The organism is Marinomonas hwangdonensis, assembly GCF_003721245.1.
In the GTDB taxonomy this organism is placed as follows: Bacteria; Pseudomonadota; Gammaproteobacteria; order Pseudomonadales; family Marinomonadaceae; genus Marinomonas; species Marinomonas hwangdonensis.
This window is the reverse complement of sequence record NZ_RIZG01000006.1, coordinates 57,672-112,855: the sequence shown is the minus strand read 5'-3', so window position 1 is coordinate 112,855 and position 55,184 is coordinate 57,672. Positions and strand designations below refer to the sequence as shown.

The following is a 55,184-nucleotide window of genomic DNA, read 5'->3' as shown; positions in this document are numbered from 1 at the left end:
GAAAACGCCTTTTGAGTGTCAAAACATGGAATTTCGGTTCATTCCTCTATTTTTAAGATAGTCCCTGCAGGCTTTTTTTTCTAATAATGATTTTCACGCTTAAAGACAGTCATGCATCTGTGCGATAATAAGGCAATCTATATTACTCTCAGTGCATCTTGTATTGGGAATCCATCATTCACATCATGATAAACGGAAGAATACTTTGTTAACGACGGCTAATATCACCATGCAATTTGGTGCGAAACCTCTTTTTGAAAACGTGTCTGTTAAGTTTGGTGAAGGCAAACGCTACGGTCTTATTGGCGCCAATGGCTGCGGTAAGTCAACGTTTATGAAAATTCTGGGTGGCGACCTAGAACCAAGCTCAGGTAACGTCTCTAAAGACCCTAATGAACGTCTTGGTAAGTTAAAACAAGATCAATTTGCTTTCGAAGAGTATTCCGTTATTGATACCGTCATCATGGGACACACTGAGCTTTGGGCAATAAAAGCAGAAAAAGATGCGATTTACGCGAATCCCGAAATGACAGAAGCGGATGGTCTGCGCGCTGGGGATTTAGAGGCGGAATTTGCTGAAATGGATGGCTATACGGCCGATGCTCGTGCCGGTGAATTGCTGTTAGGCGTGGGGATTCCTACTGAACAGCACTACGGTCTAATGAGCGAAGTGGCGCCTGGCTTGAAGCTTCGTGTGTTGCTTGCCCAAGCCCTTTTCTCAGACCCTGAAATACTCCTGCTGGACGAGCCAACCAACAACCTTGATATCAATACCATACGTTGGTTAGAGGGGGTTTTGGTGGAGCGCAACTGCACCATGATTATCATTTCCCATGACCGCCACTTCCTAAACTCGGTCTGCACTAACATGGCGGACTTAGATTACGGCGAGTTGCGTTTATTTTCTGGCAACTACGACGAATATATGACGGCCGCTACTCAGGCTCGTGAGCGTTTGTTGTCAGATAATGCAAAGAAAAAAGCGCAGATTAGCGAGTTAAAGTCGTTTGTCAGTCGTTTCTCGGCAAATGCGTCAAAGTCTAAGCAAGCGACTTCTCGTGCTAAGCAAATTGATAAAATTCAGCTTGAAGACGTTAAACCGTCGAGCCGCCAAAATCCTTTCATCCGATTCGAGCAAGCGAAAAAACTTCACCGCACGGCTGTACAGATTGAAAATGTGGCAAAGTCTTACGATGAAGTTTTATTTAGCGGTTTAAACATGATGGTTGAAGTAGGCGAGCGCATTGCCGTTATCGGGCCAAATGGTATCGGTAAAACCACCCTACTAAAATGCCTTGTTGGTGACACTGAGCTTACAAAAGGTCATGTAAAATGGTCTGAAAATGCCAATATTGGCTATTATGCACAGGATCATCACCATGAATTCGAAGAAGACGTTGATCTCATTGAGTGGATGTCACAATGGGGTCAAGAGGGTGATGATGAGCAGATTATTCGTGGTACTTTGGGGCGTTTGTTGTTCTCACAAAACGACATTAAAAAATCCGTTAAAGTCCTGTCCGGTGGTGAGCAAGGCCGGATGTTGTTCGGTAAGCTAATGCTGCAAAAACCCAACGTATTGGTCATGGATGAACCAACGAACCATATGGACATGGAATCCATCGAATCGCTGAACCTTGCCCTTGAGAATTACCCTGGTACGTTAATTTTCGTCAGCCATGACCGCGAATTTGTTTCGTCTCTGGCTTCTCGAATTGTCGAAGTGACAAGCGACGGAATTGTCGATTTCCACGGTACTTACGATGAGTACTTAGCGAAGCAACAGTCTTAAGGTAATAAGACTGTTTCTGCCGTAATCATTCAAATACAAGAAACTCATTGAAAAAGGAAAGTCATTTGGCTTTCCTTTTTTATTGTTTTGATGAAGAGGGTGTTGTGAATCGCTGCTGTGGGCCGATTATCGCCTGTCGACGTAAGAATGGGCTTCTTGATATTCTAGTATTTCGACATCATCTCCTACTTGAATCGTGCCTTTATTGAGTGCAACAAGATTAATGCCAAAGGTAATGCCCTTATCTTCAAGTAGTCGAAATTTACCCAGTGTTTTTAAAGGTTCGCCCTTAGGAATGCGCTCTGCTGTTTGCGGATTCAAGGTCGTAAAAATACAGCGAATGCAGGGTTTGACGTTTTCAAATAGAACAGATCCTATTCGGATTCGCTTCCACTTGTCTTCCTCAAAAGCGTGATTGCCACAAATCACAAGGTTAGGCCGAAACTGAGCCATTTTAATGCTTTGAGTGCAGGTGCGATTTAATTCGCTGAGAGAGGATTCTGTTGTCAGCAAAAAAGGGTAGCCGTCTGCAAAACCAACGGGGACATCTGGCTTTCGATGGGTAAAGCGTCGTGATGCGTCTCCGAAATGCACCAGCTTTACGTCTTCGCCAGCGATTTGACTAAACCATAAGTTCGCGGTCTCTGCCGTGAATTGTGCTTTTACAGCGTCTTCCCAGACCACAATATCGGTATATACATCAAAAAAGCTGGCCTTATCTAATAGCAAATCCGTCTTCATAGTGGGGTGCGAGAATCGCCAACGGCTGTCATCGAGTTGTTTGCCGGCGATTAATGTAATTTGCGGGTGAGTGCGCCCCGTTATAATCTCGCCAACGGGATTGATGAGCGTATATCGACGATCTCCCCAAAGACCGGAGTCGACGACTTGGCTAGACGTTAAAGTGATGCCTTGAGTGGATTTAACAGGGTAAATGACAAGTTCGCTGAGACAATACAAGGCAAGTTCCTTTTTTAAATGAAAGAGTATTATTGCTCAGTACAGCGTTCATTCCAATAAAAAAGCCTCAGAATATGTCTATTCTGAGGCTATTATTGTCTATTTTAAGTCACGCTACATTGGACGATATTACAAGTAGTATGAAGCCAATGGTGGGAAGCCATTAAATTCAACAGCGCTGTAAGTGGTTGTGTAAGCGCCTGTCGATAACCAATACATCTTATCGCCAATAGCCAAGTTCAGGGGTAAACCATACTTGTAGTTCTCATACATGATGTCTGCACTGTCACACGTTGGCCCAGCAATAATCACTTCTTCAAGCTCACCGCCTTTCTCGACGTAGATTGGGTACTTAATAGATTCGTCCAAGGTTTCAATCAAACCAGAAAACTTACCCACGTCAGTAAATACCCAGCGGTTAAGTGCCGTATGAGATTTACGTGAAATCAATACCACTTCACTGACCAAAACACCCGCATTTGAGATCAAGGAGCGGCCTGGCTCCAGAATGATACGAGGCAGCTTGCTACCAAAATCTTCTTCTAGAAAGCGGGAGATCTCTTCCGCATACGTAGAAAGCTCATTGGTACGAGCGATATAGTTGGCAGGGAATCCGCCTCCCATATTGATCATTTCTAATTCAATATTGTCCTCTTCTTTTAAGCGCTCAAAGATAACTTTGACACTCGCAATGGCTGCGTCCCAGGCACCGATGTCGCGCTGCTGTGAGCCAACATGGAAAGAAATGCCATAAGGTATTAGGCCTAATTCTTTTGCTAAAATCAGCAAGTCCATTGCCATATCAGGGCGGCAACCAAATTTACGAGATAAAGGCCAATCAGCGGTTACGGTGCCTTCCGTTAGAATGCGAACATAAACGCGAGATCCTGGGGCTGCTTTAGCAATGTTGCGTAAATCGGCTTCTGAATCGGTTGCAAACATACGCACACCTTTTTCATAAAAGTAGCGTACATCTTTGGCTTTTTTAATGGTGTTGCCATAGCTAACACGATCAGGAGAAACATCACCAATGGCAAGAAGTTTGTCCAATTCATAGCGAGAAGCGACATCGAAATTTGAGCCGCGATCACGCAGAAGAGTCAATATTTCTGGTGCTGGATTCGCTTTTATCGCATAAAAAATGTCTGCGATAGGGAAACCCTTGGTTAGCTCAGTATAAGCTTCGTCAATGATTTCCGTATCAATCACGACAAAAGGGGTTTCTTTGGTTTCAGCAAAGGCTTTAAAACGAGCAAAACGCTCTGGAGTGTAGAAAGAATTAACGTCGATAGTCATGGGCAAAAAGCTCCTTAATTATGCAAAACATAAACCGATTATAAAAAGTAAACGCCTTTACTTTAACACGCCCTACTTATGGCTGTAACTTATCCGGCTCTGTGGCCTTAAGCGACTAGCGCAGCAGTTGAAGCGGTGCGGATTATGTTCAGCAACGACGCGGGCGAAATTTAATGCCCTAGCGGTCCATGGTCAAGTATTTTTACGCTCACGAATAAAAAAAAGGCCTATACGGCCTTTTTTAAAGTGTGTTTGCTTACGCTGTTCTATTTTGTAGTGTGTGAACACCGCTTCCAAGGATTAACGCGAGGATAAAATATACGCCTTCACTTGGATTATTGACCAAGGCCGTGAGTCCAGGGCCTGGGCAATAGCCACTTAATCCCCAACCTATGCCAAACAAAGTCGCCCCTACAATCAACTTGGAGTCTATGTGCTTTAACGTCGGAACATACCACTTATCAGCAAAAAGAGGTTTTATTCTTTTGTTTTTAATCCAGTAACCAAGCATACCGACGGAGATAGCACTTGCCATCACGATAATCAGGGATGGGTTCCAATTGCCAAAGATGTCTAAAAAGCCAATGACGACAGCTGGGTTGGTCATCTCAGAAAAAGCCAGCCCTAAACCAAATATTAAGCCTGCAACCAGTGAAATAATAGCGTGCATATTGACCTCTCTAACTAACAATGGCGACTGTGATAATGGCCGCCGCCATAAAAATGACGGTGGCAACAATTGAGCGTGGAGATAAGCGTGAAATACCGCAAACACCATGCCCACTTGTACAGCCACCCCCTAATCGAGTGCCATACCCTACCAAGAGTCCAGAAAGAGTGAGTAGGAGAGGGCTTCGAGTTTCAGGGAAAGCAACGGTTTGTTCAGTAAGTACGCCATAGGCACTGCCACCTATTATTAGGCCAGCGATAAACAGAAAGGGCAGCAAGCGCCCTTTGGTGAATAAAAGCTGTGAAAATATACCACTAATGCCAATGACACGACCTGTGGTAAGTAGGTAGGCAGTGGCTGTTAGTCCAATCAATAGTCCCCCGACAAGCGGGTTAAAAATAGTATCCATATTCCATTCCTCGTAATTATATAAGAATATTCTAATCTATAATTATCAGGTAAGTCTAATGTAATTATGTGCAACAAAAGAAATTTATGCGATACAAGAGTTCGTCATGCTTTATCTCCTGGTCTAGCTTATGTATGGTGTTTTTATTTGGCTCTTTGCCAGTCTGCTAGCGCTTATGCTCGTTCTATGAGAGCAGATAATGGAGATCTTATGTTTAACACGATAAAGAACTTATTCAGTACACCTGTCAGGGACGATCTTGCTATGTCATATCAAACAGCGGTCGCTTCGTTACTTATTGAGGTTATGTTGGCCGATCATCATGTTGACGAAGCAGAAGAAAAACAGATCAAGGCTGTTTTGCGCGACGTGAGTGAGTTGGGCGATGATATTGATGGCTTGTTTACAGAAGCGCGCTCTGGTGTAGAGCAGGCTCATGACTTATATCAATTTACGAAAGTGATCAATGACGTGGCGTCATTAGATCAAAAAATGGAATTACTGAGGGGTTTGTGGCGAGTTGCTTTGTCTGACGGAGAAGTAGACGCTCATGAAGATGTAAGAATTCGACGTATCAGTGAGCTGCTGTTTTTGTCCCATTCAGAGTTTATTCAGGCGAAACTCTATGTCCAAGCTGAATACAAAAAAGAGTAAAAAAACGCGACCAAGGTCGCGTTTTTAATGACTACTCTTTAATACTTAAGCCGAGAAGTTTGCCGCTGCAAATTCCCAGTTAGCCAGTGCCCAGAAACCTTTAAGGTAATCAGGGCGAACATTGCGGTAATCAATGTAGTAAGCATGTTCCCACAGATCAACCGTGATAATGGCTGTTTGGCCATTAGTCATGGGTGTGCCGGCATTGCTTGTGTTGACGATTTCTAGAGAGCCGTCAGCATTTTTAACTAACCAAGTCCAGCTAGAGCCAAAGTTGTTCACCGCTTTATCTTCAAATGCTGCTTGGAATTCTGCAAAAGACCCCCACTTTGCGTTGATAGCGTCTGCTAGAGCACCTGTTGGCTCACCGCCGCCGTTAGGGCTTAGGCTGTGCCAGAAAAAGGTATGATTCCAGATCTGAGCCGCATTGTTGAATACTGGACCAGCAGGAGCCGATGCGATGATTTCTTCAAGTGACTTATTTTCGTATTCGGATCCTGGAACCAAGCCGTTTAGTTTCACAACATAGGTGTTGTGGTGCTTGCCGTGATGGTACTCAAGCGTCTCAACGGACATGTGTGGTTCTAGTGCGTCTTTAGCATAAGGAAGAGCGGGTAATTCAAAAGACATTTAAATTCTCCTTGCTTTTTATTAACGAAAAATGCTTGTTATCAAGCAGTTAATGGTGCTTATATAGTAGCACCGAACGTTTTAAGATAATATTCTTTAGACCTGTTCTATACGAACTTTTCCATTTCATTTATAAAAGCGACTAAAAAGTATTTCCATGCGAAAAGACGATGATATTGAGATCCCCAGCCTGACTCTGGATCAAGATGAAGTCAGAGATAAGAGGCCTAATGCTACCAGTGCTCCTAAAGCACGCCCTGCGAACCCTACTCCGACTAAGCCTGCTCATGCACCAAGTGTTGTTTATAAAAAGGCGAATCTAACTGGAGTGTACATACTGCTTTTCTTAATCTTGTGTGCTTCTGCTGGTGCGGGCTATTGGCTATGGCAGCAAAATATGCAGCTGCGCAATGAGTTATACGGCGCTAAAAACGAAATACAGAATTTAGATCATCAGCTAATTGCTGCAGACGTGTCGGCAAATAGACAAGGTGAGACTTTAGAAGAAACACTCAATACGCATGCGAGTGAAATCCGAAAACTGTGGGGCGTGTCTTATGACACCAACCGTAAAGCCATATCGGGTAACACGGCGGCGCTTGAAGAGGTGCAGAAAAAGTTAGCTGATCTTAGAGAGACGGTTTCGACACAATCCAAACGCATAGCCATTCAAGCTGACGCCTTTAGTGATGTAGAAGTAAATTACAATAAATTGCTTCCTTCCGTTGCGGCTATTGAAAAGACGATGGGGGAGAATTCAAGTCAAATTAACAGCTTAGCAGCTAAGCAGGTGTCTCTAGATGATCTTTTAGCGGCACAAGCGGGTCAGAACGAGGCGCAAACGCTGAGTTTAGAACAAGTTAATCAACAACTAAGCGAGTTGAGTACAAAACTGGTAGCGCTTGAAAAGCAAATTGCGGCGACACAGAATACCGTTGACGTATCCAGTGTTCAGCAAACTTTGGATAAGCATCAAGAAGCCATTGATTCAATTGATGCTTTTCGACAGCAGATTCTTTCTGAGACAAATCGTTTAACAAAGCAAATTAACCAATTGATTATAGAACAACAATTTGGTGGTTGATTCTGGCTGCTGTTACTAAGATCCATAAGAGCCCTCTGTAAGAGGGCTTTTTTTTGCGATTTTAAAGATTCGAGAGTGTTACTTGATGATGGTTTTTTAATATGCATATTCTACTAAAGTCTAGATGAGTGGGTTTTTATAACCTAAAGGCATGTTATAGTGCAAAAAATGCTGAAGCCTGACAAGAGATGGGAAATTATGACAGAGGCAAGACTGACTCACCTAAAACAGCTAGAAGCCGAGAGTATTCATATTATTCGTGAAGTGGCGGCGGAATTTGATAACCCGGTAATGCTGTATTCCATTGGCAAAGATTCAGCCGTGATGCTGCATCTTGCTATGAAAGCGTTTTATCCTGGTAAGCCGCCTTTTCCACTGATGCATGTGGATACAGGTTGGAAGTTTAAAGAAATGATTACCTTTCGCGATGAGATGGTAGCGAAGCTCGGTTTGGAGCTGATTGTTCATCAAAACCAAGAGGGTATTGCTCAAGGTGTGGGGCCGTTTACTCACGGTAGTTCAAAACACACCGATGTGATGAAAACCCAAGCATTAAAGCAAGCATTAGACAAATACGGCTTTGATGCCGCCTTTGGGGGAGCTCGTCGCGATGAGGAGAAGTCTCGTGCTAAAGAGCGTGTGTACTCTTTTCGTGATAAGCAGCATCGTTGGGACCCGAAAAACCAACGTCCTGAGCTATGGAATATCTACAACGGCAAAGTAAACAAAGGCGAAAGTATCCGTGTTTTCCCATTGTCTAATTGGACTGAACTGGATATCTGGCAATATATTTATTTAGAAAGTATCCCAATTGTTCCATTGTATTTCTCTGAAAAGCGCCCTGTTGTTGAGCGTGACGGTACGCTCATCATGGTGGACGATGAGCGTATGCCATTAAACGGTGAAGTGCCAGAAATGAAATCAGTACGTTTTCGCACTTTAGGCTGCTACCCACTTACGGGGGCTGTTGAATCGGAAGCGGCGTCATTACCTGAAATTATTCAGGAGATGTTACTCACCAGAAGTTCAGAGCGCCAAGGGCGAATGATTGACCATGATTCATCAGGATCAATGGAAGAGAAGAAGAAACAGGGTTATTTCTAAGTTTGGAGTAAAGAAAGAATGTCTCACCAATCAGAATTGATCAGCCAAGACATACTTGGTTATCTGAAACAGCACGAAGAAAAAGACTTATTGCGTCTTCTTACTTGCGGAAACGTTGACGATGGAAAAAGTACGTTAATCGGACGTTTGCTCCATGATTCTAAGTTAATTTATGAAGACCATCTTGATGCGGTCAAGCGTGACAGTAAAAAATCCGGTACTCAAGGTGAGGAAGTGGATCTCGCCTTGTTGGTTGATGGCCTTCAAGCAGAGCGTGAGCAGGGCATTACCATTGATGTGGCTTATCGATACTTTTCAACAGAAAAGCGCAAGTTCATTATTGCAGATACACCGGGGCATGAGCAGTACACTCGCAACATGGCAACAGGTGCGTCCACCTGCGACCTCGCTATCATACTGATCGATGCGCGTTATGGTGTGCAAACGCAAACACGTCGCCACAGTTACATTACGTCATTGCTCGGCATTAAACACTTGGTGGTTGCTGTCAATAAGATGGATTTAGTGGGCTTTTCAGAAGAAACGTTTGAGCAAATTAAGACCGATTATCTGGCGTTCGTTGATCAGCTTGGCGATCGTAAACCAGAAGATATTCAGTTTGTGCCTATGTCTGCGCTACGTGGAGACAACGTGGTAAATGCGTCTGAAAGCACGCCTTGGTATCAAGGTGGCCCGCTAATGTCAATTTTGGAAACGGTGCAAATTAACCGCGATGTGAAACGGGATTCTTTCCGCTTCCCAGTTCAGTATGTTAACCGTCCTAACTTAGATTTCCGTGGTTTCTCAGGAACCATCGCCGCTGGCGCGGTTAAACCGGGCGATAAAGTGGTAGCTTTGCCTTCAGGTAAAACGTCGACTGTTGAAAGGATTGTGACCTTTGATGGCGATTTAGATACAGCAAAAGCAGGTCAGGCAGTCACGATTACGCTTGAAGATGAGATCGATATCAGTCGCGGTGATATGCTGTCGCACATTGGTCAAGAGCCTCTTATTGCAACAACGCTTCGTTCTTCAATTGTTTGGATGGCTGATCACCCATTAGTACCGGGCAAGTTGTATGACTTTAAGCTTGGAACACAAACGGTTCCTGGTAAAGTTCATCACTTCAATCATCGTGTTGATGTCAATACACTTGAAGTCAGTAAGATAGAGGCATTGGAATTGAACGGGATCGGCGATGCAGTCATTCAGTTTGATGCACCTGTTGCATTTGATGAATACACGGATAGCCGTTTCACTGGTGCTTTGATTATTATTGACCGCTTAACTAACGTAACAGTTGGTGCAGGCATGGTTGAAGAGGCTGTTGCTGAGCTAGATCAAGACACTGTAGTTAGTGCGGAAGATCGTGCCGCACGTCTCGGTCAAAAACCTGCAGTTATCGCCTTGGCAGCTAGCGTGTTGAAGCAAAGTGATGCGCTTGAACGCCTGTTGTTACGCCAAGGTATTGTTGCTTTGGTAAAAGCGGATGCGACAGCGCAAGAATCGGCGCTAATTCGTCAGACAGGTGTTGCCTTTTTGGTGGCTGACTCGGCGATAGCGGATTCTCAGATCACCGAATCCGCACTAGATGACGTTGTGGATTTAATTGTTGAAAGTGTTCAGCTATAACGAAAGAAATGCAACAAAGCCAGCTCTAAGGGCTGGCTTTGTTATTGTTGAAATAAAGGTTTTATTACACTGTTTCTTCTAAATCAACACGCTTCACTTCTTTATGCTGATCTTCACTATTGCCTAATTTCCAGTAGCTAGAAATATAGAAATTTTCTTTTTCAATATTTCTGTCATTCTTAAAAAATGAACGTAGAATTTTCATGCTGCTAAATTCGCAAGCCACCCAAACAGAAACACTACCTTGATGCCATGATAGTGACTGAATTTGATCCAATAGTAAGTTGGCGTTTTCGCCAGGGTGGGGGTTAATTACCCATTTAAGCTCAATGCCGGTAGGGTGCTTTAAAGGCTGAATGTCATCCTCTGAAATCACTTCAAGTACAGCATACCCTTTTGAGTCTTGTGAAAGCTTTGTTAAATTGACGCTGATTGCTGGCAAGGCCGTCATATCACCCACTAGTATTTTCCAGTCAGTTGACTCTTCAATGAATTTTTTGGGGCCAGGGCCTCCAACAAGAATTGTGTCGTTAGGTTGAGTGTTTTTTGCCCATGTTGATGCTGGTCCACCATCTTCATGCAAGACAAAATCAATATCTATTTCATTAGCTCGTTGATGTCGAATAGTATAAGTACGTAATAGGGGCTTTTGATCCTTTCTTGGGAAAATAAGTTTAACATAGCCGCTTTCCTGATCTTCAGGAATGGTATGAATATTGTCCCCCCCTAAGGTGACTCGCAACATATTAGGGGTAACATGGAATTTATTAATAACCGTTAACTCTCGTGGTTGTGGTCTGCTCATAACGGGCTCCTTAATTTTGTTTGTCACATGATGGAGACTGGTCAAGGTTATTTACCATAATCTCTGAAATATGTATGAAATCTTCTATTTGTTGCGCGGTTAAATATTTAGTCATTTTTTCGACTGCTAATTGATCTAACATCATAAGCTTTTCGAGTAATTCGCTGCCTATTTGTGTCAGACTTAATAACTGGCTGCGATGATTGTCTGGACAGCGGACCTTTATCACATAACCGGCACCGACTAACTCCTTAAGAACGCGAGTAATTTGAGATTTATCAAGTGAAAGCCTCTCCGAGATGTCTTTTGCGCTGCAGTTTTTAATGTTTTTGATGCACTTTAGTGATCGTATATGGCTTACGGGAATTGCGATACCTGATGCTGATGCCGCCTCACGTATTTGGTGGCGATAGTTGTGCATCAGTTTGTGAAGCGACTCGCCAATTTTTTCCTTCATACGCTCCTGCTTTTAAATTTCAAATTTTGAGAATGATTATCAATATAGTTAATTTAGTTGATATTGTCAACTGACTTTGTGGTAAAAATACTAGCCAAAGTGAGGGAGGGTGTTTTTCTTATAGAAGTTATATAATTACAATGCTTGGGTTAGGATTAAGTAGATAGAGTGATATGAATAAGCACGATGTATATGAAGCGGTCACCGCTGCATTGTTAAGTCGCTATGAAACAGCGAAATGGGCCGCAAAACAAGCTCATGATGCCGCAACAGATGAAGAGAGTGTGGCGGAAAACAAGTACGATACATTTGGGTTAGAAGCATCATATTTGGCTCATGGTCAGTCGAAACGTGTGTTGGAGTGCGAGAATGAGTGGCATTGTTTTAATAAAAAGTCTCCCATACTCTTTTCTGAAGGCAATGCCGTTGAACTTTGGGGGTTGGTTTCTTTGGTAAGAGCGAATTCAAAGAGCGCGGCTGAAAAACATTTCTTTATCTCTCCTTGTGCCGGTGGGCTCTCTGTCGAGATGACGAACCAAACGGTTTATCTTGTTACCCCATCCAGTCCGGTGGGTAGGACCTTAATTAGTAAATATGTAGGAGATGAAGTTGAATTGCTTCAGAATGGTCAAGTGATGCGCTATGAAATTCTAAATTTAGTGTGATAAACACATTTTGAGTCTGTTCGGGTTCTAATAAACCTGCTACTGCTGCTTAAAAATTCTCTCTAGCTCTAAAATTTGACTCAGACCCTAGAGAGTCAGACCCTGTTCGCATATAATGCTTTGCCTTAAAATATTCAGTTTGGCTGTTTGATCTTCAATAATCCGAGATTTATGGATGATCAAACAGAAAACACTCTAAGAACACATCACTCTCTTACTGAGACAGTAATAGGAAAGAAATTATGCGCAGCCATTATTGCGGCGAATTAAATGCTTCTAACATTTCACAAGAAATCACGCTTTGCGGTTGGGTTCATCGTCGCCGCGACCACGGTGGGGTTATTTTTCTAGATATTCGTGACCGGGAAGGAGTTACACAAGTTGTTTTCGATCCAGACCGTGCAGAAAGCTTCGCATTGGCTGATAGCGTTCGTAATGAATACGTAGTAAAGCTAACGGGCTTAGTGCGCGCTCGTCCTGAGGGAACCACTAACCCAAATATGCGTACGGGTGAAATCGAAGTCTTGGGCACGCATCTTGAGATATTAAATGCGGCGCAAACACCCCCATTTCAGTTAGATGAACACCAATCAGTTGGTGAAGATGTACGTTTAAAAAATCGTTTTATCGATTTGCGCCGTCCTGAAATTCAGCAAAAAATGCGTTTTCGTTCGAAGGTTACCTCTGTCCTACGTCGTTACTTGGACGGAAATGGCTTCTTAGACATTGAAACACCTATCTTGACCCGTGCAACACCGGAAGGGGCGCGTGATTATTTAGTGCCTAGCCGAACGCATCAAGGCAGTTTTTTTGCATTGCCTCAGTCGCCACAACTCTTTAAACAATTACTGATGGTTTCAGGCTTCGACCGTTACTATCAGATTGCTAAATGTTTCCGCGATGAAGATTTACGAGCTGACCGTCAGCCAGAATTTACTCAAATCGACATTGAAACGTCTTTCATGGGTGAGAAAGACATCATGGCGATGACTGAAGACATGATCGTTAGCTTGTTTAAAGAGTTGATGAACGTTGACTTAGGGGCTTTTCCACGCATGCCTTATTCAGAAGCCATGGAAACGTACGGTAGCGACAAGCCTGATCTTCGTATTCCGTTGACCATAGTGACTGTGTCTGATCTTATGGCTAACGTCGACTTTAAGGTTTTCTCAGGCCCAGCGACGGACCCTAAAGGCCGTGTTGCAGCATTGAAAGTGCCAAGTGGAAATGCATTAACTCGTAAACAGATTGATGATTACACTAAGTTTGTTAGCATCTACGGAGCGAAAGGACTGGCTTACATCAAGGTTAACGACAAGTCTAACCTAGAAGAAGGTTTGCAATCGCCGATCGTTAAATTCTTGCCTGTCGAGGTGCGTGCTGCCTTACTAGATCGCCTTGATGCACAAGATGGTGACTTGATTTTCTTTGGTGCGGACTCGGCAAAAGTAGTTAACGAAGCGCTAGGTGCGTTGCGTTGCAAACTGGGTGACGACTTAAATCTTTACACATGCAAGTGGGCGCCACTCTGGGTAGTAGATTTCCCTATGTTTGAAGAAACCAGTGATGGCGGAATTACAGCTATTCACCACCCATTTACAGCTCCTTCTTGTTCGCCTGAAGATCTTAAAGCTAACCCATTGACGGCGCTGTCACAAGCCTATGACATGGTGCTGAACGGCACAGAGCTTGGTGGTGGATCGATTCGTATTCATCAGTCCTCAATGCAAGAGACGGTTTTTGAGTTGCTTAATATTAGTAAAGAAGAGCAGCAAGAAAAATTTGGCTTCTTGTTGGATGCTTTAAAATTTGGTGCGCCACCACATGGCGGCTTGGCGTTTGGTCTAGATCGTCTAGTGATGTTGATGACAGGCTCAAGCTCGATTCGCGACGTGATTGCCTTCCCTAAAACACAAAGTGCAACTTGTCTATTGACTCAAGCGCCGGGTGAAGTCAGCGAAAAGCAACTGAAAGAGCTGAATATTCGTGTCAGAAAACCCGTGGTAGAGTCTTAATGTCCTTTTAAGGTCTCGTGAACGCCAGTTTATTGAAAGTAAAATGTAAAAGGTCGCTGAATAGCGACCTTTTTTTATCTTGCAGCATTGCATACTGTGTAAAGGGCTGTTGAAATATACAGTGATTATAAAAGGTTTGTAAAAACATGCTTTCCACCAGAATTTTAGCCATAGACCCGGGTTCACGTGTTACCGGATTTGGTGTTGTTGATGTTTTGAACGGCAAGACAACTTACGTCACGAGTGGCTGTATTCGTCTGCCCGATGAAGAGCTATCTGTACGATTGAAACATATCTTTAATCATGTAAGCGATTTGCTTAAAGAATACCAGCCAGATGAGTTTGTGATTGAAGAGGTCTTCTTAGCCAAAAACGCCAATTCTGCATTAAAACTTGGTCAGGCAAGAGGCGCTGCTATAGTCGCTGCCTCACTTCAAGAGTTAGTTGTCCATGAGTATGCGGCAAGGCGAGTGAAGCAATCTGTCGTTGGGAATGGAAACGCAGACAAAACTCAAGTTCAAATGATGGTGCAGTTACTATTGGGGTTATCCTCTAAGCCTCAAGCTGACGCGGCTGATGCGTTAGCCATTGCATTGTGTCACGCAAACACACGTACCTCAGGTGGATTAGAATATGGCACTGGGAAACGTGCCGGACGTTCATCTAAACGTTGGACTGAACAAGATGTAAGGAAAGCCTTGTGATTGGACGTATAGTTGGCACATTAATTGAGAAAACGCCACCCGAACTTTTAATCGATGTGAATGGCATAGGTTATGAAATAAGTTCGCCTATGGGCACCATATATGATTTGCCCCCAATCGGTGAAAGGGTCGTTTTATATACTCATCTGATGATTAAAGAAGATGCCCATTCTCTTTATGGTTTTATTGATAAAAATGAAAGAGCGCTATTTAGAGTGCTGATAAAAGTGAATGGTATTGGGCCTAAAATGGCATTGGCTATCTTGTCGAGCATGTCCTCGGAAGAACTGATTACTAATGTTCAAGAGTCTGATATTGATGCGCTTACTCGTATTCCAGGTGTGGGGAAAAAAACCGCCGAGCGTTTAGTCATTGAGCTTAGAGATAAGCTTGGTCAGGCAGCCAAGACGGATTTATTTTCTGCCCCAGTATTGCTTCGTCAAGTTCAGGCTGACCCAAGGCAAGAGGCTGAAGCTGCTCTTATTTCTTTGGGGTACAAGCCACAAGAAGCGGCCAAAGCGGTTGCTGGTGTACCTGCAGATGCCGCCAGCAGTGAAGAGGTCATTAGGTCAGCTCTAAAAGGTATGCTAAGGAAATAGAATGATTGAGCAGGACCGAATTGTATCAAGTGAATTAAAGGGCAACGACCGACAAGTCGACAGGGCAATTCGTCCTCAAGCACTGGCTGAATACATTGGTCAGCCTGTGGTGAAAGAGCAAATGGAGATTTTTATTCAAGCCGCTCTTCAGCGCAATGAGCCACTAGATCATACGCTGATATTTGGCCCACCTGGATTGGGTAAAACCACACTAGCGCATATTATTGGCAATGAAATGGGAGCTGATGTTAAGACAACGTCTGGACCTGTACTTGAAAGAGCAGGAGATTTAGCGGCTCTACTGACAAACCTAAATGAAGGCGACATCTTGTTTATTGATGAGATACACAGGTTGAGTCCGGCAATTGAGGAGGTCTTATATCCAGCGATGGAAGATTATCAGCTCGACATTATGATTGGCGAAGGACCAGCCGCTCGATCAATAAAAATTGAACTCCCGCCGTTTACGCTTGTCGGAGCAACAACCCGTGCAGGATTATTAACTTCGCCTTTACGCGATCGGTTTGGCATAGTGCAGCGGTTGGAGTTCTATGACGTTGCTTCACTGACAACTATTGTTGCTCGTTCGGCGGGCAAAATGGGCATGGAGCTTGATCAGTCTGGCTGTTTTGAAGTGGCGAGAAGGTCACGAGGGACACCGAGGATAGCCAATCGTTTACTGCGGCGAGTAAGAGATGTCGCTCAAGTGAGTGGTGAAACCCTTGTTGGGCAAGCGATCGCGGCGAGAGCGCTGGATATGTTAAGTGTAGACAGTCAAGGTTTTGATCATTTAGATAGACGTATGTTATTGACTATGATAGAAAAGTTTGACGGAAGGCCAGTGGGTCTTGATAGTGTATCTGCCGCTCTGGGTGAAGATAAAGACACAATTGAAGATGTAATTGAACCTTTTTTGATTCAACAGGGCTTCATAATTCGTACGCCACGAGGCAGGCAAGTAACAAAGCGAGCCTATGAGCATTTTAATTACCAACTACCTTCAGATCTAAAATAGAGGTTACTAATGTCAATTTGGGGACTTATCGCCAGTGCTAGTATTGTGGTTCAGCTTGTTATGCTAACCCTAGTTGCGGCTTCCGTTTTATCATGGATTGTTATATTTCAAAGAATTCGTGTTCTTAAAAAAGCTAAAAAAGTACGAGCAGATTTTGAAGAGAGTTTTTGGTCAAGTGGTGTTGATTTGGGTAATCTGTACCGCAAACTCACTTTAGAAGGTAGAAAAGTGGAAGGGATGGAAAGCATCTTTGCTGCCGGTATCAGAGAGTTCACCCGCTTAAGGCAGAGCCATAACGTCGAACCTGACGCCATCATGGATGGTGTTCAAAGAGCGATGCGCGTCGCTTTATATCGTGAAGAAGAAAAACTCGACCAGCACCTCCCTTTTTTGGCAACAGTAGGATCAACCAGTCCATATATTGGTTTGTTTGGTACTGTTTGGGGAATAATGAATTCATTTATAGGTTTGGCCGAAGTTCAGCAAGCCACTTTAGCCGCAGTAGCGCCTGGTATTGCAGAGGCACTCATTGCTACGGCAATTGGTCTCGCTGCAGCAATTCCTGCCGTTATCGCATATAACCGTTTTTCTACCTCTGCAGAATCCCTCGCATCAAGTTACGAAAACTTTTCCGACGAATTTATCAGCATTTTGCATCGTAAAGTACACGTTAGAGAGGGAGGCGCTGCGTAGTGGCTCGTTTGAGGAGAAGAAATAAACGTCGTCCAATGGCAGAAATCAATGTGGTGCCTTACATCGATGTTATGCTGGTATTGTTGGTGATATTTATGGTTACTGCGCCTATGCTAACGCAAGGGGTAGATGTAGAGCTTCCCAGTGCCAATGCTGCGCCGATACAAAACGATGATCAAGATGTTTTAATCGCATCTATTGATGCAAAGGGACAGTATTATCTTGATGTTGGGGGTAAGCAAGAACCTATCGCTCTTTCTCAAATACAAGATAGGGTAAGAAAGGTTTTGAATCAAAGCCCTGGAATGTCAGTGTTAGTTCGAAGCGATAAAAGCGTATCTTATGGTGATGTGATTGGTTTGATGGTGACATTGCAAGCTGCTGGCGTTCCTAATGTGGGGTTAGTCACGGAGCCGGACTCAAATCGATGAAATGGTTACGAACAGAGAGTTATCACATACCAACCATACTTGCTATTAGCCTTCATCTAGGAATAGTCATTGTAGGCTTGGTCGTTGCCGACTTTAGTAGCAGTGAGCCACCTGAACCCAAAAGACCACCTATTGTTAATGCTACTGTAGTAGATGTGTCTGAGACAATCATCGGTAAACGTGAAGCAGAACAAAGGGCGGCTGAACAAGCGGCTCTTGCAGAAGAAAGAAGAAGGCAAGCCCAGCAGAAAGCGGACAGTGAACGCAGAGCGTTGGAAGAGAGGCGCAATCAGCTTGCTCGAGAAAAACAAGCACAAGAAGCGGCAAAGCAAAAAGAGCTTGAGCGTCAAAGGCAAGCACAAAAACTTGAACAAGAGCGTGCAGCTAAGCAAGCAGAAGAAAAAAGACGCCTTGAGAAGCGGCTTGCCGAAAAACAGTTGGCGGAGAGACAGCTAGCAGAAAAGCAGCGTATTGAAGAGCAGGCACGAAAAGAGGCGGAAGCTAAACGTGCTCAAGAAGAACGTCAGCGCCAACAAGAAGAGCAGCGGCTAGAGCAAGAAAGACAGCGTCAAGCGGAAGCGGCAAAAATCGCTGAACAGAAAAGAGCAGAAGAAGCGGCTGCTCAAGCAGCAGCAGAAGAGAAAAAGAAAAAAGCAGCCGAAGAAGCTCAGATGGTGCAGTCAATCAGTAGTTTGATAAATAGTAGGGTGGCTGCTGTATGGAGCCGCCCCCCTAGCGCTCGTAATAATATGAGAACTCAGCTTCGCATTGATTTTCTACCGAATGGTGAAGTGTTAAATGTTCAAATAATGAAAGGCAGTGGCGATGCCTTGTTTGACGCAAGGGCTGTTGACGCTGTCTATAAAGTCAGACGAATAGAAGAGCTGGCGCAAGTTGATTCATATGTTTTTGAAAGAAACTTTCGCACAGTAGAACTAATATTTAATCCTCAAGACTTGAGAAACTAATGATGTTTAAAAAATGGTTTGGCGTTTTAATCGCTTCGATGTTGCTAGTGAGTACAGCGAAAGCTCAGCTTGTTATTGAAATCACCAGTGGTGCCGATCAATTATTACCAATAGCGATAGTCCCCTTTGGTTATAATGGTGTTGATGCTTTGCCTGAAGATGTTGCGCAAATTGTAGAAAATGACCTGTCGAGAAGTGGTTTATTTAAACCGGTACCACGTGCAAATATGCTAAGTATGCCTTCAACTGAAGCCGATGTTTTTTATCGTGATTGGCGCTTGTTGAAGAGTGACTACGTTGTGGTTGGGTCCGTACGAAAACTTGAAAATAATCAATATCGAATTGGTTTTGAATTGTTAAATGTTTTGACAGAAAAGGCGGTTCAGAAGCATAGCTCTATTGATGTCAGTGCGAGCAATTTTCGTGATGCTGCTCACTACATTAGCGATAAAGTTTATGAATTATTAACTGGAACGAAAGGTGCCTTTAGCACAAGAGTTTTATATGTAACGGCGGAAGGAGATAGAAAAGCCCCTCTGTTTAAGCTGCAAGTTGCGGATGCGGATGGTTTTAGACCTCAAGTTATTGTTGAATCCAGGGAGCCTATTTTGTCACCTTCTTGGAGTATGGATGGTCGAAATATTGCTTATGTTATGTTTCGAAATCGTCGTCCTAATATTTTTATACAAGAGCTTGCAACGGGTAAGAGACAGCAGATTGCTCAGTTTAGAGGTCTAAATGGAGCTCCTGCTTGGTCTCCTGATGGCAAAAAGTTAGCCTTAGTGTTGTCTAAAGATAATAATCCTGAAATATATACATTAGATATTGCGACACAAAAGCTAGAGCGAATGACGAATCATTATGCTATAGATACAGAGCCAAGCTGGGAGCCAGATGGCAAAGGTATTGTATTTACTTCCGATCGTGGTGGTAACCCTCAGATATATCGTTTAGATGTAAATACAAAACGTGTAGAGAGAGTGACATTCGAAGGTGAGTTGAATACGAGAGCAAGGATGACACCTGATGGGCGCTACCTTGTTACTGTTCAAAAGAACGATGGTAATTATCATGTCGCCTTACAGGATATGAAAACAGGTAGAGTGCAGACTCTTACTGAGACATACTTAGATGAATCGCCAAGCATTGCGCCTAACGGTAGCATGGTAATATATGCCACAACCTACAAAGGAAAGGGTATTTTAGCGGTAGTTTCCGTTGATGGACTGGTAAAATATAGGTTACCATCGGCAGAGGGTGATGTTCGTGAGCCTTCCTGGTCTCCGTACTTCAAATAAAGAAATTGAGGAGTTAATAATGAGTGTAAATAAATTAGGTAAACTGGCTGTAATTGGTTTTTCTACGGCTATTATTGCCGGTTGTAGCACTACAGCGACGGAAACCGATACATCTACCGTTGCTGAAGCCACAGATTCAAGTGTTCAATCTGAAGGCGCTGATGCATCAACAGATCAATCTTTTGGTGCTGGTCAAGAGGGTTCTTTAACGAGTGTTATTGTTGAGGATGAAGCTGTAGCTGAAGAAGTGATTGTTGACCCATTGGCTGGTGTTGAGACTGTATTTTACTTTGATTTCGACAAATCTATCGTACGCCCTGAATCTCGCGAAGCGCTAGCTAAACATGCTCAATTCTTGGTAAATAATCCAGATGCGCGTGTTGTTCTAGAAGGTCATGCTGATGAGCGTGGTACTCGCGAATACAATATGGCTCTTGGTGAGCGCCGCGCTAAAGCAATCAGCCGCTACCTTACTATCCAAGGCGTTGCTGCTTCTCAGATCGAAACAGTAAGCTTTGGTGAAGAAGTGCCTGTTGCGTTTGGAAGCAATAGTGATGCTTGGCAGTTAAACCGTCGTGTTGAAGTACGTTACGAATAATGATGTTAAAAAAAGTTAAATCTTATGCTATTGCTTCGGTGTTGCTAACAGCAACGCCTTTAGCATTCGCTGAGAGCCCTGTAGCAGGTTTGTCATCAAACGCTGCTGCAGAGCTGCTTTTTCAGCTAGAAACGCTTCAGCAGGAAGTTCAGAGCCTAAGAGGTCAGTTGGAAGAGCAAGGGCATGAGCTTAAGCTTATGAAGCAAAGTCAGAGAGACCGTTATATTGATCTTGATAAGCGAATATCTCTGATAATGTCTTCGGCATCAAAAGCAACTGTTGTTAGCTCGCCAGTTGTGCCATTGGCAGAGCAGCCCGCATCTGTAAACAGAGCCGCTCCTAGCAGTTCTCCTTCGGTATTGCGGAGCTCTCCTTTGGCTCCAGTGTCATTAGAAGCGCCTAGTGTAGAATCCAAGAAAGCATACGATGATGCTTATGATCTTATTCGACAGCGTAATTTTGAACAGGCGGAAAAAGCTTTATCTTTGTTTGTAGAGAATTTCCCAAAAGATACTCTGACGGGTAACGGCTATTATTGGTTGGGTGAAGTGAAGCTTGTCCAAAACAAGAGAGAAGAAGCTATTGTTGCGTTTACAACCGTGATAGAGCGCTTCCCTGGGCACAACAAAGAGCCTGACTCACTCTACAAGCTAGGTACAGTCAATGATCAATTGGCTGACACGGCCAAAGCCAAATCTTACCTGCAGGATGTTATCAGACGTTTTCCTGACAGCAAAGCCGCACAGCTAGCAGCGGGCTATTTGAGTAATATTAAATAGCTTGCATTTCTCGGCGGGCTCTGTATTATACTCAGCCCGTTGGGTCGTTAGCTCAGTTGGTAGAGCAGTTGACTTTTAATCAATTGGTCACTGGTTCGAATCCAGTACGACCCACCAACCTCTTGTTTTTATTTTTCTCCGTTTTTGGGTCGTTAGCTCAGTTGGTAGAGCAGTTGACTTTTAATCAATTGGTCACTGGTTCGAATCCAGTACGACCCACCAAAAACACGCACTCCGCTCCCAGTTTCTTAAGGGGTAATGATATGTCCAATCTTTTAAATAAAGCGGCTCTTCGTGAGACGGTTCAAAAACATTTGTTAAACGCAGAAAACAGCCTAACGACAAACGGTGTGGATGACTTAGAAATCCGTGCTGAAATCAAAGCGCTACTTAAAGAGAAAAACGCCGTTTTAGTTGCTCATTACTATACAGATGACGCGATACAAGAGCTGGCGGAAGAAACGGGTGGTGTTATTGCTGACTCGCTGGAAATGGCTCGATTTGGTGCGGCTCACGATGCTGAAACGCTTGTGGTGGCTGGGGTTAAATTTATGGGTGAGACAGCAAAAATCTTAAGCCCAGAAAAAACTGTACTTATGCCGACCCTCGAAGCAACCTGTTCCTTAGATATAGGCTGTCCAATAGAAGAATTTTCTGCGTTTTGTGATCAATACCCGGACAGAAAAGTTGTGGTGTATGCTAACACTTCAGCCGCTGTTAAAGCTCGCGCTGATTGGGTAGTGACGTCAAGCATAGCGCTGGATGTTGTTAATCATCTTATGGAGCAGGGTGAAAAAATACTCTGGGCACCTGATCAGCACTTGGGTGGCTATATTCAGAAAGAAACGGGCGCAGACATGATTCTCTGGGATGGTGCTTGTATCGTCCATGAGGAATTTAAAGCAAAAGGTATCCTTGATCTTAAAGCAGTATACCCTGACGCGGCTATATTAGTTCACCCTGAGTCACCTGAATCTGTTGTGGAAATTGCAGATGTCGTGGGTTCGACTTCGCAATTACTTAATGCTTCTAAAAGTATGGTGAACGATACCTTTATCGTCGCCACTGACCGAGGTATTTTTTACAAAATGAGGCAAGCTTCACCTAATAAGCGCTTCCTCGAAGCCCCAACAGCGGGCTCTGGTGCTAGCTGTCGAAGCTGCGCGCATTGCCCTTGGATGGCGCTCAATAGTCTAGAAATGTTGAGAAATGCTTTAAGAGATGGTTCTGGACAGATTTATGTTAATGAAGACATAAGACAGAAAGCCTTGAAGCCCCTAAAGAAAATGCTGACTTTTCAAGCTAAATCTTAAGATCTCTAATTGCCTAAGGATGGCTATTTGTTTAGCGTCCTTAGGTATTTCATTTCTAGGTCGGAATAAGCCAATTGTATCCTGTCGCATTCCAAACTCTTCTTGTTGTAGCTCACTCTTAGTTCTTGATGGTGCTTACTGGTAGCTAAGTTGGCTAACTTCTCTTTTAGTGTTGTTGTTGATTGTGACAGACGCTTGTTGAACGCTCTTTGCTTTTCTAAGTGTTTTGTATTTTCTTTCATTGATGTTTGAGCTAATTGCTTTTTAAGTTCCTCATTCGCTTCTTCGGCTATTTCTAGTTCTTGTGCCAACAACGTAACGCAGGTTTCTGACTCCAATAAAAGTCGCTCAAGGGTTTTGGCATCCTTATCTTGTTCCACTAAGTTTGTGGAGGTGTTTTTTTCTAATGCCGTGTCAAGACCTGCTCGAAGTGCGCCAAACGTTTCTTTTTTCGTTGCGGTGAGCGACTGTAGATTTCCAATAGCGGTTTCATTGCTTTGTGCCAATTGTTGCTCTAACTCCGCTAACTTCACATCTTTTAAGCTGATGTCTTGCTTGAGAGATTCAATTGAGAGGCTTGAGAGCTTGAGCTCTTCTTCAAGTTGAAAAATTAATGCGTGTGATTCGATCGAAATACGTTCAAGTTTGGTAATGGCAACTTGTTGGGCTTCTATTGAACTTTGAAAATAATTCTTCTTAGAGGCTCTTTTTATCTCACTTTTAAGTTGGTCAATTACCATTTTTTGTCTATTGGATAAGCCATTAAGCATAGAAATCTGCAAGTAGGAAGTCGCTTTAGATTGCCACTGATCCTGATCAGGATGATCCCAATTATAATCAAAGTTAGCGGTATTATCAGAGCTACTTTGCTGCTGGTTCTCCAACATTAAAATTTTCTTTTTTAACTCGTTAATTTCTAACTCTAGACGTTTTTCTTCATTTTGTTTGATTCCAAGCTGCCTAACCCGCTTTTGAGCTCGATCAATATTGTTTCGTATGTCGTCATTAAGCTCTTTTTGATGCTTTAGTAGAGACTCTTTTGAGATGAGCAGTTCTGCGGTTTGATAGAATTCAGCTTGCATTTCTGTTAAATTTTGACTCAGTTCATCTGGGTTAGTCGTTTGCAGCTTTGGGGCTGACAAAGCGTACAGCATGCTTGATAGAAATCGGCTTAAAATAGGTTGAGGTTGATCACTGACTTGATTGAGTAAAATGGCTCTTTCTGCTCTTAGTACCGTCCCCCAGATTTTAAATTTGTTAATGTCGTGCTTTTCAATATTGGCTTGCGTAATTGAATTGGCCGCAAACTGAATTTGTCCGTCTATATAGTGAACAAGCTTCTTGTAGGCGATGGAATCATCATCTGGGTTCGCTGCATTTATAATGTTGTTACTGTGAGTTTCATTGCTGTTTTTGATTGCAAGTTTCATTTTCAACGAACGTGAGAGCCAGTAAATGACGGCATTGATTATGAGTAAGAGCGTACTGAACTCTAATAACAACAAAACTAACCATTTTGGCATGACTCGCTCCCAAAATACGGAGTTGAAAAAGGAATAACTATTGCTATTCCACTATAGCAAAACTTAGTATCAATAGACGATTGTCGTGTATTTAATTGGATTAATATTTATGAACGCTGAATTTATAACCTTCATGCGCAACCGCAGATCTCAAACGAAGTTGGTTGCCCCTGCACCAAGTGAAGATGACTGGAAGGCCATTTTAAGTGCGGCCTGTCGGGCCGCTGATCATGGCAATCTTCAGCCTTGGCGTTATTGCATATATGAAGGAGAAGGGCGCAACGCATTAGGCGAAATTTATTGGCAACATGCTCTAGATGAAGTGCCTACGATGTCTTTGGACAAAAAGCCTGCCTTTACAAAGAAAGCTTTTCGTGCGCCTGCGATTTTATTAGTCTATGCCCATATTACAAAACATGCGAAAGTCCCTGCTGTTGAGCAAATAATGGCGGTTTCTGCAGCGGCTCAACAGGTATTGCTTGGTCTTAACGCCCTTGGCTATGGGGCTATATGGCGCAGTGGTCCAGCTTGTTATACCTCAAAAACAAAGACTTTATTGTCCTTGCAAGAATCCGATCAAATAGTGGGCCTTATTTATGCTGGAACGAACGAGCAAAACTTAGATTGTGATCAAACGGCAAAAGAAGTTAACCTAGAACCATTGCTACAATGGGTAAGAGATTAATTTTTAAGATTAATTTTATAAAATACCTTGCAATCTTTTACCGCGCTAACTATCATACGCGCACATTTTACGCAGAGCGTAATAAAAGTTTAGGTGAGCTGTCCGAGTGGCCGAAGGAGCACGCCTGGAAAGCGTGTATGTCGAAAGGCATCAAGAGTTCGAATCTCTTGCTCACCGCCAAAAAATAGAAAAGACGTCTTAGGGCGTCTTTTTTTTGGCTTCAAATTTGGTGATTTGTGCTTAATTTGACTAGTGTCAATATTCTGCTAAGATGACAACCTTAATTAATGCTGCATATAAGGATATGTACTTTGCGTCTTACGCCACCTTAAGTTCCCCTGCTTTTTTCGTCACATTTCCATGAGACAATATCCTTTACACTGTTGTCGATGATTTTCAACACGTGGGCATTTATGCGCCAATCTGTACTGCTTAGTTTGTAATTTTAATTTCTTAAACTGGATGATGCTAACGTTGCACGTCAATTGTGCTTGTGTTGGTGTGCTCATATATAGGTAACCTATGCTCGAAAAAATGAAAATGGAATGGTTCTCCAATATTCGTGGAGATATTTTGGCTGGTATTGTCGTGGCTTTGGCTCTAATTCCAGAAGCCATCGCGTTCTCTATTATTGCCGGCGTTGATCCAAAAGTGGGCTTGTACGCCTCTTTTTGTATCGCTGTCGTTATTGCTTTTGTTGGCGGGCGTCCAGGTATGATTTCGGCTGCTACTGGCGCCATGGCTTTGCTTATGGTGACTTTGGTAAAAGAGCATGGCTTGGAATATTTGTTAGCGGCGACCTTACTAACTGGTGTGATTCAAATTATTGCTGGCTACATAAAGTTAGGCAGTCTGATGCGGTTTGTCTCGCGTTCTGTGGTAACAGGGTTTGTAAATGCTTTGGCGATACTGATCTTTATGGCGCAATTACCAGAGCTAACCAATGTGACATGGCACGTTTACGCTATGACAGCAGCAGGCTTAGGCATTATTTATCTTTTTCCTTATCTGCCTGTGATTGGTAAAACCTTGCCTTCACCTTTGGTGTGTATCGTAGTGTTGACGGCCTTCGCCATGATAGCAGGAATAGATATTCGCACCGTTGGCGATATGGGTGAATTACCAGATACTTTGCCAATTTTTTTGTGGCCTGACGTGCCTTTAAACCTAGACACTCTGTTAATAATCTTACCTTATTCTATTGGCTTAGCTGTGGTTGGCTTATTAGAATCCATGATGACAGCGTCCATTGTCGATGACTTGACCGATACAAAAAGTGATCGTAACCGTGAATGCAAGGGACAAGGTATTGCTAATATAGGATCGGGTTTACTCGGTGGTATGGCGGGTTGTGCCATGATAGGTCAATCGATTATCAACGTAAAATCGGGTGGTAGAGGGCGCTTGTCCACCTTTATTGCAGGGACACTTCTTTTAATTATGGTGGTGTTTCTGGGCGAGTGGATAAAACAAATCCCCATGGCCGCATTGGTTGCGGTGATGATCATGGTGTCAATCGGTACTTTTTCTTGGAGCTCCATTACCAACCTTAAAAAACACCCGTTATCCACTAATATTGTTATGGTGACAACGGTTGTTATTGTTGTGTGGACTCATAATCTTGCATTGGGTGTATTCGTCGGAGTTTTGTTAGCTACCTTGTTCTTTGCCAATAAAATTGGCCGTTTTATGATCGTAAAAGCAGAACAAAGCGATGATCAGTCTGTGCGCACATACCGTGTAATTGGTCAGGTGTTTTTTGCATCCTCAGAAGCCTTTGTTGAATCCTTCGATTTTAAAGAAGCGGTTGATAAAGTGGTTATTGATTTAACGAATGCGCATTTTTGGGATATTACTTCCATTTCCTCGTTAGATAAGGTGGTCATTAAATTTCGTCGTGAAGGTGCTGAAGTAGAACTGGTGGGCATGAATGCGGCCACTGAAACCGTCGTGGATAAATTTGCAATGCACAATGATCCAAAAGAAGTTGAAAAGCTCATGGGCGGACACTAAGGAGTTAAACATGGAAAAAATAATAGCCTGTATCGATGGTTCAGCATTATCCAATGATGTTTGCCATGCAGGCGTTTGGGTGTCTAAGGCGCTGAGTAAACCACTAATGTTTTTACACACTATTGAAAGACAACAGCAACATGGGGCAGATGACCTAACAGGTGCGATTGGTTTAGGTGCGCGTTCCGCTTTATTGGCTGAAATGGCGTCACTAGATCAGCAACGTGGAAAAATAGCGTTGCAGTTAAGCAAGGGTATGCTCGAACATGTCACACAATTGGCGCATGATCAAGGTTGTGAGTCAGTTGTACAGAAACAGCGTCATGGTGACTTTGTTGAAGCTTTGATAGAGCTAGAAAAAGAAGCTCGCTTAATCGTCGTTGGACGTTCAGGAGAAGGGCATCAACAAGACTTTAAAGCGTTAGGTTCTCACATTGAGCACCTGATTCGCCAAGTCCACACACCAGTGCTTATTGCCACAAAAAATTTTGCAGCACCAACCAACTTTATGTTGGCCTATGATGGCCGCGCTACGGCTGATAAGGCGGTGGAACGTATTATTTCAGGTGGTTTATTGCATGGAATGACTTGTCATCTGGTGACCATTAAAAATAACGAGTCGGAAATTGAACAAAAGTTTCAACAAACAGCACAGCGTCTACGTGAACAAGGATTCGACGTGAAAGCGGAATTTATTGAAGGCGAGATCTTTGCCTCGTTAGACGATTATAAAATGCGTAACAATATAGAGTTGATGGTGATGGGCGCGTTTGGTCACTCTAAAATTCGTCAATTCTTTTTGGGTAGCAACACGCTGCGTACGATCGAAAGCAGCCAAATCCCATTGATTGTTTTAAGATAATCTTTCTGTTGAGGGCGAAACTGAACTAAGTCAGTTTCGTCCTTTATAGATGTATTATGAATGCAGTCAATTCATGTATCTAATCAATAAAATAAGTATCAGAGGGTGTGTTTTTACGTCATTTTACCCACACTATTTCCGATAAATGTTATTATCGGAAATAGTGGATAAGCCTGTTATTGCCGTGCTATGGCCTAATTTTAAGCTTTAAATCGTTCCAATAATTCAATCAGTGAATTGACTTGGTATGTGGGTCGAATCTCTTCTGTGTGTGTTTTGTTGTGGCGATTGAGCCAGCATGTATCGAAGCCAAAGTTGTTGCCACCAAGAATGTCCGATTCTAACGTGTCGCCGACCATCAATACCTGATTTTTATCTGGGGATCCCATTTGCTCTAATGCGTATTGAAAAATACTTGGATGTGGCTTGGCTACACCAACGAGCTCGGAAATCACAACGGGTGAAAAATACGGTAAAAATCCTGTACGCTCTAAACGCACGGTCTGCAATTGAGCAAAACCATTGGTAATGATGCCCATATTTACTTTGTTTGCATGCAAATGTGTCACAAGCTCAACAGCGCCTGGTATGGTTTTACAGATATCCGCCATGGCATCTAAAAACTGCTTATTCAGCTCTTTTGTGCTGATGGATAATCGTTCGCTCCACAGTGCAAAGCGGCGTGTTTGTAACTGCTCGGCACTGATTTGGCCGTTTTGATAGTCTATCCAGAGCTGTTTATTAACGACTTGATACTCATCAAAGTCGTTTTGCTCAAAATGTATACTATGTTGAGCAAACATGTGTTTTAGGCCAGCAAGGTTGTCGAAATGGAAAAGTGTTTCGTCCGCGTCAAATAGGGTCCATTGATATTTCATTGTTTAACTGCACATTTTGAAAATTTAAAGGTAATGTTGTGGGTGTAATGCTGGCGCTAATGCCAGTATTAAAGCCTGTGTATAGATACTTTCCCGTGTGGCGGCATGATTCGTTAATAGCCCTATCGCTCCGCCTTTTTGTCGAATGTTGTTGGTATTGAATAGCGCGTCCATGACTACACCAAGCTCTTCACCAGCTAACAGGTGCGCGTACACTTTCGAAGGTAAAGGCAAGTTTGCTGAGCGGCCCGACATTAAATCCCCGTCACTATTTACAATCGCGACATACGCAAATGTTGCTGCGCCCTCCTCGAATTCATCAACACCTCCTTCCATAGCAACACAAAAATCCATACTTTGACTGCCATGATCAGCTAAATAATTCTGTTCAAAACAGTAACGCGCTCGGTTTTGTGCACCAAGACGAGTGTCTGCTTCTGTCATCGGTTGATCGGCAACACCCGATGGCGCATGCATCTCTTCGCAATGAATGATGTAATTGGGAAACGTTTGGGAAAAGGCTTGTTTTGCGGCATTCACTTTGACGGGATTAGTGGATCCGACACAAATTCTGATGACTGTGGAGTCTGCTTTCATGGTCATATAGGCAATCTCGTTGATGGCTTTAGATGAATAAAAAAGCCGCTATTATCATCTAGAATGATCAATAGCGGCTTATTAAAGCACTAATGTATGTGTGTTAAGCTTGCCCTTTAATGATGGGCGTTGGGCAAACAACATCGGCATTTTGCGCTCGATGTCTGAGCAAATGATCCATGATGGTTAACGCTAACATTGCTTCGGCAATAGGCGTTGCGCGAATGCCAACACAAGGATCATGTCGGCCTTTGGTAATGACTTCTATAGGGTTGCCGGCACGGTCAATACTTTTACCAGGGATGGTAATGCTTGATGTTGGTTTTAATGCCATGTGAACCACAATATCTTGCCCAGATGAAATGCCACCCAGTACACCACCTGCGTGATTACTGAGAAACCCTTCTGGTGTCATTTCGTCGCGATGTTGGCTGCCTTTTTGTTCAACAACGTCAAAACCATCACCAATTTCAACGCCTTTTACAGCGTTAATACTCATAATGGCTTTGGCGATGTCTGCATCTAGACGGTCAAATACTGGCTCACCTAAACCTGGCATTAGGTTCTTAGCAATAACCGTAATCTTCGCACCCACTGAATCACCTTCACGACGTAGCGCCGTCATGTATTCTTCAAGCTGTGGAATCGCATCTGGATCAGGGCTAAAAAAGCTATTTTCGTAGACTTGGCTTAAATCTTTGACTTCCAATTTAATTGGGCCAAGTTGTGACAAGAAACCTTGGATTTCGATACCAAATTGTTGCTTCAAGTATTTCTTGGCAATGGCACCAGCGGCTACGCGCATCGCTGTTTCCCGAGCGGATGAACGACCGCCCCCACGATAATCGCGGAAGCCGTATTTTTGGTCGTAAGTGTAATCAGCATGGGCAGGACGGAAAGTCTCCGCTATATTGCCGTAATCTTTTGAGCGCTGATCGGTATTTTCGATTATTAAACCAATCGGTGTCCCCGTGGTTTTGCCTTCAAAAACACCAGACATGATTTTGACTTCGTCAGCTTCACGACGTTGTGTTGTGTGTTTCGATGTGCCGGGTTTGCGTAGATCTAAATCACGCTGTAAATCCGCTTCGCAAAGCTCAATCCCTGGTGGGCAACCATCAATAATGGCACCAAGCGCAAGACCATGACTTTCACCAAAGGTGGTGACTTTTAAAAGTGTTCCAAATGTATTACCAGACATAATTTATTTCTGCTCTTGTAATAGTTCACTAAGTTGTTCTTTCGTTAGGATAAAAACGCCATTGCCACCCTGCTCTAATTCTACCCACATAAATGGAATGCTAGGGTAAGCGGCTTGTAAAGTGACCTCGGTGTTTCCTACTTCGTATACTAATATACCGTCATCTTGCAGATAATGCGCGGCTTGGGCTAAAAATTCGTGGGTGAAATTAAGTCCATCTTCACCGGATGTTAAGGCTAATTCAGGTTCATTATGAAATTCTGCTGGTGCATTCTGGAAATCATCCGCATCAACATAAGGGGGATTACAAATAATCAGATCGTATTGCTTGCCCGTTAGGCTTTTAAACATATCAGAATGAATAGCATGAACTCGGTCTTCTAATTGATGGCGAGCGATGTTTTCATTAGCGACCAACAATGCGGCTTCACTGATATCTGAAATATCGACATCGGCCTCTTCAAAAACCAGTGCCGCCGCAATCCCCAAACACCCTGACCCTGTGCACATATCTAAGATGTGGGATGGATAATTCTTCAGCCAAGGTGAAAATTCACTTCTTAGCAAAGAAATAATTGGAGAACGCGGGATAAGTGTATCTTTGGTGACTTTGAAAGGTAGCCCCATAAACCAAGCTTCGCCCAACAAGTATGGTAGCGGCTCACGTTTGGTAATGCGCGTTTGTACTAATTTAAGAATATGCTTCTTTTCATCATAGGTCAGTGCGCAATCTAACATATCGCGATCAAAGTCGAGCGAAAGCTTTAATGCCCCCATGACAAGGTGAACGGATTCGTCCCAGGGATTATCTGTGCCGTGACCGTAAAACAAGTCCGACCGTTGAAAACGACTAAAGGTCCAGCGAATGAAGTCTTTGATGGTGTTTAAATCACGAATAGCGGATTGTTTGTTGCTCATCTTCTCTTCTTAATAATGAATGCGCAAATACAGCGAGTAAGGCATTATAACGGTTATTGTTTCGAGCCTCTATCTTTGCGTTGTAAGGTTTTCACTGAGTGAGTGATTTCCTCAAGTTTTTTTGACATTTCTTGCCATTTTGTATTCTCATCCACGCGTTGCTCATTTTGACGATCGATGAGTTCTGCCGCGAGCCTTGTGTATTCTTCTTTTATCAATGCTAGTTCATTGTCTTGTTTGGCTAAGTCTACTTCTTTTTGAGCGAGGTTGAGACGTAGCTCAGAGTTGTCTTTTTGTGCTTGCTGGACTTGACAGGTTAACACCGCATTTTGCGCCATCACCTCTTGGTATCTTTGTTCACAAAACACCCATTTTTGCTTCAGGTGTTCGGCTTCTTCTGTTCTTTTTTGACACTCTATCGTCAATGTATCATGGGCGGTTTGCAGATCGATTAGTGCTGATGATAAGGAGAGGTAGCCGCTTTGTGTTGCCTCTTGCTTACGTAGTTGGTGTTGCTCTATTTCTGTCGTTTTTTCATCCAATAATTGCCCAAGTTGTTGAGTCACTTCTCGTGAAAAACGCTTAAAAACCGGTCCGAGAACATCGTTTAACTCTTTTAATTGGTGTTGTTGATATTCTTTGTATGTGTCTTCCCATTCCGCGATGGCATTCATTAGGGTGGTATTGGAGCAACGACGACCATCTTGTTGCAAAAAATGCTCTGCCAAGCGTGGGATATTGGGAAAGCTATTTTGTTCTAATAACAGCCAGCAGGCTTGGTGGATTTCTTCTCTTGCTATGTTTGCTTTGCGAGCCATGATGGGTATCCATTAAGTAATAAAAAGCGAATTAAATAAAATATGTATTTATATTATCAAATATATTTTATATTTCATAGGATGCAACCTTTGTAGCTTGATGACCTATTAAAGCTCAGTGCTGAATCCTGGTTATTTTTGGCAATAAAAAAGCCCCCGAAGGGGCTGATTTATATGAATGGCATATTATTGAAGATTGGTACGGTTAAGAACTTTTGTCGCTACTTCCACACCAAGCTCTTTCGCCAGTTCCTTCCAAGAGTCTTGCTTGGGCTCGTAGAAAAGAGGCTCAGCGTTGGGAAATCGCGTATTTAAGATGTCGTTGACACTCGCTAAGCCATCAATCAAGCCGATCTTTGCGGCCTGTGAGCCGGTAAATACCATACCAGAGAAAACATCTTCGGTGATAATGAGCCTGTCCCCTCGACCTTCTTTTACGGCGTCAATAAATTGCTGATGGGTTTCGTCTAGCACCGCCTGCCATTTGGTTTTCGCCTCTTCGGTCATTGGTGCAAACGGATCCAAAAAGGCTTTGTTGCGACCCGCTGTAAACGTACGTCGTTCTACTCCAATTTTTTCGAGCAAATTACTGGCATCAAAACCAGATGAAATCACTCCAATTGAGCCAACTAAGCTGGCTTTGTCCGCGTAGATCTCACTGGCAGCGGAAGCAATGTAATAGCCCCCTGATGCCGCCATATCTTCAATCACCACGAACACTGGAATATCAGGATAGCTTTGCTTTTTGGCACGAATGGCATCATAAATTATGCCAGAATGGACGGGGCTTCCCCCCGGGCTGCTCATTTCAATCACGACGCCTTTTAAACGGGAGTTTTGGTAAGCGGCATCCAACAAACCAACAAATTCGGAGGATTCAATCTCGCTATCGGCGCCGATCACACCTCGCATAGGAATCATGGCCACCACATCACCTTCTAAGCTGACATCTTGGAAATTGGATTTTGCAAACCAGCCACCGATAACGGCTAAAAAAATTGCTAACGTTGTAAAGCGAAAGAATATCTTCCAGCGTCTAGCGCGTCGTTTTTCAATTAAATTGTCATTGAGCGTTTTTTCCAGTAATGCCCAAATCTCTTTATTTGGATCAAGTCGTTCTAAATCTTTCGCGTTTTCTGTACACGATTCCGCTGTCTCATGCTTTTTTTCAAGGGATTTCTGTTGATCTTCGTCTTCTGTCCAGCTCATGGCTTTATAAACCTAAAATAGTCGTTAATTGATTGAAGTTATTAAGTAAACCGTATGGTTGAAGCGCTTCTAAACGGGCCTTACTGTGAGCTCCATACGTAACGCCAACACTCTTCATGCCTGCGTTAGTTGCCATGTTTAAATCGTATTCTGTGTCTCCCACCATGATAGCTTGATCTGGGGAAAGACTGAGTTCTGTCAATATTTGTTCAAGCATTAATGGGTGAGGTTTAGATAAAGTTTCGTCTGCGCAGCGTGTCGAGCTGAAATAATGCCCCGTTTTCGTTGCCGTCATGACTCTATCCAGACCTCTTCGACTCTTTCCGGTTGCTACCGCCATTTTTATGTTCGTTGAGTGAAGTTTTTCTAATACATCCATAACACCGTCGTAAGCCTTTGGAGGTGTTTCGTCCGCAGCCCTGTAGAGGTATTTATAGTGCTCGATAATGACATCGCACTCATTTTTATTGAGTTCTGGCCAAATCACAGAAACGGCTTTATCGAGAGAAAGACCAATGATGTTTTTCACGTCGTCTGTTTGTCTGTCGGGTGCGTTGGCTAATTCCCCAGCCTGCAACATACTTAGGCAGATTTTATCAATAGAATCAAACAAGGTACCGTCCCAATCAAAAATTACCAACTTAACCATAGATACCTCTTAAGAATAGTCTAACGAAAGTGTACCATAACCGAAAATGACAAAATAAGGATTGGTAATGACGACTGGTTATACATTAGAACAACTTTCCATTGAGCAAAGTGTTGAGTATCGTAAAGTAGTGACGGAAGCAGACGTGCATGCTTTCGCAGAAATGACAGGTGACACAAACCCCGTTCATTTAGACGCCGAATACGCTGCAAGCACATCATTTGGACAGCCTATTGCCCATGGCATGCTAACGGCTGGTTTTATCTCCGCGGCAATTGGCACACAACTACCTGGGCCTGGCTGTATTTATCTTGAACAATCGCTTAAATTTCGGGCGCCTGTCTTTATTGGTCAAGAGGTGGTCACTACTGTGACGGTCATAGACATCAACGAACGTCGTCGTCGCGCGACCTTAAAAACGGTATGTGAATGTGAAGGGAAAGTGGTCGTAACTGGCGAAGCTGTGATTATGCTGCCAACATCTAGCTGATAGCATCCAAATAGAAAGAGCATGTATTGTTCTCTCTGTTTGGCTTGGCTGTGATTTTCGCAGAATGAAAGATAGGTTTCTTGTTTTTAAGCACGTAAATAAGAAAACTTACGTTAATCATTAAAACCTTCTGTAATTTCTGTCAAATAAGATCTATATTAATTACATAATATTTCATTTTGAGGTTTTGATGCAGTGGCGGTCGTAAGGGTTCAGCTTGTTCTTATATTTGCTGTTTTGTTGGCGTCTTTGCTGACGGTAACCCAACGTGCAGATTCCGACCAAACTGCATCAAAACAATGGTTAGAAGTCATTTCTGAGCAGACTTTCTCCGATCTGCCGTTACTGGAAAAAGAAGATAAAGTAGATGCTGACTTTCTTACAAATCCTACTTTTTCTCAAAAAGTATTTTTTTCAAATGAATCAGGTTCTGACTCACTAATAACCCCCCCCCATCATCAATACAGAGAAAATCACCTTCCAAGAGCGCCACCTTATTCAATGATTTAGCCGACCCTATTTTTATTACAATATAATTTGGAGCTATATCATGAAAACACTCACTTATGTTTCAACAAAAGGCGTTGATGAACTTGTTTGGCCAGCAATCTCATCAAATACTGATCTTTATTCTTCTGCTTTATTGGTATTCACAGACTTTCAAAAAACTGGGCCTAGAGTTATAGAAAGCCACACTCAAGCGTATGACTTAGCGCTCTTAATGAAAAAAGAGCACGTACGAATGAAAATGGTCGTTGATGAAGCCAATCACTTTGTTGGCATTATCAGTCTTGAAGACTTAACGGAAGACGTATTTATCAAGCATATTGCGAATGGTTTTAGACGAAATGAACTACTGGTTTCAGATTTAATGCGACCAAAAGAATCCTTGATTGCACTATCCTATTCATCTTTGAAAAAGTCGGATATCGAGTCTCTAATCTTCAGCCAGCGCAACAATATGTTTCAACATTTGCTGGTAATGGATGAAGATATCAGAAGCATTCGCGGCATCATTTCATCTAATGATGTTGCCAGACAGTTAAGGCTAGACGTGGATATAGCGTGTTCAAATTTTGCACAAATATATGAGAAAGCTATTACGAGCAACAATAAGAGGTCTGAAGAACGTCAAGTGGCTTAATGAATTTGAAGCCTCAACTTAGTGTTAGACTAGGTTGAGGCTTTTTTACTATCCGATCTTTTTCTCTATCCAATAATAAAACACGTCGTTTTCTTGCTGTTGGCTGATAAGCTTGTGTCCAAGGAATTGACAGAATTTAGGAATGTCCCGGGTGGTAGATGGGTCCGTTGCAATCACTTTCAAGATTTCTTTTGGAGACAGTTTTCTCATTTCTACGTGCAACATCATCACCGGCTCTGGGCACAGCAGACCTGTAGCGTCTAACAGCGCTTTATAGTTCATGACAATCCTCTTTACTGTTGTACTGACGTATTTTGTGTCAGCCACTTTTCGGTTTCTTGGGCGATTTGCCTAATGTTGTCGGCAATACTTTTATTATATTTTTTTAATGTCTTAAAGTCATGATCTGCGCCTTCTATCCACAGAATATCAATATTATCTGGCAAAGCTTGACGACTTACCCAATCAAAATGACCTAATGGATCCCTTGTACCTTGAATAATCAGGCAAGGCACCTGTATTTCATTAAGAAAAGACAGTCTGTGTTTTTCAGGCTTACCAACAGGATAGAACGGAAAGCCATAACACACGATGGCTTTGACCATAGGTAAATGGGACAACTGAGTGGCCACCCTGCCCCCCATGGATTTACCCGCAACAATACAGCTTTTTTCGTGTGCAATCTTTTGTGAAAATTCAGGAATTAGTGTTTCAAGTCGCGGTGGTGGTCGCCTCTTTCCTAAAGCTTCTTGCTGCTTCATATAATCGAATGTCACTGGTATTACTGGATGCTGTCTAGTGGAAGTGATGACATCGCACAATTGCATTAAAAAATCACTTTGATGCCCCGCTCCCGCTCCATGAGCAAGATAGAATGGCAATATTGGCATAGCGGTTTTTCCTTAAATGAGAGGATATTCAATTTGTCAAAGCCAATCATTGATCTGGATCAGAATGAAAATTAAATGAAAAGAGTAAACTGCTATTAGAAAATTTAATAGGAGGCCCTTATGATTTGGGACACTGTACTCATTAACAAATACGACCTAGCTGGGCCGCGTTATACATCATACCCAACAGCACCACAATTTAATGCAAGCATTAGTAAAATTGCTTTAATCGACAAAATGATAATGCCATCAAGCAATAAACTCAGCTTGTATTTTCATATTCCTTTTTGTGCGCATCTTTGTTACTACTGCGCATGCAATAAAATTGTGACCAAGAAATATGAAAAAGGCAGAGAATATGTCGAGTTACTGGGTGAAGAGATGCGACTTCGTAGTCTAATGCTTGATCAATCACGTGAAGTAACTCAACTACATTTTGGCGGTGGTACGCCCACTTTTCTGACTGAGGCACTTATCGAAGTGCTGTTTGATAATATTCAACAGCATTTTACTCTTATCAACGATGGCAGCCAAGATTACAGTATCGAAATTGACCCACGGGAGATTAGTCGTTCCAAGTTAAAGCTGCTGTCTGATAAAGGGATAAATAGAATTAGTATTGGCGTCCAAGATTTTGACCTAAAAGTACAAAAAGCCATACATCGAGTGCAGCCAATCGAAATGGTAACATCCCTTGTTAAGGATGCTAGAGACATAGGTATTTCATCCATTAACTTCGACTTGATATACGGTCTGCCATACCAGTCAATAGAGGGCTTTGAAAGCACACTAGCCGATGTGGTCAAGTTGTCTCCAGAGCGAATCTCATTATTTAATTATGCTCATTTGCCGGATCGATTTCAGGCGCAAAAACGGATTCTGGATGAAAGTTTACCAACCGCTAAGTTAAAGCTAGCGATTTTAAAAATGAGTATCGAGTATTTAATTAATGCTGGCTACGAATACATAGGCATGGATCATTTTGCAAAACCAGATGACACCTTGGCAATAGCACAAAAAGAAGGTCAACTGCAGCGTAATTTTCAGGGATACACCACCCACGCTGGCACAGATCTTATTGCATTTGGCGTGTCAGCCATCAGCGACATACAAGGAGTCTATATACAAAACCACACAGACTTAGCGCAATACCAATCGAGTCTAGAAAAAGGTCAGTTAGCTATCTCGAAAGGTTATATCAGCAACCTTGATGATAGAATTCGCCATCATGTGATTATGACTTTAATGTCACAATTTAAGCTTAATACTTATGAATTGGAGAAAAAATTTAGCATTCGGTTTTTTGACTATTTTCCGATGGAAGTAGACAAACTATTGCCGATGATCGAAGATGGGATGATAGAAATTAACGATGATGGAATGCAGACCGTTATCGAGGTAACAGAACGCGGCCGATTATTGATTCGATGCATTTGCATGGTTTTCGATAAATATTTACATAGCGAAATAAAATACTCAAAAGTAATCTAGATCGGGATTAGGGAGCTCCATATGACAACGTCACACACACAGTCGCGCTTTAATAGCACGCTCACATCGCAGTGCCAAAGTTGTAGTTTAAGCGCTTTATGTTTACCCATCGCTTTAGCTGATGAAGACATAAACCGGCTAGACCAAATCATTGAGCGAAAAAAGCCATTAAAAAAAGGGGATTTTCTTTTCCGCCAAGGCGAAACTTTCGATTCTGTTTTTGCGGTTAGATCAGGCACCTTAAAAACATTCAACATCACATCGCACGGTGAAGAGCAAATTACGGGGTTTTACTGTCCTAGTGAACTGGTTGGTTTAAGTGGTATTGATTCTAATATTTATCCCGTATCAGCTAAAGCGTTAGAAACAACAACCGTCTGTGAAATTCCTTTTAGTCGTTTAGAGGAGCTTTCCTCACAAATCCCTTCATTGAAGCATCAACTGTTCAAAGTGATGAGTCGAAAAATCTCTGACGATCAACAAATGATGGTCCTTCTTGGGAAAAAGAACGCAGATGAGAAAGTCGCCTCTTTTCTACTAAATTTGTCTACTCGATTCAAAAAACGTGGTTACTCAGCCACCACCTTTCGTTTGTCTATGTCAAGAGGGGAGATTGGAAATTACCTAGGGTTAGCCGTTGAAACGGTAAGCCGGGTGATTACACGCTTCCAGAAAAGCGAACTGATACATGTCGACGGAAAAGAAATAGAAATTATCGACTTTCCTGAGGTACAAAAACTGGTTGGGGTAGCCAGTGATTGTGGTAAAATTGCGAACATTTAATAGCTATTGAGGCGTTACCTAGATGCTTTACGATGATTTTTACATTAAGTCGTTAATACAAACCGTAGAAGATTGGCCAAAAAAAGGCATCAGTTTTCGTGATATTACCCCTATTTTCAGCGACCCTAAAGGCATGAGAATGGTGGTTGATGCTTACATACATAGATATATTGGGTCAGATATTACTCATATTGCCTGTATTGATGCGCGTGGCTTTCTGATTGCGGCGGTGCTGGCGTACGAGCTGCAAAAACCGCTTATCCTTGTTCGAAAGAAAGGCAAACTACCGGGTAAGACCATTTCTGAGAAGTACGCACTTGAATATGGTGAATCTGAGTTAGAAATACAAGAAAGCTCGGTAAAGCAAGGCGATACAGTTTTGCTATTCGATGACTTGATCGCAACGGGTGGTACCTTGTTTGCAGCCATTAAGTTGTTAAGCAAGCAAGGTGCTCATATCAAAGAAGTTGCGGCCATCATTGATTTACCCGACTTAGGTGGCAGTCAAAAACTCAGAGACAGCGATATTCCTGTATTTAGTTTGTGTGCTTTTGACGGTGAATAAATAGCCAGATTACTTAATATTTATATGTGAAATACAATAAAAAGGGTGGCCTTATAGGACACCCTTTTTGTTTGTAATATTAAATATTGTAGGTATTAAAAATCAACCGTTGCGCCAACAGAGAACCCTTTATTGAACTCTTTTCGGCTATCATCTTCATAAACCATGACCGTATTGCCATAACGAATGTAAGCACGAGCGTTTCTCATTGTCATGTATTCAGCACGGAATTCATATGTGTACATATGGTTAAGGTTTGATGAAAAAGACAAAACCTCAGGCGAATAATACAGAGAGCCATAAATGCTAACACGGTTTGCTTGCTGAAGTGTGTAGCGGTACCAGCCACCTAGACCAGCCGCAATGGATAATTTATCTCTATCTCTGCCGAGATCATCGTCCTCAAGATTAGTGTCAACAACGTTCAAACGCACACCAATGCCAATCTGAAGTGGACCACTACTATCTGAGTCTTGAATATTGAGACCTACGTGAGCGGCTGTAACATCTTTATCTTTATCGTGTGTTGCTCCAGCATTAATACCAAAGCTTCCCATATCTAAGTTGACGTCACCTTGAACTTTGTCATTAGTTAAGTTAACACCAGCAGTTGAGGCATTTACTACAGATGCCCCTAGAATACCTGCGGTAAGCAAAAGTGTTTTATGTGTTAAATTCATATCGACTGCCCTATCTTAAAGTGTCACTATGTTTAATCGATTAAAAGCATCGGCTGACTGCTTCAACCCTTTAAAATCAAATAATTCAGTATCCGCCAGATGGGACGGCACCACGTTTTGTAACGCCGAGAACATAGTCTCTGTTCTGCCAGGGAACTCTTTTTCCCACTTATGCAGCATGTCTTTAACCACTTGACGTTGAAGATTTTCTTGAGAACCGCATAAGTTACAAGGAATAATGGGATACTCCTTAATGGTAGCGAACTTCTCAATATCCTCTTCTTTACAATATGCCAGTGGTCTGATTACAACATGTTTACCATCGTCGCTTAATAGTTTTGGCGGCATAGTTTTCAGTTTACCACCAAAAAACATATTTAAAAAAAGTGTCTCCAGAATGTCATCCCTGTGGTGCCCCAGTGCAATTTTTGTTGCCCCAATTTCCTCGGCAAAACCATACAAGGAACCACGACGCAAGCGCGAGCACAAGCCGCACGTTGTTTTGCCTTCAGGAACAATTTCTTTCACTATGCTGTAGGTATCGCGCTCAAGAATGTGAAAGTCGACTCCTGTTTCTTTTAAGTAAGCGGGTAATATATGTTCAGGAAAGCCGGGTTGCTTCTGATCTAAGTTTACTGCCACGATACTAAAATTAATGGGGGCACTGGCTTGCAAATTACGCAAAATCTCGAGCATGGTGTAAGAGTCTTTGCCTCCAGAAAGGCACACCATCACTTTATCGCCATCTTCAATCATATTAAAGTCAGCAATCGCTTGGCCAGTTAAACGGCGAAGTCGCTTTTGGAGTTTATTAAGCTCTAATTTTTCTTTGGGTTGGTTTGATAAATCCATCATATATACACTGCAAACGAAACGTTGTTATGGTACTACAGGCAAAATCTTACTGCATCAAAAAGGGCATTTCTTCGCGGAAAACAGTAGAAAAAATCGTTTTATTTATGCTTTTCAATTCGGGTTAATGGAGACGCGCATTTTTTACAACGGTACTCAACTCCTTTCAATACTCTGTTGTGGCGACGTTGACTAAACTCATGTGTTTGACAGAGGCAATAGTAAGAATAGGCTTTTTTTAACGGCGGAACATCAAAGGTGTGAGTCCTATCCGGTAAAAGCCCGAAGACTTTTTTCATTACGGCCTGCCATTCTTTTCCATGCGGCTTAGCATTGGCCGCGTATATCTGAAAAACAATGATGTGCGCCACTTCGTGAGGAACCACTGTGTTTAAAAAGGCGTCAGGATTTTGTTCGAACATAAAATGATTGAACCGCAATTCATTTTTGTAAAGATGCGCAGTACCGGCTGCTTTGCCTCTTTGCTTAAAACTGCTATGAGAACGCTTAAAACGCACACCAAAAAAGGCATCGGCTTTATCAAAGCAATGGTTCACTTGCGCTTCAATACGAGTAAGGTCGATTTTTTGTTGTGTCATTTCACTTTGAGTCAGGGGCATGTAATCAGAGTCTCATTCGTATCTGATTCATGCAGTGTCTTCATTAAGCTGTCAGCAAATAACGCCACTTTTTCTTTCGGCAACCCTGTAAGCCTACTTAAAGAGGCAATCGAAGTGGGTTTGTGCAAACAAATCAATCTTATTTGAGTATCACTTAATTGGGTATTAGTCTGTGTTGTTTTCCACGCCAAAATTTTATGCATTCTGGCCGTATCGGTTGAAAGTTGCTCTTCTTGAAGAATGGGGTAGTAATGCTCGCTTGGCATAATGATTTGTGACTTGCCTTGCAATATGGCGCGAGATTTTTCATTGATATGCACATTGAAAATGTGCGATTTTCCAATCGTGATATAGTCAAAAGCGATCAAATGACGAATCACTGACTTCCATTGCGATTCACTGATTTCCTTTCCTTTGCCAAACAGGCTAAAGGTGTCTCCCTTGATCAAGCTCAAAGATTTGGTTTTTTTTCCCAGTAATATTTGTATCAGTGTCGCAAATGGCTGAAGACCTTTGGTGTGATAGATTAATGAAAGCAGCTTTTGACTTGCAATTGTCATATTTAACTCAGATTTACTGGATAAGCAGCGATCACAATGACCACATGGCACCGAGTCTTCATCAAAATGTTTGAGAAGATTCTGGCGCCGACACCCCCTATTTTCCAGTATCTTAAATAAACTTTGTAATTGCTGACTTTCTATAATCGAAGATGACGATTGCAATGTAACAAGCTGTTGCGCCTGTAACATGTCTTGAAGTCCGTAAAGTAACAGCGCATTTGCAGGCTTTCCATCACGACCGGCGCGACCAATCTCTTGAAAGTAGGCTTCTGGACTATTAGGTAGATCCAAATGAACTACAAAACGCACATGCGCAATATCAATTCCCATTCCATAGGCGGTGGTGGCGACCATAATTGTGCCGGGCTGTTGTGCAAAAAAAGTGTGATTTTGCTGCTTCTCATCCTCTGAAAGAGCAGCATGATAACAGCGACTTGGCAATCCTAAGCCCCTTAACCAGCTGGCTAGTTCTTCCGTTTTTTTTCTAGAGCGACAATAAATAATGCCCGTTTTACCTGGCACTTCATGGTGCAAAAAATACAGAATCTGCTGTTTGGCTTTCTTTTTTTGAGCGATTTGAATATGAATATTGGCACGATCAAAGCTGCTTTTTAACACGAGACAGTCTGACAGCTGCAGTGATTGCTGAATACTAGCGATGTTGGCTTTATCCACAGTGCCAGTCAGTGCGACAATGGGCACATTGGGGAAATTCACTTTGAGTTGGCCCAACTGACTGTACTCAGGGCGAAAAAAACCGCCCCACTGCGAAATACAATGTGCCTCATCAATAGCAAACAGGGCCAATTCAAAGCTATGCAGAAAACCAATAACAGAAGGTTGAACCAGTTTCTCAGGAGATAAATAGAGTAAGTCAATGTGTTCGTATCTCAACGCCCAAATCAAGTCATCTTGCTCTCCTGGATTGAGTGTGGAATTTAGAAACTTTGCCCGAATCCCTTTCTTGTTCAACAATTCGACTTGTTGAGACATGAGTGAAAGTAAAGGACTGACAATGATGGCAACGCCCGGCCTTATGAGTCCAGCCGATTGATAGACAAGCGATTTACCACCTCCTGTAGGTGCAGCAAGCAAAACGTCTCGACCAGAACATAATGCATCAATTGCTTGTTCTTGAAGGGGCCGATATTCGCTATAGCCTAGACGTAAAAGGGTTTGTTTCTTTAAATTCATTTCGCAATTATCCCTTAACACCGTGTTTTCTGCATCGATTTTTCCACCTCTTTTCGTTAAAATCACAGCTCAATTTGTATTAGGGAAACACTACCATGGCACACCAACCTCTTGATGATCTTGAACTTGAGACGTTAGAAAATTTTTTGGAGTCAGATCAGGTTCATGAGGAATGTCAGAACTTTGTCATGGCTCATGGCTTTTTAACTGCTTTGGCGGTTTGCCCAAGCGCCGTTCCGGAAGATAAATGGCTTCCTGTCATATTTGAAGAAACGCCACAGTTTGAAAGTGAGAAACTAGAAAAACAAATACTACAGTATTTATCCCGCCTTTTTACAGACATTCAGCAAGAATTAGAATCGGAAGACGGTTTTATGGTGCCTTGTGAACTCGAAATGGGAGAGTCACCTGAAGAGTTAAGCGAGTTACAAGAATGGGCGACTGGCTTTATGGAAGGCGTTTTCATGACAGAGAGCCATTGGTTTGAGTCTGAGAAAGAAGAGGTTGTCGCTGAGCTCTTGCTTCCTATCATGGTCGCTTCTGATTTATTTGATGATGAAGAAGTTGTTCAAATTCGTACCAGTGAAAAATTAACCAACTCATGTATCGCACAAATACCAGAAGTAGTGACTGATTTGTTTTTAGTGTTGCGTACAGACCCTGAAAAGCGCCCTTTCCCAAAAGTAGCGCCCAAATCTCAGAACGGTAAGAATAAAAAGAAAGGCCCCAAAAAGTCTTAATTGTCTCTCAGTCTGCGCACGATTTGAAAACGGCGGAAGAGCAAGTAACAAACAGGCTTAACATACCTGTTTGTTACTGACTTCGCTAACAAGCATTCCTCAAAGACACCAAAGTGATGTCATCCATTTGTAGCGATTCTTTTCGATACTCAGCTAGCTTTTTTTCTACAGTAAGTTGCGCAACCACCAAGGGTGTATTTGGGTAGGCCTCTGAAATTAACTCTTTCACTCTGTCTTCCCCTAGCATCTCGTTGCTACTATTTTTTAATTCCAACACACCATCCGACACTATAATTAAGGTGTCATTTGGATGTAACATTATTGAGTTGAGGTTCACTTCAAACTCACTAACACCTAAAATCCCCAACGGCATATGCAAGGAATGCAAATATTCGAAACGACCATCGTTACGTTGTATATAGGCATTTGGCATACCGCCACCCCAGTATGTCACCTCACCGTTAGGAGAGATCAGTAGTAAGTAACCCGCACAAAACATGTAGTCTGGCAAAATACTGATTAAAATTCGGTTCATTTGCACAGCAAGGTCATGAACACTCAGCAAATCATCAACAGCATCAAAAAAAGCTTGCATGATAGGTAATGCACCAATTGAGGCGGGAAGGCCATGACCAGTGAAGTCACCGACAAACGCCAAACGGGCACCATCTGAACGCGTTTTTACGAGCGCCAAATCACCGTTGAAACTGGCCGCAGACAAACGGGTAATCATTACGTGATCCGTATTATTTTCACTGCGTGTTTGTATATGATCTAACACATGGTGTGCCATTTCATGCTCACGCTCAATCATGGCCTGATAGTAGGTTAATGCTTTATTCTTGCGATACATCTCTTTGATAAGTTCAACGTGACGCATATGAGTCTTAAGTCTAATTTCAAATAAAACTTCACTGAAGGGTTTAGGAATAAAATCATCTGCACCACACTTAAAGCAACGATTCATTACAGCATCGGAAGTTTGAGAAGCAAGAAAAATCATGGGCACAAAGCGCTTCCCTGATAAGTTCTTTAGCTCCCTCACAAGCTCTAATCCACTTCCCCCTTTAATCAACACGTCTAAAGTAACAATGTCAGGAGAAAAACGTTTAAACACAGAAATAGCGTCGTTGAAATTGGTTGCGCTTTCAACAACTACCCCTTCTTTTTCGGCGCACAAGGCAATAATATCGCAATAGATTTGTTCGCTATCTATGCATAGTAATTTCATTCATCAAATCCCTAATGAATATCAAACCGTTTATCAAAGCGAGAGATCATAAGAATATTCTTAATAAACTCGTTGGCTCCTTGTAATTCAATCTTGCTCTGCTGCCCTAAGGCGTTTCTCATACTGAGCAGCATGCCCAGTGCTGCACTGTCTAAATACTCCACCATGCTCATATCAACGACATAAAGACGATAGTCATTCTTTAAATTGATGTAGGCAGCTCTGAATTCGTTAAATAACGAAAAATCAAAGCTCCCAACAATGGCTATTGTTACCTGAAGGCTTGCGTCATTAACACTGACTGTGATGCTCATCGATTATCCTAAAAAGAGCGTTAGCCCTTATTCGCCACCATGGCATTTCGGTGACGATGGCGCGATCGACTCGCGCTCACGCCATTCTGCTGTGGTGTAAAGATGCATTGCCAAGGCATGAATCAAGGTCATCTCTTTTTGCAAAGCACCATACACAAGTTGGTGTCTCTGCACTAACCTTTTGCCTTCAAATGCGTCACTTACTAAAACAAGCTTAAAGTGAGACTCACTACCTTTCGGTACATTGTGCATATGGCTTTCGTTTTCGAGCGTCATATGCTGTATGTCAAACTGCTCTTTGATACGCTGATCAATCTGTAATTGTGTCTTCATGTTCGTCTCAATTATGCCGGAGTTAATAGGCTTTCAGATTGCCCATTGAGTAATACCTGTCCCTTCTCTTTCGGGTAGGCCACATCGATAGAGACGGCGCCACCTTCACGCCAAACGCTGATAATTGTATCCATATTGGCCGCCATGACCGCACGCTTATCGTCAGGCGCTGCCGCAATTACCTGTAAGCCAATGTCTTTCATAAACCCCATACACGTTGACGTTTTTATCATATCAATTTTGTTAAAGGCTTCATCAAACATAGCCAAGGAAAAACCACCAACAATTTCCCCATCCAGCGTTTCATGCAAACGATACGTAGTAGAAAGGGCTGCTGCGATTGCCAAATAGAAGGGAATCTGATGCTCCCCCCCCGACCCCGTTTGAATACGTTGACTCAGCGTCGTTTTTTTGTGGCCTTCTGCATCCAGAATATCGACTTCGAAATTATAGAACTTACGATAATCGGCAAGATCTTGTTGTTTCTCATCGTCTGAAATTAACTCTTGGATCGCAGCAATCGCACGAGCATGTTCTGGATCATCGTTTGAATGCAAATCAAATAACCCACCCACATTCGCTTGGTCTTGGGCGCTAAAGCGTTCAACAAGATCTAATATATCCTTCATATCCCCATTTGGGTAATAGCGAAATTGATAGATTTCTTGGTTAAATGGACGACGTTTAAGGCTGTGATTCAATTCACGGATAATGTGCGCGACCTGATCCAAAGAGTCTTTCAGTTTAGAAACATAGTCTGAGCGGAACGTCTCTTCGGCTTCTTTACGTGCCAACTCGGCTCGTTTAGCGTACTTTGCCAATTCCGTTTCACTTAACACTTCTATTTGGTTAGACACATAATACTCAAACTCTTCAAACTTAGACTCTAAATAGTCCAGTTGTACATTGTTGTCTAAGTTAGCTTGATGGTACTTACCGTAATGGTCTGCTACTTCTTTACGCACTTTCTGATCAAAGCTGCGGGCTTTTTCGCTGGCTTTTTCAGCTCGGCTCATGGCTTCTTTATATATTGCAGCACCATTAACCATGCTACTCTCTAAAAGACCATAACGCTCACTGGCATATTCTGCATCGTATTTTGGGTTGGAAGTTAAACGATTACGCTCTTCATCAAGAGCGGCAAGCGCCGAACTCAATTGACTTTTTTGTGTGTTCAAGGCGCCAAACTGTTCCGCAATTTGCTGTCGCTCACGATCCAATTTTTTACACTCTAATTCAACATTGGCAATACGTATTTTTAGCTCTTCAATGCGCTCTTGTAGGTCAGTATCATCGTGTTTTTGCAGCTGCTGGATTTGCACGTCTACCGCTTCTAACTCTTGACCTAAACGGGTCAAAGTATGGCTGGCAGTACTTAGACTGTCTGCGTCAAATTGATTATTGGCCATCACACGGCCAAGCAAGGAATCGGCTTGCTCAAGACGCTGATCGGCTTTCATGAAGTTCATCAACTCGCCACTCAGGCTGGCTAATTGTTTTTCGCGAGATGCCTTCATACCTTCGATATTAATGCCCACCATCATGGGTGGAACAAATCGAATGGTAGAAATCGTTCCTGCTAACTTCAACATCCCATCGGCTGTCATAGCACTGTCTTCACGTAACAATTCACGCTCGGTTTCAACCGGTTTAATCCCCCCTAAACGACGGTTTAAGTAAGCTTGAGCATGATCATTATTGCAACGTATAAAACGTAATGCTGAATGTTGATCACCACGGTTTAACCAAAGTCTGGTTTGGGTTGTATCCACAACGCGACAGCCCATTAACTGACGACGGTGCGCACGAAATATACGAATAGCTTCTTCGGCATCTTCCGGTTCTACAATGAGCGCCTCGCGCTGCGCGCCAAGATACCCTTCTATTGCGTCCTGCCACTTTCTATCCGTCACTTCGGCTAAATGACTCAAAGGTGTCGCAGTGATATTGGCGTCTTTTAATAAAGCAACAAGGCGTTTCGTGTTTTGCGATAGCGGGCTAACTCCCCCCTTTAACGAAGAGACGTCAGACTCTAACTGTTTGCATTCATCTTTCAAATTCAGAATGGTGCGATTTAATTCAGAGCGTTGCGCAAATACCTGAGACTTTTCTTTGTCTAAACATTCATTGAGCGCGATCAGTTTCTGCGCCAGTGGTTTAAGGCTGCCGTCTATGCGCCCCTCTTCACTAATTAGACCATTAAATTCGGCAAAACTTTTGATAATGCTGATGGTGTCTTTCGACAACAAGTCCTCGAAGGACTGCAGGGTCGATAACAATAAAATGAGTTGACGCACCTGCATGATGGCTTTTTGGTCTTGCTGACCTTGTAGAGTAAGCAACTTTTTACTTTGTTCAAGCTGTTGTAGTTTTAAACCAACATCGGAGTGCTCATATTGTTGTTCAAAACGCAGCAACTGTCCTTGTAACTGTTTTAATAAGCTGGCTTGTGTTGCCAATTCTTCATCAATGTCTTCTTCTCGCTCTTTATGGAGCTCATATTGATCTTGAATATCGTCTTGCTTGCTGCCCAACTCATCAAATCGCGCTTCGGTAGCGATCCATTGATAATTGATTGCACTCTGTTCTTGCTGATGCTTTTTTTCGCAATCTTGTTGAATATGTTTTAGGTCATCAATGCGTTTTGCCACTTCAAGGGTTTTTGCCTCTAGGTGACGGTATTCATGTAAAGATTTTTGATAAGCGCCTACTTGAAGCGGCGCTTCGGCTAAAACGAAGTCTTGTACAAATCGTGTGGGAGACGCAATGGGCACAAATTTCAAGGCGTTTTTGAAGTTTTTCAAAAAGCTATCCAAGGTAATTTGCTGATCTGCACTCGGACTAAGCTCTTCCAGGTAACGATTAATAAATTGTGTGGCTGACGCGCTACCGGATTTAATATAAGGGTCCAGGCAAATTTTCTTCATCGTTTCACGGACATCAACCCAAGGCTTGGCTTGGTAACTTTTGCCTTCCATGGCGTCGATGAAGTCGGCTTTTTTAACACCATAATTTGGCAAAACAAAACGCCCAAGCACATCTTCTTCTGGAGAAGCCAGAGACGCACTTAATGCTAAGCCAACACTGGATTCGTTTCCGGTCACACTGTCTTCAAACACCAAAGCAAGATAACTGACAGCGTCTTGTCTTGGCTGAGTGCCAAATATTTTAGCGTTGGCTTGACCAGAATCTATCATCCCTAAAATGTAAGAGCGGATACTACGGCCACTGGCTTTACCATCGTTCGCGCTGGCATTGTAGTTAAGGTGGCGTTTACTGGCACCCGTCAAAACGGTTTGGATGGCGTCCAGTAACGACGATTTACCCGATCCAGTGGGACCGATAATAGCGGTATTGCCGCGAATATTGATGTCTTCCGCACCCAGCAGGTACCAATTGACTAATACGATTCGATTTAACTTTTTCATATTTTGGTCCTATTCCTGCGTGCCTGTGTTTTCTGTCTCTGTAGTCAATTCAGCCATGTCATCTTCGTCTGGATCGGCCCCATTGAAAGACTCTAACTGTCGCAAGTAAGCTTCTGTCACAATTAACCTCACCACAGGAGTAATGTTAATCATCAAATTTTTACTGTCTTCTTCATAAGACTTACCACGAATAATAATGCCGTGACGGCTGAACAACGCCAGTATATCTTTAAAGCGAGTTTCATTCGGGATTTCTCTTTTTACCAACTGCACAAATCTATCCAAAATAGTGTGAGTGTTGGTAGCAACAAAACCGTTGTCCACCTCGAAATTCTCTATTTTTTCTTCATAGATCTGTCGCAATACGAGTAAAAATAAGGTTTCATCGGTTTTTAAGCGTACAAACGCTTCTTTTTGAATGGGTAACACACCCGCAAGGCGCTCATTTTCATTGATATAAAGCGTCATTCCTAAGGCATCAAATAAGCGCTCAAAATACTCTTGATAAGACTCAATAAGTAGATAATGTTTACGCTGTCCGTGCTTATAGGCGCTGGCAAATTGGTTAGCAAGGATGAAGTTTGCCGTCTGCTGAAACTCTTGTGCGTCTTTCCCAGACTCTTCAACGACTTTTTTTAATTCTCTAAGCATGGCGCTTTGCTCCTGCGTATCACACTAAATTCACGACATTCAACAAAGTCATGCACGTCTAAATACTGGTTGGTGAAATGCACTTCGAATAAATCCTCAATTTTTTTCGCACTGACGCCCAGGGAGCCAACATAGCGCAAGTGATCAAAGCAAACGAAGTCTTCAACCGACTCAATGGTAAAATCTAAAATATGTTTGCTGTTTTCCGCTGCCATTTGCTTTTCTAAATAGCTTTGCATCTTAGGAATAGTGACCTGTCTTGCTTCATGAAAGCGGCGTTGTTGATCGCGTATCTTGATGGCTTCTTCTGACACTTCTATCGGTGTCATGACTCGCGGTGGTGGTGGTTCACGGCGTCTTGTCGGTTGTGCGGCTGACGCCATACCGACAAAACGTGCACCCACAACTTGTTTCAAAATGGGCAGCTTTTCGAATTTAGCCACATCTGCAATTATTCCGGCGATCTTATTGGCCAAACCAGGGCGCGAGCTGTCCATGTAACGGGCAGTGTCAGCAGCTCGTTTTTCTAATCGATAACGGTATTCATCAATGCGCTCTAAGCGTTGCTCAATATTACTAAAGGTTTGAATGATGTCACGACAATCCTTTTCAACCATGGCTTGAGCTTGCGTAACGGTTATCAATTGTTGATCAACGTAACATTGAGTCACCTGCTTCATAATGTCTGGGTTAGACAAGAACTCTTGTGTCAACTCAAGAATCTGGCGTCGAAATCGAAAAGGATTGTTGCTCGTTTTAATGGTTTTATAGTCAGCGATCAGTATTCCCTCGACAAACAAATCAAAGAAACCAGCAACAATTGCTTTAGGGTCACGACTCGCAAACAGCTCTCTTTGTAAGCTGCGAATGCCCAGCAAAATTTGATTCAAATGGGCCGAAAAGTCTCTTGAGGCTTCTGCTGACTGTCGCAAGATAACGCCCCGCTCTTGCGGATTTTTGGCCACGGCTTCAAGGTTACTAAGAATGCTCAATACCGTTGCGCCATAGTTGCGCTTACCGTGGCGGCTAATTTCGACCAAAGAACGCAGTAGCATGGAAATCTGCGGAGTCATTAAAACACTGACACGATACAGCTCTTGCTCTTCTACTAACCACCCAGTATTCACCAACCGATGATAAATGCGTAATGCGTAATCGTGAATGGTTTTTGGTGACTCAAAAGACTCTTTATGCTCATCGTTCCATGCAATTGTGTCCAACTTGTGCAAGGTGTCTTCAATTGATTCAATGATGGTCGACTTGTCTTTTATTGGGTCTTCAGCATGATCATAAAAAACCTCTGCTAGGTCAAAAAGCACCGCTTCGATCAGCATCTTATTTGAACCACTTAGAGCCTGAAATATCTCATCGGGCAAGTGTTTAAATAGCATTCATTCAACTCCATGAACCAAGAATAGAAGGTTGCACTGTCAGGCTCGGCCTAAGTGGCTTGCAACAACGGACATCATGGCTTGTTTTACCAATTCATCGTCGCCTATTGGAGGTAATAAAGATATCGTTAGCTGCTCTGTTTGTAATGTTTCAATTTGTGCAGGAACATCTTTACGCAGGTGACGTCCAACTGCGAAAAACAAAGGCAGTACAGCCACTTTTCTCACATCACTGGTCAATCCTGCAATCACATCTTCAAGGGAAGGCGATGTCAGCTCCATATAAGCTAGGCTGATACCTTTAGCGCCATAAGACTGAGCAATTTGTTGATATAAAGATTCAAACGGTTGTTTCCAAAGCGGATCAGGACTTCCATGGGCAAGTAGGACAATGTGGTCATATTCTTCGCGTAACATATTCGTTCCTAATTTTAATCAGTCCGATATTTTAGCTATCCTACCCGAGAAAAAGAAGGTGCAGAGCAAAAAACCTTAAAACTAATCCTCCGTACACGCAAAAGCGGACTGTTTAAAGCCATTTAGTAGAAACACGGCTTATTTCGAACACAACGAGCGGTGTTATATCAAAAAATCATTTAACCATAATCACCAGTCTTGCTGTCTTTGATCTTAAATCCGTTATTATGCGTATGACCTAACACTAACCTAACTAAGGCGTATTTGGATGAAGGTTTTAATTTCAGGAGCCACAGGATTTATCGGGCAGACCTTGCTTAAGTCGTTACTGCAAAATGAACATCAAGTACATGCGGTCGTCAGATCAGTCAATGACCGCCGCTTAGACGCTAAAGTGACGCAAGTAACCACCGAGACCTTGGTACAAATAGACGAAGAATTCGATATTTTCATCAATTTGGCTGGAGAAAACATCGCGGCGCAACCTTGGACAAAAAAACGCAAGCAAGCTTTATTCGATAGCAGAGTAGCACTGACAAACAAAATTCAGAAAAGTCTACAACACCGACCCAAACGCATTATTTCTATGTCCGCTGTTGGCTACTATGGTGTTGCACGAAACGGTATTTTTGATGAAGAGACGCCGCCCAGAGAGGGTTTCTCTCATGACTTATGCCTAGCTTGGGAAAATGCAGCTAAGGCTTTTCAAGATGCAGACATAAACACCCACTTAACCATTTTTAGATTGGGGGTCGTACTTGGCAAAGGCGGTGCTTTGAAAAAAATGCGACTTCCCTTTTTATTGGGAATGGGTGGGCCAATTGCTGATGGAAAACAATGGTTCCCATGGGTGCATATTGATGACGTTGTTGGCGCCATCACAGCGGCCATGTCTGATGACTCTTACCAAGGTACCTTTAATTTAGTGGCCCCAGAAGTAGTACAACAAAAGCAGTTTGCCAAATACTACGCCGCCTCATTAAACCGACCTGCTTTTATGCCAACCCCCAAATGGCTGCTTAATCTCATTTTTGGTGAAATGGCCAGTCTGTTAACAGAAGGTCCAAAAATCACCTGCCACAAACTTGAGAACAAAGGTTTTTCATTTCAATTTGGCCAATTAGAGAGAGCATTGCAGGATATAGAAGCTGACTAGCGTTTTTTTCGTAATACTGGTAATCCCTTGTCGTCATTCAAGGTGTTTTTGCACTTTGGATAGGTAATGCACCCCCAGAAATAGCCGTTTTTACTTCTTTTTCTGATAAGGTAATGACCACACTCTCGACAAGGGTACTTTTTTGTATCTGATGGAACACCATGGTTGTCTTCAACCGTTATTTTACATTCTGGATAACTTGAGCATCCCCAAAAAGTATTGTCTTTAAAGGTTTTTTTTCTCAGTGGTGAGTGACACGCAGGGCAAAGGTAACGTATAGGCCTAACCGGTTTGCCCTCTTGATTGTTTGCTGTGTAATCACATATTGGGAATGCTTCACACCCCCAAAAAGAGCCATTTGCCCCCTCCTTTAAAACCAATAAGCTCTCGCATTTTGGACAGCGATAACGAATCTTAGCGGCGCGAACATGAGCATCGTCTTGGTCTAGGAATTCTTGCTCCCAATTAGAGGGAGGTTGCTTTGGGTGGCTATTATCTTGGTCAGACATGTGTCAGCTCTTTTCGTTACTTACGTATTACTCTTTCATACAAAATGCACTGTCTTCTTGTCATTCTTCTTTATCAACAAGTCCTCGGATTTTATCAGCCCCTTTTCTTGCCGCTTCTGCGGTGGCAGATCCTGCTTCTTTTGTTTTTTCCCAAGCTATGGCACCAGTTTCTTTCGCGCTTTCCGATACCTTGCTTCCAATTTTAGACGCTCTATCACCCACTTCAGAGGCTTTTTGCGAGGTTTTTTCAGCCACCTCCGAGGTAGTCGTTTTTGTCTTTTCCCATAATTGAAGTGCGCCCACTTTGGCCTTGTCTAACGTGTTTTCGTCGGCTTGAGCCAAACTGGACATGACCATCAATGAGGCAATCATAACCTTGATGTATTTCATAATTTCGCCTTTTCAGTATTTGATGATACAGCACTCAACCAATCAATAAGCTGAGAAATGTCTCTCAACGCTCCGAGTTGAGGATAGCGTAAAAGAGTACTTTCTGTGACAAGTTCATGATCCCATGTGCTGTGATAAGGTATGTGCAGCGCTTGTCCACCCACATCCAAAACCGGAAGAATGTCCGACTTTAGAGAGTTGCCCACCATAAGAAACTCTTCGGCGGCTATTTTGTGTCGCTGCAGTATTTGTTGGTACGCATCCGAGGTTTTATCGCTGACTACTTCAATAGCATCAAACACATCAGCGATACCGGAGCGAGCCAGTTTACTTTCTTGATCAAGAAGATCGCCTTTTGTGATTACCATTAAACGATATTTTCCTTGCAGTTCTGCTAGCACCTGGGAAACATTCGGCAGCAGTTCAACGCGCGATGCGAGCATGCATTTGGCTAACTGAATAATCTCATGTATTTCTCTGCCCGTAACGCGGCCTTCCGTTAATTCTATCGCTGTCTCTATCATTGATAGGGTAAAACCTTTTATGCCATAGCCAAAATGCTCAAGGTTTTTAATCTGCACTTCGTTTAGATGCGAGCGGATATAGTTATCATCATGATATGGCGAAAGCAATCGTATAAATTCGTCCTGGGCGTGGATAAAAATATCTTCATTTCGCCACAAAGTATCGTCAGCATCAAAAGCGATCGTCGTTAACCCATTGTTTTGTACTTCAGTCATTATAGAACTCATATTACTGCCATTGCTTGGTATTCTGCTCGATCAAATTTAGGTAGAGTGCGACTTGATCCGGTGAATCGTTAAGAGCGGGAATATAGTCAAACGCTTCGCCACCGTTATGTTTAAATTCATCCCCAAGTTCTATGGTGATTTCTTCTAATGTTTCAATGCAGTCAATTGAAAAAGCGGGGCTGATCACATTGATGCTTTTAATCCCTTTTGATGGCATGGCTTTTAACGTGACATCAGCGTAAGGTTTTAACCACTCTTCACGTCCAAACCGTGACTGGTATACATGTGTCCAGTCTGCTTCTGTTAACTCAAGCTCTTCAGCAACCAAACGGCTGGTCAGGTGGCAGCGTCTCGCATAGGGATCGCCGTTAGTTACGTATCGTTTAGGTATACCATGAAAAGAAAACACTAGGTGACGGCGCTCACCTTGCTTATCCCATTGTGCCCGTACCGAATCTGCAAGCGCTTTAATGTACAGCGGATGGTCGGCATAATCGTGCAACAATTGAAGTGACGGCCAATGAGGGCAGCGCTTCAATGACTTCATTAACCTATCATAAGCCGCCGCCGTGGTGGTGGCAGAAAATTGAGGATACATAGGGACAACAAGGATGTTTGTGACGCCCTGCTCACGAAGTTTATTCGCGGCGACTTCAACACTAGGATTGCCATACGT

The 55,184-nt window shown here is 42.7% G+C and carries 60 protein-coding genes and 3 tRNA genes (1 of these 63 only partly in view); 31 read left to right on the top strand and 32 right to left on the bottom strand.

All coding sequences use genetic code 11. The features are described from left to right. Positions 1 to 205: 205 nt before the first annotated feature. Positions 206 to 1,792, top strand: coding sequence for an ABC-F family ATPase (locus EBI00_RS11170; RefSeq protein ID WP_123096015.1), 1,587 nt, complete (start codon positions 206 to 208; stop codon positions 1,790 to 1,792). Positions 1,793 to 1,918: 126 nt separating this feature from the next. Here the strand turns inward: EBI00_RS11170 and EBI00_RS11165 are convergent, their stop codons facing one another. From EBI00_RS11165 to EBI00_RS11150, 4 genes are all read right to left on the bottom strand, one after another. Beyond that, positions 1,919 to 2,752 carry an MOSC domain-containing protein gene (locus tag EBI00_RS11165; protein ID WP_123096014.1) on the bottom strand — a complete coding sequence of 278 codons (834 nt, stop codon included), beginning with the start codon at positions 2,750 to 2,752 and terminating at the stop codon, positions 1,919 to 1,921. Positions 2,753 to 2,881: 129 nt separating this feature from the next. Further along, the gene (locus tag EBI00_RS11160; RefSeq protein WP_123096013.1) at positions 2,882 to 4,048 is read right to left on the bottom strand and encodes a type III PLP-dependent enzyme; all 1,167 of its coding nucleotides are present in this window, start codon (positions 4,046 to 4,048) and stop codon (positions 2,882 to 2,884) included. Positions 4,049 to 4,304: 256 nt separating this feature from the next. After that, the gene (locus EBI00_RS11155) at positions 4,305 to 4,718 is read right to left on the bottom strand and encodes a DUF6691 family protein (RefSeq protein ID WP_123096012.1); all 414 of its coding nucleotides are present in this window, start codon (positions 4,716 to 4,718) and stop codon (positions 4,305 to 4,307) included. 10 nt (positions 4,719 to 4,728) lie between these two features. Next, a complete protein-coding gene (locus tag EBI00_RS11150) occupies positions 4,729 to 5,127 on the bottom strand; it encodes a YeeE/YedE family protein (protein WP_123096011.1) in 399 nt (132 codons plus the stop codon). A gap of 210 nt (positions 5,128 to 5,337) precedes the next feature. On the opposite strand from EBI00_RS11150, the gene EBI00_RS11145 reads away from it, so the two are divergent. Then, positions 5,338 to 5,781: a tellurite resistance TerB family protein gene (locus tag EBI00_RS11145; protein ID WP_123096010.1), complete on the top strand. Its 444-nt coding sequence runs from the start codon at positions 5,338 to 5,340 to the stop codon at positions 5,779 to 5,781. A 45-nt stretch (positions 5,782 to 5,826) separates the two neighbouring features. Here EBI00_RS11145 and EBI00_RS11140 read toward each other — a convergent pair whose 3' ends face one another. After that, the gene (locus EBI00_RS11140; RefSeq protein ID WP_123096009.1) at positions 5,827 to 6,411 is read right to left on the bottom strand and encodes a superoxide dismutase; all 585 of its coding nucleotides are present in this window, start codon (positions 6,409 to 6,411) and stop codon (positions 5,827 to 5,829) included. A 157-nt stretch (positions 6,412 to 6,568) separates the two neighbouring features. Between EBI00_RS11140 and EBI00_RS11135 the strand changes: the two genes are divergently transcribed. The 3 genes from EBI00_RS11135 (at position 6,569) to cysN (ending at position 10,231) form a co-directional block, all read left to right on the top strand. Next, positions 6,569 to 7,495: a hypothetical protein gene (locus EBI00_RS11135; RefSeq protein WP_123096008.1), complete on the top strand. Its 927-nt coding sequence runs from the start codon at positions 6,569 to 6,571 to the stop codon at positions 7,493 to 7,495. A 198-nt stretch (positions 7,496 to 7,693) separates the two neighbouring features. Further along, a complete protein-coding gene (gene cysD / locus EBI00_RS11130; protein ID WP_123096116.1) occupies positions 7,694 to 8,599 on the top strand; it encodes a sulfate adenylyltransferase subunit CysD in 906 nt (301 codons plus the stop codon). Positions 8,600 to 8,617: 18 nt separating this feature from the next. Next, complete coding sequence (cysN, locus tag EBI00_RS11125; RefSeq protein WP_123096007.1) at positions 8,618 to 10,231, top strand: sulfate adenylyltransferase subunit CysN; 1,614 nt, start codon at positions 8,618 to 8,620, stop codon at positions 10,229 to 10,231. 64 nt (positions 10,232 to 10,295) lie between these two features. On the opposite strand, the gene EBI00_RS11120 is transcribed toward cysN, so the two are convergent. Then, positions 10,296 to 11,036 (bottom strand): siderophore-interacting protein, encoded by a 741-nt coding sequence (locus EBI00_RS11120; protein ID WP_123096006.1) that lies wholly within the window; start codon positions 11,034 to 11,036, stop codon positions 10,296 to 10,298. A 10-nt stretch (positions 11,037 to 11,046) separates the two neighbouring features. Continuing rightward, entirely contained in the window at positions 11,047 to 11,493 is a 447-nt protein-coding gene (locus tag EBI00_RS11115) for a MarR family winged helix-turn-helix transcriptional regulator (protein WP_123096005.1), read from the bottom strand. A 173-nt stretch (positions 11,494 to 11,666) separates the two neighbouring features. On the opposite strand from EBI00_RS11115, the gene EBI00_RS11110 reads away from it, so the two are divergent. The 14 genes from EBI00_RS11110 (at position 11,667) to nadA (ending at position 22,571) form a co-directional block, all read left to right on the top strand. Beyond that, on the top strand, positions 11,667 to 12,158 hold the full coding sequence (locus EBI00_RS11110; protein ID WP_123096004.1) for a transcription elongation factor GreAB: 492 nt from the start codon (positions 11,667 to 11,669) through the stop codon (positions 12,156 to 12,158). Positions 12,159 to 12,400: 242 nt separating this feature from the next. After that, positions 12,401 to 14,173, top strand: coding sequence for an aspartate--tRNA ligase (gene aspS, locus EBI00_RS11105; RefSeq protein ID WP_123096003.1), 1,773 nt, complete (start codon positions 12,401 to 12,403; stop codon positions 14,171 to 14,173). 146 nt (positions 14,174 to 14,319) lie between these two features. After that, positions 14,320 to 14,877 (top strand): crossover junction endodeoxyribonuclease RuvC, encoded by a 558-nt coding sequence (ruvC, locus tag EBI00_RS11100; protein ID WP_123096002.1) that lies wholly within the window; start codon positions 14,320 to 14,322, stop codon positions 14,875 to 14,877. Continuing rightward, complete coding sequence (gene ruvA, locus EBI00_RS11095; RefSeq protein ID WP_123096001.1) at positions 14,874 to 15,476, top strand: Holliday junction branch migration protein RuvA; 603 nt, start codon at positions 14,874 to 14,876, stop codon at positions 15,474 to 15,476. Before ruvC ends, ruvA begins: the two co-directional genes overlap by 4 nt. Before the next feature lies 1 nt (position 15,477). Beyond that, the gene (gene ruvB / locus EBI00_RS11090) at positions 15,478 to 16,491 is read left to right on the top strand and encodes a Holliday junction branch migration DNA helicase RuvB (RefSeq protein WP_123096000.1); all 1,014 of its coding nucleotides are present in this window, start codon (positions 15,478 to 15,480) and stop codon (positions 16,489 to 16,491) included. Between the two features lie 9 nt (positions 16,492 to 16,500). After that, the gene (gene tolQ, locus EBI00_RS11085; RefSeq protein ID WP_123095999.1) at positions 16,501 to 17,184 is read left to right on the top strand and encodes a protein TolQ; all 684 of its coding nucleotides are present in this window, start codon (positions 16,501 to 16,503) and stop codon (positions 17,182 to 17,184) included. Then, positions 17,184 to 17,615 carry a protein TolR gene (tolR, locus tag EBI00_RS11080; RefSeq protein ID WP_123095998.1) on the top strand — a complete coding sequence of 144 codons (432 nt, stop codon included), beginning with the start codon at positions 17,184 to 17,186 and terminating at the stop codon, positions 17,613 to 17,615. Before tolQ ends, tolR begins: the two co-directional genes overlap by 1 nt. Further along, a complete protein-coding gene (gene tolA, locus EBI00_RS11075; RefSeq protein WP_123095997.1) occupies positions 17,612 to 18,583 on the top strand; it encodes a cell envelope integrity protein TolA in 972 nt (323 codons plus the stop codon). The genes tolR and tolA overlap by 4 nt, the downstream gene beginning before the upstream one ends. Further along, positions 18,583 to 19,881 (top strand): Tol-Pal system beta propeller repeat protein TolB, encoded by a 1,299-nt coding sequence (gene tolB / locus EBI00_RS11070; protein ID WP_123095996.1) that lies wholly within the window; start codon positions 18,583 to 18,585, stop codon positions 19,879 to 19,881. The genes tolA and tolB overlap by 1 nt, the downstream gene beginning before the upstream one ends. 19 nt (positions 19,882 to 19,900) lie before the next feature. Continuing rightward, complete coding sequence (pal, locus tag EBI00_RS11065) at positions 19,901 to 20,479, top strand: peptidoglycan-associated lipoprotein Pal (RefSeq protein ID WP_123095995.1); 579 nt, start codon at positions 19,901 to 19,903, stop codon at positions 20,477 to 20,479. Next, positions 20,479 to 21,258, top strand: coding sequence for a tol-pal system protein YbgF (gene ybgF / locus EBI00_RS11060; protein WP_123095994.1), 780 nt, complete (start codon positions 20,479 to 20,481; stop codon positions 21,256 to 21,258). Before pal ends, ybgF begins: the two co-directional genes overlap by 1 nt. Before the next feature lie 41 nt (positions 21,259 to 21,299). Further along, positions 21,300 to 21,375 (top strand) — tRNA-Lys (locus tag EBI00_RS11055). 29 nt (positions 21,376 to 21,404) lie between these two features. Next, a tRNA-Lys gene (locus tag EBI00_RS11050) sits at positions 21,405 to 21,480 on the top strand. A gap of 41 nt (positions 21,481 to 21,521) precedes the next feature. Continuing rightward, positions 21,522 to 22,571, top strand: coding sequence for a quinolinate synthase NadA (nadA, locus tag EBI00_RS11045; RefSeq protein ID WP_123095993.1), 1,050 nt, complete (start codon positions 21,522 to 21,524; stop codon positions 22,569 to 22,571). A gap of 23 nt (positions 22,572 to 22,594) precedes the next feature. On the opposite strand, the gene EBI00_RS11040 is transcribed toward nadA, so the two are convergent. Then, positions 22,595 to 24,094 (bottom strand): coiled-coil domain-containing protein, encoded by a 1,500-nt coding sequence (locus EBI00_RS11040; RefSeq protein ID WP_123095992.1) that lies wholly within the window; start codon positions 24,092 to 24,094, stop codon positions 22,595 to 22,597. Between the two features lie 109 nt (positions 24,095 to 24,203). Between EBI00_RS11040 and EBI00_RS11035 the strand changes: the two genes are divergently transcribed. From EBI00_RS11035 to EBI00_RS11020, 4 genes are all read left to right on the top strand, one after another. After that, positions 24,204 to 24,779 (top strand): nitroreductase family protein, encoded by a 576-nt coding sequence (locus EBI00_RS11035; protein ID WP_123095991.1) that lies wholly within the window; start codon positions 24,204 to 24,206, stop codon positions 24,777 to 24,779. Positions 24,780 to 24,871: 92 nt separating this feature from the next. Continuing rightward, positions 24,872 to 24,959 (top strand) — tRNA-Ser (locus EBI00_RS11030). Between the two features lie 342 nt (positions 24,960 to 25,301). Beyond that, a complete protein-coding gene (locus EBI00_RS11025; protein ID WP_123095990.1) occupies positions 25,302 to 26,792 on the top strand; it encodes a SulP family inorganic anion transporter in 1,491 nt (496 codons plus the stop codon). A 10-nt stretch (positions 26,793 to 26,802) separates the two neighbouring features. Then, entirely contained in the window at positions 26,803 to 27,654 is an 852-nt protein-coding gene (locus EBI00_RS11020) for a universal stress protein (protein WP_123095989.1), read from the top strand. A gap of 200 nt (positions 27,655 to 27,854) precedes the next feature. Here the strand turns inward: EBI00_RS11020 and yjjG are convergent, their stop codons facing one another. The 7 genes from yjjG to EBI00_RS10985 form a co-directional block, all read right to left on the bottom strand. Next, the gene (gene yjjG / locus EBI00_RS11015) at positions 27,855 to 28,532 is read right to left on the bottom strand and encodes a pyrimidine 5'-nucleotidase (protein ID WP_123095988.1); all 678 of its coding nucleotides are present in this window, start codon (positions 28,530 to 28,532) and stop codon (positions 27,855 to 27,857) included. 24 nt (positions 28,533 to 28,556) lie between these two features. Next, positions 28,557 to 29,135, bottom strand: coding sequence for an inosine/xanthosine triphosphatase (gene yjjX, locus EBI00_RS11010; RefSeq protein WP_123095987.1), 579 nt, complete (start codon positions 29,133 to 29,135; stop codon positions 28,557 to 28,559). A 97-nt stretch (positions 29,136 to 29,232) separates the two neighbouring features. Beyond that, positions 29,233 to 30,330: a chorismate synthase gene (gene aroC, locus EBI00_RS11005; RefSeq protein WP_123095986.1), complete on the bottom strand. Its 1,098-nt coding sequence runs from the start codon at positions 30,328 to 30,330 to the stop codon at positions 29,233 to 29,235. Between the two features lie 3 nt (positions 30,331 to 30,333). Further along, positions 30,334 to 31,248, bottom strand: coding sequence for a 50S ribosomal protein L3 N(5)-glutamine methyltransferase (prmB, locus tag EBI00_RS11000; RefSeq protein WP_123095985.1), 915 nt, complete (start codon positions 31,246 to 31,248; stop codon positions 30,334 to 30,336). Between the two features lie 53 nt (positions 31,249 to 31,301). After that, positions 31,302 to 32,066 carry a hypothetical protein gene (locus EBI00_RS10995; protein WP_123095984.1) on the bottom strand — a complete coding sequence of 255 codons (765 nt, stop codon included), beginning with the start codon at positions 32,064 to 32,066 and terminating at the stop codon, positions 31,302 to 31,304. Between the two features lie 186 nt (positions 32,067 to 32,252). Next, the gene (sppA, locus tag EBI00_RS10990; protein WP_123095983.1) at positions 32,253 to 33,275 is read right to left on the bottom strand and encodes a signal peptide peptidase SppA; all 1,023 of its coding nucleotides are present in this window, start codon (positions 33,273 to 33,275) and stop codon (positions 32,253 to 32,255) included. Between the two features lie 4 nt (positions 33,276 to 33,279). After that, positions 33,280 to 33,924, bottom strand: coding sequence for an HAD-IA family hydrolase (locus EBI00_RS10985; protein WP_123095982.1), 645 nt, complete (start codon positions 33,922 to 33,924; stop codon positions 33,280 to 33,282). Between the two features lie 67 nt (positions 33,925 to 33,991). Here EBI00_RS10985 and EBI00_RS10980 point away from each other — a divergent pair, with 67 nt between their 5' ends. The 3 genes from EBI00_RS10980 (at position 33,992) to EBI00_RS10970 (ending at position 35,558) form a co-directional block, all read left to right on the top strand. Next, complete coding sequence (locus tag EBI00_RS10980; RefSeq protein ID WP_123095981.1) at positions 33,992 to 34,414, top strand: MaoC family dehydratase; 423 nt, start codon at positions 33,992 to 33,994, stop codon at positions 34,412 to 34,414. A 195-nt stretch (positions 34,415 to 34,609) separates the two neighbouring features. Continuing rightward, positions 34,610 to 34,924, top strand: a complete 315-nt coding sequence (locus tag EBI00_RS10975) for a hypothetical protein (protein WP_123095980.1) — start codon at positions 34,610 to 34,612, stop codon at positions 34,922 to 34,924. Between the two features lie 40 nt (positions 34,925 to 34,964). Then, positions 34,965 to 35,558, top strand: coding sequence for a CBS domain-containing protein (locus tag EBI00_RS10970; RefSeq protein ID WP_123095979.1), 594 nt, complete (start codon positions 34,965 to 34,967; stop codon positions 35,556 to 35,558). A gap of 48 nt (positions 35,559 to 35,606) precedes the next feature. Here EBI00_RS10970 and tusA read toward each other — a convergent pair whose 3' ends face one another. Both tusA and EBI00_RS10960 read right to left on the bottom strand, forming a co-directional pair. Continuing rightward, complete coding sequence (tusA, locus tag EBI00_RS10965) at positions 35,607 to 35,840, bottom strand: sulfurtransferase TusA (RefSeq protein ID WP_123095978.1); 234 nt, start codon at positions 35,838 to 35,840, stop codon at positions 35,607 to 35,609. 11 nt (positions 35,841 to 35,851) lie between these two features. Then, positions 35,852 to 36,448: an alpha/beta family hydrolase gene (locus EBI00_RS10960; protein WP_123095977.1), complete on the bottom strand. Its 597-nt coding sequence runs from the start codon at positions 36,446 to 36,448 to the stop codon at positions 35,852 to 35,854. Between the two features lie 120 nt (positions 36,449 to 36,568). Between EBI00_RS10960 and hemN the strand changes: the two genes are divergently transcribed. From hemN to EBI00_RS10945, 3 genes are read left to right on the top strand one after another with little or no spacing between them, the layout of a single operon-like run. Further along, positions 36,569 to 37,939: an oxygen-independent coproporphyrinogen III oxidase gene (gene hemN, locus EBI00_RS10955; RefSeq protein WP_123095976.1), complete on the top strand. Its 1,371-nt coding sequence runs from the start codon at positions 36,569 to 36,571 to the stop codon at positions 37,937 to 37,939. Positions 37,940 to 37,960: 21 nt separating this feature from the next. Beyond that, positions 37,961 to 38,722, top strand: coding sequence for a fumarate/nitrate reduction transcriptional regulator Fnr (gene fnr / locus EBI00_RS10950; RefSeq protein ID WP_123095975.1), 762 nt, complete (start codon positions 37,961 to 37,963; stop codon positions 38,720 to 38,722). Between the two features lie 22 nt (positions 38,723 to 38,744). Then, positions 38,745 to 39,287 carry an adenine phosphoribosyltransferase gene (locus tag EBI00_RS10945; protein ID WP_123095974.1) on the top strand — a complete coding sequence of 181 codons (543 nt, stop codon included), beginning with the start codon at positions 38,745 to 38,747 and terminating at the stop codon, positions 39,285 to 39,287. Between the two features lie 95 nt (positions 39,288 to 39,382). On the opposite strand, the gene EBI00_RS10940 is transcribed toward EBI00_RS10945, so the two are convergent. The 4 genes from EBI00_RS10940 to EBI00_RS10925 all read right to left on the bottom strand — a co-directional run bounded on the left by EBI00_RS10940 (position 39,383) and on the right by EBI00_RS10925 (position 43,196). Next, positions 39,383 to 39,967, bottom strand: coding sequence for a YfaZ family outer membrane protein (locus tag EBI00_RS10940; protein WP_123095973.1), 585 nt, complete (start codon positions 39,965 to 39,967; stop codon positions 39,383 to 39,385). Between the two features lie 15 nt (positions 39,968 to 39,982). Further along, on the bottom strand, positions 39,983 to 40,822 hold the full coding sequence (gene ttcA, locus EBI00_RS10935; protein WP_206612581.1) for a tRNA 2-thiocytidine(32) synthetase TtcA: 840 nt from the start codon (positions 40,820 to 40,822) through the stop codon (positions 39,983 to 39,985). Positions 40,823 to 40,920: 98 nt separating this feature from the next. Further along, a complete protein-coding gene (locus EBI00_RS10930) occupies positions 40,921 to 41,439 on the bottom strand; it encodes a SprT family zinc-dependent metalloprotease (protein ID WP_123095972.1) in 519 nt (172 codons plus the stop codon). Then, the gene (locus EBI00_RS10925) at positions 41,430 to 43,196 is read right to left on the bottom strand and encodes a RecQ family ATP-dependent DNA helicase (protein ID WP_123095971.1); all 1,767 of its coding nucleotides are present in this window, start codon (positions 43,194 to 43,196) and stop codon (positions 41,430 to 41,432) included. Before EBI00_RS10925 ends, EBI00_RS10930 begins: the two co-directional genes overlap by 10 nt. A gap of 95 nt (positions 43,197 to 43,291) precedes the next feature. On the opposite strand from EBI00_RS10925, the gene EBI00_RS10920 reads away from it, so the two are divergent. After that, complete coding sequence (locus tag EBI00_RS10920; RefSeq protein WP_123095970.1) at positions 43,292 to 43,936, top strand: YecA/YgfB family protein; 645 nt, start codon at positions 43,292 to 43,294, stop codon at positions 43,934 to 43,936. Between the two features lie 85 nt (positions 43,937 to 44,021). On the opposite strand, the gene EBI00_RS10915 is transcribed toward EBI00_RS10920, so the two are convergent. From EBI00_RS10915 to EBI00_RS10885, 7 genes are read right to left on the bottom strand one after another with little or no spacing between them, the layout of a single operon-like run. After that, a complete protein-coding gene (locus tag EBI00_RS10915; protein WP_123095969.1) occupies positions 44,022 to 45,167 on the bottom strand; it encodes a fused response regulator/phosphatase in 1,146 nt (381 codons plus the stop codon). Between the two features lie 11 nt (positions 45,168 to 45,178). Further along, complete coding sequence (locus tag EBI00_RS10910; protein ID WP_123095968.1) at positions 45,179 to 45,481, bottom strand: STAS domain-containing protein; 303 nt, start codon at positions 45,479 to 45,481, stop codon at positions 45,179 to 45,181. Between the two features lie 27 nt (positions 45,482 to 45,508). Beyond that, positions 45,509 to 45,814 carry a BolA family protein gene (locus EBI00_RS10905; protein WP_123095967.1) on the bottom strand — a complete coding sequence of 102 codons (306 nt, stop codon included), beginning with the start codon at positions 45,812 to 45,814 and terminating at the stop codon, positions 45,509 to 45,511. A gap of 11 nt (positions 45,815 to 45,825) precedes the next feature. Further along, a complete protein-coding gene (locus EBI00_RS10900; RefSeq protein ID WP_123095966.1) occupies positions 45,826 to 49,242 on the bottom strand; it encodes an SbcC/MukB-like Walker B domain-containing protein in 3,417 nt (1,138 codons plus the stop codon). Positions 49,243 to 49,251: 9 nt separating this feature from the next. Next, on the bottom strand, positions 49,252 to 49,893 hold the full coding sequence (locus EBI00_RS10895; RefSeq protein WP_123095965.1) for a DUF4194 domain-containing protein: 642 nt from the start codon (positions 49,891 to 49,893) through the stop codon (positions 49,252 to 49,254). Next, the gene (locus EBI00_RS10890) at positions 49,878 to 51,284 is read right to left on the bottom strand and encodes a Wadjet anti-phage system protein JetA family protein (RefSeq protein WP_123095964.1); all 1,407 of its coding nucleotides are present in this window, start codon (positions 51,282 to 51,284) and stop codon (positions 49,878 to 49,880) included. Before EBI00_RS10890 ends, EBI00_RS10895 begins: the two co-directional genes overlap by 16 nt. Before the next feature lie 39 nt (positions 51,285 to 51,323). After that, entirely contained in the window at positions 51,324 to 51,701 is a 378-nt protein-coding gene (locus EBI00_RS10885; protein ID WP_123095963.1) for a sirohydrochlorin chelatase, read from the bottom strand. A 268-nt stretch (positions 51,702 to 51,969) separates the two neighbouring features. On the opposite strand from EBI00_RS10885, the gene EBI00_RS10880 reads away from it, so the two are divergent. Next, positions 51,970 to 52,857 (top strand): TIGR01777 family oxidoreductase, encoded by an 888-nt coding sequence (locus EBI00_RS10880; RefSeq protein WP_123095962.1) that lies wholly within the window; start codon positions 51,970 to 51,972, stop codon positions 52,855 to 52,857. Here the strand turns inward: EBI00_RS10880 and EBI00_RS10875 are convergent. The 4 genes in view from EBI00_RS10875 to hemH are tightly spaced (at most 60 nt apart) and all read right to left on the bottom strand, a layout consistent with a single transcriptional unit that may run on beyond the window. Then, positions 52,854 to 53,366 carry a DNA topoisomerase family protein gene (locus EBI00_RS10875; protein WP_123095961.1) on the bottom strand — a complete coding sequence of 171 codons (513 nt, stop codon included), beginning with the start codon at positions 53,364 to 53,366 and terminating at the stop codon, positions 52,854 to 52,856. The two genes, EBI00_RS10880 and EBI00_RS10875, sit on opposite strands and share 4 nt — an antisense overlap. Before the next feature lie 60 nt (positions 53,367 to 53,426). Beyond that, positions 53,427 to 53,756 (bottom strand): hypothetical protein, encoded by a 330-nt coding sequence (locus EBI00_RS10870; protein WP_241557018.1) that lies wholly within the window; start codon positions 53,754 to 53,756, stop codon positions 53,427 to 53,429. Beyond that, entirely contained in the window at positions 53,753 to 54,496 is a 744-nt protein-coding gene (locus tag EBI00_RS10865; RefSeq protein ID WP_123095959.1) for an HAD family hydrolase, read from the bottom strand. The genes EBI00_RS10870 and EBI00_RS10865 overlap by 4 nt, the downstream gene beginning before the upstream one ends. A 13-nt stretch (positions 54,497 to 54,509) precedes the next feature. Then, a protein-coding gene (gene hemH / locus EBI00_RS10860; protein WP_123095958.1) for a ferrochelatase crosses the window boundary here: on the bottom strand, positions 54,510 to 55,184 show its 3' portion. It continues 318 nt past the right edge of the window; the window shows 675 of its 993 coding nt (coding positions 319–993); its start codon lies beyond the right edge, outside the window; the stop codon is at positions 54,510 to 54,512.

What these genes read in the sequence shown, in the direction of transcription:
- EBI00_RS10980 (WP_123095981.1), top strand. Translation starts at nt 33,992, where the DNA reads ATGACGACTGGTTATACATTAGAACAACTTTCCATTGAGCAAAGTGTT.
- prmB (WP_123095985.1), bottom strand. Translation starts at nt 31,248, where the DNA reads ATGAGCAACAAACAATCCGCTATTCGTGATTTAAACACCATCAAAGAC.
- EBI00_RS10940 (WP_123095973.1), bottom strand. Translation starts at nt 39,967, where the DNA reads ATGAATTTAACACATAAAACACTTTTGCTTACCGCAGGTATTCTAGGG.
- aroC (WP_123095986.1), bottom strand. Translation starts at nt 30,330, where the DNA reads ATGTCTGGTAATACATTTGGAACACTTTTAAAAGTCACCACCTTTGGT.
- EBI00_RS10865 (WP_123095959.1), bottom strand. Translation starts at nt 54,496, where the DNA reads ATGACTGAAGTACAAAACAATGGGTTAACGACGATCGCTTTTGATGCT.
- EBI00_RS10895 (WP_123095965.1), bottom strand. Translation starts at nt 49,893, where the DNA reads ATGCTTAGAGAATTAAAAAAAGTCGTTGAAGAGTCTGGGAAAGACGCA.
- EBI00_RS11025 (WP_123095990.1), top strand. Translation starts at nt 25,302, where the DNA reads ATGCTCGAAAAAATGAAAATGGAATGGTTCTCCAATATTCGTGGAGAT.
- hemN (WP_123095976.1), top strand. Translation starts at nt 36,569, where the DNA reads ATGATTTGGGACACTGTACTCATTAACAAATACGACCTAGCTGGGCCG.
- EBI00_RS10995 (WP_123095984.1), bottom strand. Translation starts at nt 32,066, where the DNA reads ATGGCTCGCAAAGCAAACATAGCAAGAGAAGAAATCCACCAAGCCTGC.
- EBI00_RS11135 (WP_123096008.1), top strand. Translation starts at nt 6,569, where the DNA reads ATGCGAAAAGACGATGATATTGAGATCCCCAGCCTGACTCTGGATCAA.
- EBI00_RS10880 (WP_123095962.1), top strand. Translation starts at nt 51,970, where the DNA reads ATGAAGGTTTTAATTTCAGGAGCCACAGGATTTATCGGGCAGACCTTG.
- EBI00_RS10970 (WP_123095979.1), top strand. Translation starts at nt 34,965, where the DNA reads ATGAAAACACTCACTTATGTTTCAACAAAAGGCGTTGATGAACTTGTT.
- EBI00_RS11115 (WP_123096005.1), bottom strand. Translation starts at nt 11,493, where the DNA reads ATGAAGGAAAAAATTGGCGAGTCGCTTCACAAACTGATGCACAACTAT.
- sppA (WP_123095983.1), bottom strand. Translation starts at nt 33,275, where the DNA reads ATGAGCTGGACAGAAGACGAAGATCAACAGAAATCCCTTGAAAAAAAG.
- EBI00_RS10915 (WP_123095969.1), bottom strand. Translation starts at nt 45,167, where the DNA reads ATGAAATTACTATGCATAGATAGCGAACAAATCTATTGCGATATTATT.
- EBI00_RS10985 (WP_123095982.1), bottom strand. Translation starts at nt 33,924, where the DNA reads ATGGTTAAGTTGGTAATTTTTGATTGGGACGGTACCTTGTTTGATTCT.
- cysD (WP_123096116.1), top strand. Translation starts at nt 7,694, where the DNA reads ATGACAGAGGCAAGACTGACTCACCTAAAACAGCTAGAAGCCGAGAGT.
- fnr (WP_123095975.1), top strand. Translation starts at nt 37,961, where the DNA reads ATGACAACGTCACACACACAGTCGCGCTTTAATAGCACGCTCACATCG.
- EBI00_RS11160 (WP_123096013.1), bottom strand. Translation starts at nt 4,048, where the DNA reads ATGACTATCGACGTTAATTCTTTCTACACTCCAGAGCGTTTTGCTCGT.
- cysN (WP_123096007.1), top strand. Translation starts at nt 8,618, where the DNA reads ATGTCTCACCAATCAGAATTGATCAGCCAAGACATACTTGGTTATCTG.
- EBI00_RS10905 (WP_123095967.1), bottom strand. Translation starts at nt 45,814, where the DNA reads ATGAAGACACAATTACAGATTGATCAGCGTATCAAAGAGCAGTTTGAC.
- EBI00_RS11020 (WP_123095989.1), top strand. Translation starts at nt 26,803, where the DNA reads ATGGAAAAAATAATAGCCTGTATCGATGGTTCAGCATTATCCAATGAT.
- nadA (WP_123095993.1), top strand. Translation starts at nt 21,522, where the DNA reads ATGTCCAATCTTTTAAATAAAGCGGCTCTTCGTGAGACGGTTCAAAAA.
- EBI00_RS11140 (WP_123096009.1), bottom strand. Translation starts at nt 6,411, where the DNA reads ATGTCTTTTGAATTACCCGCTCTTCCTTATGCTAAAGACGCACTAGAA.
- EBI00_RS11150 (WP_123096011.1), bottom strand. Translation starts at nt 5,127, where the DNA reads ATGGATACTATTTTTAACCCGCTTGTCGGGGGACTATTGATTGGACTA.
- EBI00_RS10885 (WP_123095963.1), bottom strand. Translation starts at nt 51,701, where the DNA reads ATGTTACGCGAAGAATATGACCACATTGTCCTACTTGCCCATGGAAGT.
- EBI00_RS11155 (WP_123096012.1), bottom strand. Translation starts at nt 4,718, where the DNA reads ATGCACGCTATTATTTCACTGGTTGCAGGCTTAATATTTGGTTTAGGG.
- tusA (WP_123095978.1), bottom strand. Translation starts at nt 35,840, where the DNA reads ATGAACTATAAAGCGCTGTTAGACGCTACAGGTCTGCTGTGCCCAGAG.
- EBI00_RS10960 (WP_123095977.1), bottom strand. Translation starts at nt 36,448, where the DNA reads ATGCCAATATTGCCATTCTATCTTGCTCATGGAGCGGGAGCGGGGCAT.
- pal (WP_123095995.1), top strand. Translation starts at nt 19,901, where the DNA reads ATGAGTGTAAATAAATTAGGTAAACTGGCTGTAATTGGTTTTTCTACG.
- yjjG (WP_123095988.1), bottom strand. Translation starts at nt 28,532, where the DNA reads ATGAAATATCAATGGACCCTATTTGACGCGGACGAAACACTTTTCCAT.
- EBI00_RS10930 (WP_123095972.1), bottom strand. Translation starts at nt 41,439, where the DNA reads ATGCCCCTGACTCAAAGTGAAATGACACAACAAAAAATCGACCTTACT.
- EBI00_RS10910 (WP_123095968.1), bottom strand. Translation starts at nt 45,481, where the DNA reads ATGAGCATCACAGTCAGTGTTAATGACGCAAGCCTTCAGGTAACAATA.
- EBI00_RS10920 (WP_123095970.1), top strand. Translation starts at nt 43,292, where the DNA reads ATGGCACACCAACCTCTTGATGATCTTGAACTTGAGACGTTAGAAAAT.
- EBI00_RS11040 (WP_123095992.1), bottom strand. Translation starts at nt 24,094, where the DNA reads ATGCCAAAATGGTTAGTTTTGTTGTTATTAGAGTTCAGTACGCTCTTA.
- EBI00_RS10890 (WP_123095964.1), bottom strand. Translation starts at nt 51,284, where the DNA reads ATGCTATTTAAACACTTGCCCGATGAGATATTTCAGGCTCTAAGTGGT.
- ttcA (WP_206612581.1), bottom strand. Translation starts at nt 40,822, where the DNA reads ATGATGGATTTATCAAACCAACCCAAAGAAAAATTAGAGCTTAATAAA.
- EBI00_RS11110 (WP_123096004.1), top strand. Translation starts at nt 11,667, where the DNA reads ATGAATAAGCACGATGTATATGAAGCGGTCACCGCTGCATTGTTAAGT.
- yjjX (WP_123095987.1), bottom strand. Translation starts at nt 29,135, where the DNA reads ATGACCATGAAAGCAGACTCCACAGTCATCAGAATTTGTGTCGGATCC.
- EBI00_RS10945 (WP_123095974.1), top strand. Translation starts at nt 38,745, where the DNA reads ATGCTTTACGATGATTTTTACATTAAGTCGTTAATACAAACCGTAGAA.
- EBI00_RS10925 (WP_123095971.1), bottom strand. Translation starts at nt 43,196, where the DNA reads ATGAATTTAAAGAAACAAACCCTTTTACGTCTAGGCTATAGCGAATAT.
- EBI00_RS11120 (WP_123096006.1), bottom strand. Translation starts at nt 11,036, where the DNA reads ATGAGCAGACCACAACCACGAGAGTTAACGGTTATTAATAAATTCCAT.
- tolQ (WP_123095999.1), top strand. Translation starts at nt 16,501, where the DNA reads ATGTCAATTTGGGGACTTATCGCCAGTGCTAGTATTGTGGTTCAGCTT.
- EBI00_RS11035 (WP_123095991.1), top strand. Translation starts at nt 24,204, where the DNA reads ATGAACGCTGAATTTATAACCTTCATGCGCAACCGCAGATCTCAAACG.
- EBI00_RS11145 (WP_123096010.1), top strand. Translation starts at nt 5,338, where the DNA reads ATGTTTAACACGATAAAGAACTTATTCAGTACACCTGTCAGGGACGAT.
- EBI00_RS10870 (WP_241557018.1), bottom strand. Translation starts at nt 53,756, where the DNA reads ATGAAATACATCAAGGTTATGATTGCCTCATTGATGGTCATGTCCAGT.
- ybgF (WP_123095994.1), top strand. Translation starts at nt 20,479, where the DNA reads ATGATGTTAAAAAAAGTTAAATCTTATGCTATTGCTTCGGTGTTGCTA.
- ruvB (WP_123096000.1), top strand. Translation starts at nt 15,478, where the DNA reads ATGATTGAGCAGGACCGAATTGTATCAAGTGAATTAAAGGGCAACGAC.
- ruvC (WP_123096002.1), top strand. Translation starts at nt 14,320, where the DNA reads ATGCTTTCCACCAGAATTTTAGCCATAGACCCGGGTTCACGTGTTACC.
- tolB (WP_123095996.1), top strand. Translation starts at nt 18,583, where the DNA reads ATGATGTTTAAAAAATGGTTTGGCGTTTTAATCGCTTCGATGTTGCTA.
- EBI00_RS10875 (WP_123095961.1), bottom strand. Translation starts at nt 53,366, where the DNA reads ATGTCTGACCAAGATAATAGCCACCCAAAGCAACCTCCCTCTAATTGG.
- tolA (WP_123095997.1), top strand. Translation starts at nt 17,612, where the DNA reads ATGAAATGGTTACGAACAGAGAGTTATCACATACCAACCATACTTGCT.
- aspS (WP_123096003.1), top strand. Translation starts at nt 12,401, where the DNA reads ATGCGCAGCCATTATTGCGGCGAATTAAATGCTTCTAACATTTCACAA.
- EBI00_RS10900 (WP_123095966.1), bottom strand. Translation starts at nt 49,242, where the DNA reads ATGAAAAAGTTAAATCGAATCGTATTAGTCAATTGGTACCTGCTGGGT.